Annotated in this window: 59 protein-coding genes, 1 pseudogene and 1 other annotated feature (2 of these 61 running past the window's edge); of the genes and pseudogenes, 17 read left to right on the forward strand and 43 right to left on the reverse strand. The window is 46.1% G+C overall.

Annotated features, from left to right (window positions below):
- From rsmH to ACFSUB_RS05445, 4 genes are all read right to left on the reverse strand, one after another.
- Positions 1 to 473 carry the 5' portion of a 16S rRNA (cytosine(1402)-N(4))-methyltransferase RsmH gene (gene rsmH, locus ACFSUB_RS05430; protein WP_380712170.1) on the reverse strand. The gene continues 466 nt to the left of window position 1, outside the view, so the window shows 473 of its 939 coding nt (coding positions 1-473); its start codon is at positions 471 to 473; its stop codon lies off the left edge, out of view.
- A gap of 47 nt (positions 474 to 520) precedes the next feature.
- On the reverse strand, positions 521 to 952 hold the full coding sequence (gene mraZ, locus ACFSUB_RS05435) for a division/cell wall cluster transcriptional repressor MraZ (RefSeq protein WP_380712171.1): 432 nt from the start codon (positions 950 to 952) through the stop codon (positions 521 to 523).
- Between the two features lie 153 nt (positions 953 to 1,105).
- Positions 1,106 to 2,725 (reverse strand): bacillithiol biosynthesis cysteine-adding enzyme BshC, encoded by a 1,620-nt coding sequence (bshC, locus tag ACFSUB_RS05440; RefSeq protein ID WP_380712172.1) that lies wholly within the window; start codon positions 2,723 to 2,725, stop codon positions 1,106 to 1,108.
- Positions 2,726 to 2,787: 62 nt separating this feature from the next.
- Positions 2,788 to 3,180, reverse strand: coding sequence for a DUF3397 domain-containing protein (locus ACFSUB_RS05445; RefSeq protein ID WP_380712173.1), 393 nt, complete (start codon positions 3,178 to 3,180; stop codon positions 2,788 to 2,790).
- A gap of 191 nt (positions 3,181 to 3,371) precedes the next feature.
- On the opposite strand from ACFSUB_RS05445, the gene ACFSUB_RS05450 reads away from it, so the two are divergent.
- Positions 3,372 to 3,881 (forward strand): N-acetyltransferase, encoded by a 510-nt coding sequence (locus ACFSUB_RS05450; RefSeq protein WP_380712174.1) that lies wholly within the window; start codon positions 3,372 to 3,374, stop codon positions 3,879 to 3,881.
- Positions 3,882 to 3,968: 87 nt separating this feature from the next.
- Here ACFSUB_RS05450 and ACFSUB_RS05455 read toward each other — a convergent pair whose 3' ends face one another.
- From ACFSUB_RS05455 to ACFSUB_RS05465, 3 genes are all read right to left on the reverse strand, one after another.
- Positions 3,969 to 4,583 carry an RsfA family transcriptional regulator gene (locus ACFSUB_RS05455; RefSeq protein WP_380712175.1) on the reverse strand — a complete coding sequence of 205 codons (615 nt, stop codon included), beginning with the start codon at positions 4,581 to 4,583 and terminating at the stop codon, positions 3,969 to 3,971.
- Between the two features lie 214 nt (positions 4,584 to 4,797).
- Positions 4,798 to 4,974: a 50S ribosomal protein L32 gene (rpmF, locus tag ACFSUB_RS05460; protein WP_380712176.1), complete on the reverse strand. Its 177-nt coding sequence runs from the start codon at positions 4,972 to 4,974 to the stop codon at positions 4,798 to 4,800.
- 62 nt (positions 4,975 to 5,036) lie between these two features.
- A complete protein-coding gene (locus ACFSUB_RS05465) occupies positions 5,037 to 5,570 on the reverse strand; it encodes a YceD family protein (RefSeq protein WP_380712177.1) in 534 nt (177 codons plus the stop codon).
- A gap of 149 nt (positions 5,571 to 5,719) precedes the next feature.
- Here ACFSUB_RS05465 and ACFSUB_RS05470 point away from each other — a divergent pair, with 149 nt between their 5' ends.
- On the forward strand, positions 5,720 to 6,943 hold the full coding sequence (locus ACFSUB_RS05470) for a nucleotidyltransferase (RefSeq protein WP_380712178.1): 1,224 nt from the start codon (positions 5,720 to 5,722) through the stop codon (positions 6,941 to 6,943).
- A 4-nt stretch (positions 6,944 to 6,947) separates the two neighbouring features.
- Here ACFSUB_RS05470 and ACFSUB_RS05475 read toward each other — a convergent pair whose 3' ends face one another.
- Positions 6,948 to 7,991, reverse strand: coding sequence for a SepM family pheromone-processing serine protease (locus tag ACFSUB_RS05475; protein ID WP_380712179.1), 1,044 nt, complete (start codon positions 7,989 to 7,991; stop codon positions 6,948 to 6,950).
- A 195-nt stretch (positions 7,992 to 8,186) separates the two neighbouring features.
- Between ACFSUB_RS05475 and ylbJ the strand changes: the two genes are divergently transcribed.
- Complete coding sequence (ylbJ, locus tag ACFSUB_RS05480) at positions 8,187 to 9,407, forward strand: sporulation integral membrane protein YlbJ (RefSeq protein ID WP_380712180.1); 1,221 nt, start codon at positions 8,187 to 8,189, stop codon at positions 9,405 to 9,407.
- Between the two features lie 33 nt (positions 9,408 to 9,440).
- On the opposite strand, the gene coaD is transcribed toward ylbJ, so the two are convergent.
- From coaD to ACFSUB_RS05505, 5 genes and pseudogenes are all read right to left on the reverse strand, one after another.
- On the reverse strand, positions 9,441 to 9,935 hold the full coding sequence (gene coaD / locus ACFSUB_RS05485) for a pantetheine-phosphate adenylyltransferase (RefSeq protein ID WP_380712181.1): 495 nt from the start codon (positions 9,933 to 9,935) through the stop codon (positions 9,441 to 9,443).
- Between the two features lie 13 nt (positions 9,936 to 9,948).
- Positions 9,949 to 10,506 (reverse strand): annotated as a pseudogene (rsmD, locus tag ACFSUB_RS05490) (16S rRNA (guanine(966)-N(2))-methyltransferase RsmD); the annotation flags it as partial.
- Positions 10,507 to 10,770: 264 nt separating this feature from the next.
- Entirely contained in the window at positions 10,771 to 11,961 is a 1,191-nt protein-coding gene (locus ACFSUB_RS05495; protein ID WP_380712182.1) for an MFS transporter, read from the reverse strand.
- Positions 11,962 to 12,111: 150 nt separating this feature from the next.
- Positions 12,112 to 12,387, reverse strand: coding sequence for a YlbG family protein (locus ACFSUB_RS05500; RefSeq protein WP_380712183.1), 276 nt, complete (start codon positions 12,385 to 12,387; stop codon positions 12,112 to 12,114).
- A 67-nt stretch (positions 12,388 to 12,454) separates the two neighbouring features.
- Positions 12,455 to 13,243 (reverse strand): SDR family NAD(P)-dependent oxidoreductase, encoded by a 789-nt coding sequence (locus ACFSUB_RS05505; protein WP_380712184.1) that lies wholly within the window; start codon positions 13,241 to 13,243, stop codon positions 12,455 to 12,457.
- A 116-nt stretch (positions 13,244 to 13,359) separates the two neighbouring features.
- Positions 13,360 to 13,589, forward strand: a binding site (T-box leader).
- Positions 13,590 to 13,644: 55 nt separating this feature from the next.
- Here ACFSUB_RS05505 and proB point away from each other — a divergent pair.
- Genes proB through proC form a run of 3 tightly spaced genes read left to right on the forward strand, consistent with a single transcriptional unit; the run spans position 13,645 to position 16,920 of the window.
- Positions 13,645 to 14,763: a glutamate 5-kinase gene (gene proB, locus ACFSUB_RS05510; protein ID WP_380712185.1), complete on the forward strand. Its 1,119-nt coding sequence runs from the start codon at positions 13,645 to 13,647 to the stop codon at positions 14,761 to 14,763.
- A gap of 2 nt (positions 14,764 to 14,765) precedes the next feature.
- Positions 14,766 to 16,013 carry a glutamate-5-semialdehyde dehydrogenase gene (locus ACFSUB_RS05515; RefSeq protein ID WP_380712186.1) on the forward strand — a complete coding sequence of 416 codons (1,248 nt, stop codon included), beginning with the start codon at positions 14,766 to 14,768 and terminating at the stop codon, positions 16,011 to 16,013.
- 16 nt (positions 16,014 to 16,029) lie between these two features.
- On the forward strand, positions 16,030 to 16,920 hold the full coding sequence (gene proC, locus ACFSUB_RS05520) for a pyrroline-5-carboxylate reductase (RefSeq protein WP_380712187.1): 891 nt from the start codon (positions 16,030 to 16,032) through the stop codon (positions 16,918 to 16,920).
- A 482-nt stretch (positions 16,921 to 17,402) separates the two neighbouring features.
- Here the strand turns inward: proC and ACFSUB_RS05525 are convergent, their stop codons facing one another.
- From ACFSUB_RS05525 to ACFSUB_RS05535, 3 genes are all read right to left on the reverse strand, one after another.
- Positions 17,403 to 18,770, reverse strand: coding sequence for an aspartate kinase (locus ACFSUB_RS05525; RefSeq protein ID WP_380712188.1), 1,368 nt, complete (start codon positions 18,768 to 18,770; stop codon positions 17,403 to 17,405).
- 196 nt (positions 18,771 to 18,966) lie between these two features.
- The gene (locus tag ACFSUB_RS05530) at positions 18,967 to 19,302 is read right to left on the reverse strand and encodes a hypothetical protein (RefSeq protein ID WP_380712189.1); all 336 of its coding nucleotides are present in this window, start codon (positions 19,300 to 19,302) and stop codon (positions 18,967 to 18,969) included.
- A complete protein-coding gene (locus tag ACFSUB_RS05535; protein ID WP_380712191.1) occupies positions 19,299 to 19,883 on the reverse strand; it encodes a nitroreductase family protein in 585 nt (194 codons plus the stop codon). Before ACFSUB_RS05535 ends, ACFSUB_RS05530 begins: the two co-directional genes overlap by 4 nt.
- Before the next feature lie 236 nt (positions 19,884 to 20,119).
- Here ACFSUB_RS05535 and ACFSUB_RS05540 point away from each other — a divergent pair, with 236 nt between their 5' ends.
- Both ACFSUB_RS05540 and cbpB read left to right on the forward strand, forming a co-directional pair.
- Complete coding sequence (locus ACFSUB_RS05540; protein WP_380712192.1) at positions 20,120 to 20,425, forward strand: MerR family transcriptional regulator; 306 nt, start codon at positions 20,120 to 20,122, stop codon at positions 20,423 to 20,425.
- A 162-nt stretch (positions 20,426 to 20,587) separates the two neighbouring features.
- Entirely contained in the window at positions 20,588 to 21,034 is a 447-nt protein-coding gene (gene cbpB, locus ACFSUB_RS05545) for a cyclic-di-AMP-binding protein CbpB (RefSeq protein ID WP_380712193.1), read from the forward strand.
- Positions 21,035 to 21,163: 129 nt separating this feature from the next.
- Here cbpB and ACFSUB_RS05550 read toward each other — a convergent pair whose 3' ends face one another.
- The 5 genes from ACFSUB_RS05550 to ACFSUB_RS05570 all read right to left on the reverse strand — a co-directional run bounded on the left by ACFSUB_RS05550 (position 21,164) and on the right by ACFSUB_RS05570 (position 23,624).
- On the reverse strand, positions 21,164 to 21,583 hold the full coding sequence (locus ACFSUB_RS05550; RefSeq protein ID WP_380712194.1) for an SRPBCC family protein: 420 nt from the start codon (positions 21,581 to 21,583) through the stop codon (positions 21,164 to 21,166).
- 26 nt (positions 21,584 to 21,609) lie between these two features.
- Positions 21,610 to 22,068: a YlbF family regulator gene (locus tag ACFSUB_RS05555; protein WP_380712195.1), complete on the reverse strand. Its 459-nt coding sequence runs from the start codon at positions 22,066 to 22,068 to the stop codon at positions 21,610 to 21,612.
- A gap of 57 nt (positions 22,069 to 22,125) precedes the next feature.
- The gene (locus tag ACFSUB_RS05560; protein ID WP_380712196.1) at positions 22,126 to 22,536 is read right to left on the reverse strand and encodes a hypothetical protein; all 411 of its coding nucleotides are present in this window, start codon (positions 22,534 to 22,536) and stop codon (positions 22,126 to 22,128) included.
- Positions 22,537 to 22,678: 142 nt separating this feature from the next.
- Positions 22,679 to 23,062: a spore coat protein YlbD gene (ylbD, locus tag ACFSUB_RS05565; RefSeq protein WP_380712197.1), complete on the reverse strand. Its 384-nt coding sequence runs from the start codon at positions 23,060 to 23,062 to the stop codon at positions 22,679 to 22,681.
- Positions 23,063 to 23,195: 133 nt separating this feature from the next.
- A complete protein-coding gene (locus ACFSUB_RS05570; RefSeq protein WP_380712198.1) occupies positions 23,196 to 23,624 on the reverse strand; it encodes a CBS domain-containing protein in 429 nt (142 codons plus the stop codon).
- Positions 23,625 to 23,785: 161 nt separating this feature from the next.
- Between ACFSUB_RS05570 and ACFSUB_RS05575 the strand changes: the two genes are divergently transcribed.
- Positions 23,786 to 24,148 (forward strand): YugN family protein, encoded by a 363-nt coding sequence (locus ACFSUB_RS05575; protein ID WP_380712199.1) that lies wholly within the window; start codon positions 23,786 to 23,788, stop codon positions 24,146 to 24,148.
- A gap of 291 nt (positions 24,149 to 24,439) precedes the next feature.
- On the forward strand, positions 24,440 to 25,504 hold the full coding sequence (gene ytvI / locus ACFSUB_RS05580) for a sporulation integral membrane protein YtvI (RefSeq protein ID WP_380712200.1): 1,065 nt from the start codon (positions 24,440 to 24,442) through the stop codon (positions 25,502 to 25,504).
- A gap of 121 nt (positions 25,505 to 25,625) precedes the next feature.
- On the opposite strand, the gene ACFSUB_RS05585 is transcribed toward ytvI, so the two are convergent.
- The 6 genes from ACFSUB_RS05585 to cyoE all read right to left on the reverse strand — a co-directional run bounded on the left by ACFSUB_RS05585 (position 25,626) and on the right by cyoE (position 31,380).
- Positions 25,626 to 26,180 carry a DUF420 domain-containing protein gene (locus ACFSUB_RS05585; RefSeq protein WP_380712201.1) on the reverse strand — a complete coding sequence of 185 codons (555 nt, stop codon included), beginning with the start codon at positions 26,178 to 26,180 and terminating at the stop codon, positions 25,626 to 25,628.
- A gap of 129 nt (positions 26,181 to 26,309) precedes the next feature.
- Positions 26,310 to 26,654 carry a cytochrome C oxidase subunit IV family protein gene (locus tag ACFSUB_RS05590; protein ID WP_380712202.1) on the reverse strand — a complete coding sequence of 115 codons (345 nt, stop codon included), beginning with the start codon at positions 26,652 to 26,654 and terminating at the stop codon, positions 26,310 to 26,312.
- A gap of 3 nt (positions 26,655 to 26,657) precedes the next feature.
- Positions 26,658 to 27,281, reverse strand: coding sequence for a cytochrome (ubi)quinol oxidase subunit III (locus ACFSUB_RS05595; protein WP_380712203.1), 624 nt, complete (start codon positions 27,279 to 27,281; stop codon positions 26,658 to 26,660).
- A 1-nt stretch (position 27,282) separates the two neighbouring features.
- The gene (gene ctaD, locus ACFSUB_RS05600) at positions 27,283 to 29,157 is read right to left on the reverse strand and encodes a cytochrome c oxidase subunit I (RefSeq protein ID WP_380712204.1); all 1,875 of its coding nucleotides are present in this window, start codon (positions 29,155 to 29,157) and stop codon (positions 27,283 to 27,285) included.
- Positions 29,158 to 29,177: 20 nt separating this feature from the next.
- A complete protein-coding gene (coxB, locus tag ACFSUB_RS05605; RefSeq protein WP_380712205.1) occupies positions 29,178 to 30,362 on the reverse strand; it encodes a cytochrome c oxidase subunit II in 1,185 nt (394 codons plus the stop codon).
- Positions 30,363 to 30,453: 91 nt separating this feature from the next.
- Positions 30,454 to 31,380: a heme o synthase gene (gene cyoE / locus ACFSUB_RS05610; protein ID WP_380712206.1), complete on the reverse strand. Its 927-nt coding sequence runs from the start codon at positions 31,378 to 31,380 to the stop codon at positions 30,454 to 30,456.
- A 343-nt stretch (positions 31,381 to 31,723) separates the two neighbouring features.
- Between cyoE and ACFSUB_RS05615 the strand changes: the two genes are divergently transcribed.
- Positions 31,724 to 32,641 carry a COX15/CtaA family protein gene (locus tag ACFSUB_RS05615; RefSeq protein ID WP_449329206.1) on the forward strand — a complete coding sequence of 306 codons (918 nt, stop codon included), beginning with the start codon at positions 31,724 to 31,726 and terminating at the stop codon, positions 32,639 to 32,641.
- A 442-nt stretch (positions 32,642 to 33,083) separates the two neighbouring features.
- On the opposite strand, the gene ACFSUB_RS05620 is transcribed toward ACFSUB_RS05615, so the two are convergent.
- The 5 genes from ACFSUB_RS05620 to glsA all read right to left on the reverse strand — a co-directional run bounded on the left by ACFSUB_RS05620 (position 33,084) and on the right by glsA (position 40,889).
- A complete protein-coding gene (locus tag ACFSUB_RS05620; RefSeq protein ID WP_380712208.1) occupies positions 33,084 to 34,256 on the reverse strand; it encodes a GNAT family N-acetyltransferase in 1,173 nt (390 codons plus the stop codon).
- Positions 34,253 to 35,680, reverse strand: a complete 1,428-nt coding sequence (locus tag ACFSUB_RS05625) for a cryptochrome/photolyase family protein (protein ID WP_380712209.1) — start codon at positions 35,678 to 35,680, stop codon at positions 34,253 to 34,255. The genes ACFSUB_RS05620 and ACFSUB_RS05625 overlap by 4 nt, the downstream gene beginning before the upstream one ends.
- 165 nt (positions 35,681 to 35,845) lie before the next feature.
- The gene (gene pyc, locus ACFSUB_RS05630; protein WP_380712210.1) at positions 35,846 to 39,295 is read right to left on the reverse strand and encodes a pyruvate carboxylase; all 3,450 of its coding nucleotides are present in this window, start codon (positions 39,293 to 39,295) and stop codon (positions 35,846 to 35,848) included.
- Positions 39,296 to 39,540: 245 nt separating this feature from the next.
- Positions 39,541 to 39,825 (reverse strand): YlaN family protein, encoded by a 285-nt coding sequence (locus tag ACFSUB_RS05635; RefSeq protein ID WP_090925484.1) that lies wholly within the window; start codon positions 39,823 to 39,825, stop codon positions 39,541 to 39,543.
- 122 nt (positions 39,826 to 39,947) lie between these two features.
- Positions 39,948 to 40,889 carry a glutaminase A gene (gene glsA / locus ACFSUB_RS05640; RefSeq protein ID WP_380712211.1) on the reverse strand — a complete coding sequence of 314 codons (942 nt, stop codon included), beginning with the start codon at positions 40,887 to 40,889 and terminating at the stop codon, positions 39,948 to 39,950.
- A 135-nt stretch (positions 40,890 to 41,024) separates the two neighbouring features.
- On the opposite strand from glsA, the gene ACFSUB_RS05645 reads away from it, so the two are divergent.
- Positions 41,025 to 41,528, forward strand: a complete 504-nt coding sequence (locus ACFSUB_RS05645) for a peptidyl-prolyl cis-trans isomerase (RefSeq protein WP_380712212.1) — start codon at positions 41,025 to 41,027, stop codon at positions 41,526 to 41,528.
- Between the two features lie 27 nt (positions 41,529 to 41,555).
- Here the strand turns inward: ACFSUB_RS05645 and ACFSUB_RS05650 are convergent, their stop codons facing one another.
- Positions 41,556 to 42,884, reverse strand: coding sequence for a PhoH family protein (locus ACFSUB_RS05650; protein WP_380712213.1), 1,329 nt, complete (start codon positions 42,882 to 42,884; stop codon positions 41,556 to 41,558).
- Between the two features lie 166 nt (positions 42,885 to 43,050).
- Positions 43,051 to 43,515, reverse strand: a complete 465-nt coding sequence (locus ACFSUB_RS05655; protein WP_380712214.1) for a pyridoxamine 5'-phosphate oxidase family protein — start codon at positions 43,513 to 43,515, stop codon at positions 43,051 to 43,053.
- A 178-nt stretch (positions 43,516 to 43,693) separates the two neighbouring features.
- Between ACFSUB_RS05655 and ACFSUB_RS05660 the strand changes: the two genes are divergently transcribed.
- Together ACFSUB_RS05660 and ACFSUB_RS05665 are read left to right on the forward strand one after the other, a co-directional pair.
- Positions 43,694 to 43,894, forward strand: coding sequence for a YlaI family protein (locus ACFSUB_RS05660; RefSeq protein ID WP_380712215.1), 201 nt, complete (start codon positions 43,694 to 43,696; stop codon positions 43,892 to 43,894).
- Positions 43,895 to 44,115: 221 nt separating this feature from the next.
- Positions 44,116 to 45,657 carry a BCCT family transporter gene (locus ACFSUB_RS05665; protein ID WP_380712217.1) on the forward strand — a complete coding sequence of 514 codons (1,542 nt, stop codon included), beginning with the start codon at positions 44,116 to 44,118 and terminating at the stop codon, positions 45,655 to 45,657.
- A 452-nt stretch (positions 45,658 to 46,109) separates the two neighbouring features.
- On the opposite strand, the gene ACFSUB_RS05670 is transcribed toward ACFSUB_RS05665, so the two are convergent.
- Together ACFSUB_RS05670 and typA are read right to left on the reverse strand one after the other, a co-directional pair.
- The gene (locus ACFSUB_RS05670; protein WP_380712218.1) at positions 46,110 to 46,466 is read right to left on the reverse strand and encodes a YlaH-like family protein; all 357 of its coding nucleotides are present in this window, start codon (positions 46,464 to 46,466) and stop codon (positions 46,110 to 46,112) included.
- 44 nt (positions 46,467 to 46,510) lie between these two features.
- Entirely contained in the window at positions 46,511 to 48,352 is a 1,842-nt protein-coding gene (gene typA, locus ACFSUB_RS05675; protein WP_380712219.1) for a translational GTPase TypA, read from the reverse strand.
- A 137-nt stretch (positions 48,353 to 48,489) separates the two neighbouring features.
- Here typA and ACFSUB_RS05680 point away from each other — a divergent pair, with 137 nt between their 5' ends.
- Entirely contained in the window at positions 48,490 to 48,678 is a 189-nt protein-coding gene (locus ACFSUB_RS05680; RefSeq protein ID WP_380713187.1) for a DUF5325 family protein, read from the forward strand.
- A 31-nt stretch (positions 48,679 to 48,709) separates the two neighbouring features.
- Here the strand turns inward: ACFSUB_RS05680 and ACFSUB_RS05685 are convergent, their stop codons facing one another.
- A complete protein-coding gene (locus tag ACFSUB_RS05685) occupies positions 48,710 to 49,519 on the reverse strand; it encodes an inositol monophosphatase family protein (protein WP_380712220.1) in 810 nt (269 codons plus the stop codon).
- Positions 49,520 to 49,677: 158 nt separating this feature from the next.
- The gene (locus ACFSUB_RS05690) at positions 49,678 to 49,866 is read right to left on the reverse strand and encodes a hypothetical protein (RefSeq protein ID WP_380712221.1); all 189 of its coding nucleotides are present in this window, start codon (positions 49,864 to 49,866) and stop codon (positions 49,678 to 49,680) included.
- Positions 49,867 to 50,084: 218 nt separating this feature from the next.
- Here ACFSUB_RS05690 and ACFSUB_RS05695 point away from each other — a divergent pair, with 218 nt between their 5' ends.
- Positions 50,085 to 50,720, forward strand: a complete 636-nt coding sequence (locus tag ACFSUB_RS05695; RefSeq protein ID WP_380712222.1) for a YktB family protein — start codon at positions 50,085 to 50,087, stop codon at positions 50,718 to 50,720.
- Positions 50,721 to 50,817: 97 nt separating this feature from the next.
- Here the strand turns inward: ACFSUB_RS05695 and ACFSUB_RS05700 are convergent, their stop codons facing one another.
- The 4 genes from ACFSUB_RS05700 to ACFSUB_RS05715 form a co-directional block, all read right to left on the reverse strand.
- On the reverse strand, positions 50,818 to 51,096 hold the full coding sequence (locus ACFSUB_RS05700) for a UPF0223 family protein (RefSeq protein ID WP_380712223.1): 279 nt from the start codon (positions 51,094 to 51,096) through the stop codon (positions 50,818 to 50,820).
- A 10-nt stretch (positions 51,097 to 51,106) separates the two neighbouring features.
- Positions 51,107 to 52,063 (reverse strand): NAD(P)H-dependent flavin oxidoreductase, encoded by a 957-nt coding sequence (locus ACFSUB_RS05705; protein WP_380712224.1) that lies wholly within the window; start codon positions 52,061 to 52,063, stop codon positions 51,107 to 51,109.
- A gap of 34 nt (positions 52,064 to 52,097) precedes the next feature.
- The gene (locus tag ACFSUB_RS05710; protein ID WP_380712225.1) at positions 52,098 to 52,973 is read right to left on the reverse strand and encodes a polysaccharide deacetylase family protein; all 876 of its coding nucleotides are present in this window, start codon (positions 52,971 to 52,973) and stop codon (positions 52,098 to 52,100) included.
- 95 nt (positions 52,974 to 53,068) lie between these two features.
- Complete coding sequence (locus ACFSUB_RS05715; protein WP_380712226.1) at positions 53,069 to 53,287, reverse strand: hypothetical protein; 219 nt, start codon at positions 53,285 to 53,287, stop codon at positions 53,069 to 53,071.
- Between the two features lie 68 nt (positions 53,288 to 53,355).
- Between ACFSUB_RS05715 and ACFSUB_RS05720 the strand changes: the two genes are divergently transcribed.
- The gene (locus ACFSUB_RS05720) at positions 53,356 to 54,948 is read left to right on the forward strand and encodes a glycine betaine uptake BCCT transporter (protein WP_380712227.1); all 1,593 of its coding nucleotides are present in this window, start codon (positions 53,356 to 53,358) and stop codon (positions 54,946 to 54,948) included.
- A gap of 309 nt (positions 54,949 to 55,257) precedes the next feature.
- Here ACFSUB_RS05720 and lpdA read toward each other — a convergent pair whose 3' ends face one another.
- Positions 55,258 to 56,400 carry the 3' portion of a dihydrolipoyl dehydrogenase gene (gene lpdA / locus ACFSUB_RS05725; protein ID WP_380712228.1) on the reverse strand. It continues 270 nt past the right edge of the window, so only the last 1,143 of its 1,413 coding nucleotides appear in the window; its start codon lies off the right edge, out of view — the gene reads right to left on this strand; it ends in the stop codon at positions 55,258 to 55,260.

A 56,400-nucleotide genomic window follows, 5' to 3' on the forward strand; every position in this document is an offset into this window, starting at 1 on the left:
TCCCCGTATCTGGCAATGATTTCATGCAGTTTCTGAAAACTCCATTCATTTACGATGACCCCGGCCGTCCGTTCGATACGTTTGTCCATCCTCATGTCCAACGGGGCATCAAAGCGATAGCTGAATCCTCTTTCCGGCTCATCAAACTGCGGGGAGGAAACACCAAGGTCAAATAATATGCCGTCCACACCATGGACACCTTCTTTTTCCAACGCAGTCGGAAGGCCGCTGAAATTATCATGGATAAATGTGATGCGGTCTTCATAAGGAGAAAGCCTTTCTGCTGCATGATGCAGAGCCGTTGCATCCTGTTCAAAAGCATACAAACGTCCATGTTCTCCAAGCCTGGATACGATACGTTCACTATGCCCGCCGGCGCCGAGCGTGCAATCGGCATAAACCCCGCTTGTTTTCACAGCAAGACCGTCCACAGCTTCTTCAAGCAGTACAGTGTCATGACGAAATGTTCCCAAAAACTCCCTCCTTTTTTCACAGGTTGATGAAACATTCAGTTCTTTATTTAAAAATCAAAATCTACAATATTTTCTGCAATGTCCGAGAATGATTCACGTGACTCTTCAAAGTAAACTTCCCATTTCTCCCGGCTCCAGACTTCCACTCTCGTGGAAACGCCGATTACCACACACTCTTTTTGAATGTCTGCATAACGGCGCAGCGTGGAAGGGATGCTCACCCTCCCCTGTTTATCCAGTTCACATTCTGCTGCTCCGGAGAAAAAGAAACGTGTAAAGGCTCTGGCATCTTTTTTCGTGAAAGGAAGGGACTTCAAACGACTCTCCAGACGCTCCCATTCTTCCATTGGATAGATAAACAGGCATTCATCCATCCCTCTGGTGATGACAAACGTCTCTCCAAGCCCGTCTCTGAAGCGGGAGGGGATAATCATTCTTCCCTTGTCATCTACATTGTGATGATGTTCGCCCATAAACATTGAGCATCCATCTCCCTCCACTTTCTAACTATAACGTACCACATTCCCCCACTTTATACCACGGCTGTTTTAAAATTTTTTGCCGACAAAAAAATCCCCTTCTTTATGAAGGGGACGAAAATCCGCCGCAGGGCGCAGGATTATTCTTATTTTTTACAAGTTTATTAAATGATGGCGTTCCTGGTTCAGCTGGAGAACCTGCAGCACATCCAGTGCGAAATGACTGCCGTACTCATTTAGGAAAAACAATATATTATATACCCTTTCCTGTGGACGTTCATAAGGAAGAAGAATCCGGCCGGCTCTGTTTATCCGCTTGATTCGTTCTTCTTCGCGTTCCTCCTGATACCGGTTGATCCGCCCGGCAAATGCCCGGATTTCCTGTTCGATGATGTTCCAGTTCGTCTCCCCGTAACTCTTCTCAGAGGGAGCGATTGTTTCCCAGGCCGATCTCATCCGGTCATGATAAGGCTGGATGTTTTGCAGCAGTTCTTCCCCGAGAACCGTACCGTCAATGGTTACGGCGTTCTCCCGGATCTGCATCTCATACGCTTTTGGACCGTGTCGGAGAAGAGCCTCGCCATAGAGATTTTCCCTGTTCAGCGCCGACTGCACATTCCGTGGAATAAAAGTTCCTTCCGCCCGGGGGAGGACCGGAGGAACAAACCGGCCGAACTGATGAAAAAGCGGCTGAAGGACCGACCAGTAATTGATTTCACCCGGTCCTCCCACATAAGCAAGGACCGGCAGGAGCATATCCTGAACAAGCGGTCTGGTAAGAGCATCCGTACTGAATTTCTCCGGGTGGCAGGCCGCCTCTTCTTTGAGGAAGGCTGACGAAAAATGAACACGCCCATTTTTATCAGAGAAATCATCGACTCCTTCTTTATAGAGAAGGATGCGGTTCGGGTCGTGATAGAAAAAATGGGAGCTGTTTTCCTGAAAACCGTCCGGTCGTCCATATGCCGTTTCTCCCCGATTCTTCAGCCCGTGTTTCAAAGCCTGTTCCACCGCTTCATTTTCATTAACAAGCTGTTGAAACATGGTAGACTCCAGATTCCGGATCCCCTGGTCGGAGGCATCCATCAAAATTAAGCCGCTTCCGCTGAAAAGCCAGTGCATCACTTCTGCAAAAAAATCCGATACAGAGTCAGATCGCCCGGCCATTTCTTTGAAGCTTTCATATAACTCTTTGGTGTGTGGTGTTTCGTGGAGAATCCCAGAAACTTCTTTCCACCATGCCTCAAATGCTGCTGTCTCCAATTTCTGTTCAGAAACCGGGTGTCCGGGCTTCACTTCTCCCTGATAAGTGATTTTGCTCGGGGCGGTTTCACCGGGAAGATAAATGTGGTTGACCTCTTCCCAGTCATGATCTTCTCCAGCTATCCAAAACACAGGGAACACCGGTTTATTTATCTTTTTTTCTTTTTCTTCTGCTTCTTTCAATACCGTGACAGCCTTAAATATTGTATAAAGCGGTCCTGTCAGAAGTCCTGCCTGCTGTCCGGTGATCACAGCAGAAGACTCCGGATCTTTAACTTTTTCGAGCTGCTCCAGGGTGGAGCGGCTGCATGAATGCTGCTGGTTGTATGTATAAAGAACGTTGTACAATTCTGTGCGTTGAAAGTTTTTAGAGGTCACTTCTCTTTCGCGCTGCTCTATATCTTCGTCCGACGGGCCGTAATCAAAAAAAGCAAGAGCACGGCTGTCCTGTTTTATGTAATCTTCCACGAAGGAAGTTCGATGAAACGGGGGGACTGTTTCTGCCTGCATTGTGTTCCAACCTTTCCAGTGCCGCATCATACTCTTTCTGATATTCAGACTATCATGTTCTTTCAGCCAAGGAAAGTAGAAAGCAAACCACTTCCCCATGAATACAAACAAAGGAGAAGGTACACCATCAGAAAAAGAAAGAAAGTGAAGCGCCATATTCCTTTTACCAGGCGCTTAAATTCAATATCATGCTTTGTTCTATAATGAATCACGGTAAAAGTAACGGCCGTAAGCAGTACAATAATGAGCAGCAGCCATAAATACGAATCACCGGTTAACTCATGTAAAAGAAGACCCACGCCTGCAATGAAGAGTACTGCTGTACTATCCGATGCGCTGCGGAGTGCTTTCCCTTTATTTTTAGTGGTTTTGACGACACTGATATAAATGAGATACCATACTGCCGGTGGAAAAGCGAGAAGCACCGCCCCAATTGCAACCAATACATCTGTCAACGTTCTTCCAACTTTCTGTCTATGTAAATATGTTCTTTGCCAGCATATAAAATTTAAAGACCGTTGACAATATCTAATTCTATTTGAATATTAAAAGAATTACGCCTATTCCCGCACCAGAACATCCACCTCCAAAACAGACCGGTTTTATAGTAAAATGAAGAGAAACCGTTTTATAAGGGAGGATGAATATGACACAACCGGAAATAAAACGACTTCTTGTTAATTTCAAGACCCTTGAAGAATTTCAGAATTTCAAGGAAGTCGGCGTTCAGGAACTTTCCATGAAAGAAGAACTGCAGGAGAATATTATTGAAAATGACAGCGAATCTCCTTTTTACGGCATATACTATGGAGACCGGCTGGTGGCACGTATGTGTTTATATAAAATAGACGCCAAATTTGATTTTTATTTTGAACCACCCCAGAACTACCTGGAACTTTGGAAGCTGGAAGTTCTCGAGCCGTACCGCGACCGCGGATTCGGCGAAGCACTCGTCAACTACGCAAAGTCCTTTAATCTCCCGGTCAAAACAAACGCCCGTCAGCGTTCCGACTACTTCTGGGAGAAAATGGACTTTGAAAATGTCACGTATAACCCGGAACGGGACCGCGGTGAGAACCCTTATGTATGGTACCCGGAAGGGGTGGAACCACAGGAACAGTCCCCCGTTCAGTCGGATATGGCTCCTCCGGAATAAGAAAACAGATAAAAAATTTCCGAACGATTTTTCTGCAAATCGTTCGGATTTTTGTTTCTGGTCATGCTTGTTCCAAGCTCCGTTTGGTCAGCTGCTTTCTTCTACATTATCTTCGGTCAGAGTGGAAAGTGAACCTTCCGACAGCGCTCTTGCTTTATCCATTACATCCATGAGCGCTTTATAATCCTGCCGGAGCTGCATAAACTCCTGTTTGATCCGCTCGAGTTCCGCTTCCAGTTTTTTATTCTCCGCCTCCATGGCCTCTTTTTTTGCGGCCAGTGCTTCCCCATTATCCCCGCGCTCTTCCAGTACGTCCGACAAACCTTTCAGAAAAGAAATAGTTTCCTGCAGCTGATGTTTTAATCCTTCTTCATCATTTTCTGCCGCCCCTCGTTTTACCGGTTCCTGCACGCCCTGGTTGCTTTCCTCTGCGGACGGGTGTTTTATATCCTCGACGTCTTCTTTTTCCTCTTCATCATTTCCACTGCGCCTCATTTTCGCCAATTCTACTGCCTTTTCATATTTTTTACGAATACATGCATTCCACCTGAATCCGCACGCAGCTGCGGTACGGGATAATTTGTCTGCTGCTTCCTGAAAAGCCGCCAGCTGGGTGCTTTTTTCCCTGACATGCCGCAGCACAATTTCTGCGAGCATAATATCTTCATCCGTGGACCACGCGTCCTGCCGAAATCCCGTCATATTTCATCCCTCCGTTCTTTTGTTTCATTTCTATGAACAGCTTCTGAAAGATAGAATCGTTCTATCAAACGATTATATCCCACTCTGTCTCTTTTTATTCCTGAACAAAGGGAAGACGCTTTTTTATTCAGGCAGAACTTTTACATGTCAGGCATACTAAAAAAGCTGTTTTACCGAAAAGTCTTTTCGGTAAAACAGCTTCTCTACACCATTATTAGTTCTTTTCCACCACGGTTTCTCCTTTATAGGAGCCGCAGTTTCTGCAGACACGGTGCGATAATTTCATTTCTCCACAATCCGGGCACTCCACCATACCTTTTATGGTTAGTTTTTTGTGCGTGCGGCGTTTATACTTACGAGTACTGGAAGAACGTCTAGGTTGTACTGCCATCAGTCACACCTCCTTTTAGGTATTTCAGTTTCCATTTTAGAACGAATGCCTTCGCCTGATTTTTATTTGTCAAAATACTTGGCTAAATCGGCCATTCGTGGATCGATATCGTTTTCTTCCTTTTCTTTTCTTTCCGCTGCTTCGTCTTCCGTAATAATATCCCAGTCTTTTCCGTTTTGAGGCGCCGGTGATTCGGTATCATCAATATCTTCGGCAAAAACCTGTATCGGAAGTTCAACCAGAATGTTTTCTTTCACATAAGGAAGCAGGTCTACATAACCATTCTCCGGTTCATGCAGGTGAACATCTTCTTCATCGGCCTGCATACCGTCCAGACGAAAACTTTCCGTCATCAGGATGTTGAATGGGTAGTTGACATCAGCAAGCGAGCGGGCACACGGAAGGACCATCGATCCTTTCAGACGGACATGGAAGGTAACGGTTTCCCCTGTGAAATCTCCTCTTCCGGAAATCTGAACAGGACTGATATCCCGCAGTTCTCTGTCCCGGTCTATCAGTTCACTGACATCGGCCGTCGATTCGATTTCCAGTCCTTCGCCTTTTTTTGCTAAAAGTTGTTGAATACTCCATCTCATTGGGTATCACCTCTGGACAACAAGAGTAATTATATCCACCATAAACCTATTTGTCAATGTTTTTTCTTTACATTATACTGTAATCAATGAAGAATAACTACCACCGGTTTGTCATTGTTCCACCGGGTGGATAAAGGAGCGTACACAGCATGAAAGCTGTCGGTCTGATTGTTGAATACAACCCTTTTCACAACGGGCATCACTATCATCTCCAGGCCTCCCGTGAAGCTGCTGATGCTGACGTTGTGATCTGCGTCATGAGCGGCTATTTTCTGCAGCGCGGAGAGCCGGCCCTGCTTCCCAGGCGCGAACGGACTGAGATGGCTCTGCAGAGCGGAGCCGATCTTGTCGTGGAGCTGCCATACATCTTCTCCAGTCAGCATGCGGAGTGGTTTGCCAGAGGCGCTGTTTCGATTCTGCACCATTTGGGTGCGGATACTGTCAGCTTTGGCAGCGAGCATGGACGGATCGAACCTTTTTTAAATCTGTTCGACTTCCTTCAGGACCGTCGTTTGGAATACGGACATCGTATCAGGGAATACAGCCGTCTCGGCTTCAGCTTTCCAAAAGCGGCTTCGCTGGCGTTTCAGCATATGGCCCCCGGAAAGCATCTTCCCGACTTGTCGCAGCCAAACAATATACTCGGTTATTTTTATACCAAAGCCGTAAATGAACTGGGCAGTTCGATGAGTCTGCAGACCATTCCGCGTGTGACAGCAGGCTATCATGACGACCGCCTGACAGGCGCGGACATTTCAAGCGCCACCAGCATCCGGCGCCGCCTGACAGAGGAAGGGGGTACACCAAAAGCCGTGGAGCAAACCCTTCCTGCTCCGGTATACCGGCATCTTAAGAATTATCTGGATTCCGGTTCCTTCTTTTTTGAATGGGAGAAGTATTTTCCTTACCTGCAGGCCAAAGCACTGACTCTGCCTGCGGCTCTGCTTGAAGAAATGTACGAAGCAGAAGAAGGACTTCACCACCGTATGCAGGCTGTTATCAAGCGGAACACCACGTTCCACGAATTCATGCATGCCTTCAAGACCAAGCGTTATACGTGGACAAGACTGCAGCGTTTTGGCGTCCAGGTTCTTACCGGTACTTCTAAAAGCGAAGCCGCCGCTGCCATGGAAAACGGGCAGGCCGACCACATCCGGATTCTCGGGATGAACAGGAACGGCAGAGCCTATTTAAATACCATCAAAAAACATGTGGATATCCCTATGATTTCCTCTCTGCCCAAAGATAAAACCCCGCAGCAGAAGCTGGACGAAAAAGCTGCGGCAGCTTACTACCTTCCGCTTCCCGCGGCAGAGCGCACCGTCAGATGGCGGCGCGAGTATGAAGAACCCCCGCTTTTTTTCGGGGATTGATTTGTCAGGATGCGGAATCACGGTTTTTCAGATAAGAAACCGCATCCTCCATATGCTGGACGGGAACGATGGTCATGGCTGCGTTTATGTCGGAAGCCGTTTTTTCCGCCTGTTCATAATTGGAAGGGGAGGCTGCATCAGTGTCCGGTGCAAAAAAGACATCCACGCCTGAATTCTCTGCAGCTACAATTTTCTCGGAGATTCCTCCAATTGGGCCTACTTTTCCTTCATCATCTATCGTACCTGTGCCGGCTGCATCAATACCATGTGTCAAATCATTCTCGGTAAGCTGATTGTAAATTTCCAGTGAAAACATTAATCCTGCAGAAGGACCGCCTATCGAACCAGCATCGATTTCAACATTGGGGTCAAACTGAACATTTCGTTTCGTATACGGATACAACAAACCTAAACCGGCACGGCTGGAACTGGTCATTTCTTCTGGAAATTTCGATATCTCCACTGTTTCCTGCAGGGTCTCCTCCCCCCTTTTCACTGTCAGCGTCACCTCTGTTCCAGCTTCCATTCCTTCCAGTCTGCCATTCATTTTCTCCAGGGTGCGCACTTTTTCTCCATTCAACTCAGTAATAAGATCGTCCGCCTGCAGATGATTTCGGGCATCCATCCCCTCAATCACCTCTGAGACTTTGACCCCTTCATATTCTACGTCATACTGTCTGTCCGCCTGTTTATATGCTGCAATTTTAGCAGCTTCCTGGGAGCTGTTCATCAATCTGTTCTGACGGTGGAAATATTCTTCATCTGTCTCCCCTTCCCGGAGAAACTGATCCGTTGGTGTGAGATCGCGGTATTCGGATAACTGCGCCCAGATATAGAGAGGAATATTAGCCCGCTGCTGTCTGATCGTTGTTAAATAAAATTCTCCCTGTTCATCATACCCATTCTTAACAGTAACCATATCATGGAGAGGGGAAGCCTCTCCAGGCTGGGAATAGTAATACGGCAGAGGTATTTGATTCAACGCGAGAACAGCAAACAAAACGATAATAATAATCCAGGTGCGCCGGGAGCGGAGTTGTTTCATCATTCTGGGTTTCTCCTTTTGTCATATATCTTTTTTATTCAAACGGTGTTTCCCGCTTCTATTGTTACATAGATATAAATCAGAACAGGACAACCTGACAATCTGTTCCTGAGTCCATCCTATTTTATACTAAACACAGCAGCGGATGCTTCAAGCTTGGATGCATACAGCTGATTGAAACAGGAGGCGGAATCCGGTTTGAAAAAAAATCAAGTAGCAGGAGCAGCGGCAGCACTTTCTGTCTGCTCCTTTGCCCTGTGTTTAATTCTATACCCCAATGAAGTGCTTGATTCATCAAAAAACGGATTGCTCATCTGGGGACGGAATGTTTTTCCTGCCCTCTTCCCTTTTTTTGTTACTGTTGAACTTTTAACCGCCTTTGGGGTTGTCCGTTTTCTCGGTGTGATGCTTGACCCTGTGATGCGGCCGCTGTTTTGTGTTCCGGGAGCAGGCGGTTTCGTATGGGCGGCTGGATTTATTACCGGTTTTCCGTCAGGAGCAAAATTCACAGCCGATCTTCGAAAACAAAAGAAGGTGACAAGAGGGGAAGCAGAGCGTTTAGTCAGCTTCACCAATGCTTCCAACCCGCTGTTTCTGGGCGGTGCCGTTGCTGCAGGTTTTTTTCACACACCGGAGCTGGGTCTGCTGCTCGCCTTTTCCCATTACAGTTCAACTATTATTGTCGGCCTTATAATGCGGTTTCATGCTTACCGTGATCAAGGTACTGTTTCCTCTTCAGTGTTTTCATTTCGTACGGCTTTCCAAGCGCTGCTTGATGAACAGCAGGAGGACAGGCGCCCGTTTGGGAAAAAACTGGGAGACGCAGTCATTTCTTCTGTGCACACTCTGCTTATGATCGGCGGATTCATCTGTATTTTTTCCGTCCTTTACCGAATGTTTCAGGTAACGGCGGTCATCGAGTATCTCTCCGTTCTCCCGGCGGCCGCTCTTTCTCTTTTGTCCATAGGAACGGAAACAGCCGTTCCGCTGTTATCAGGTATTCTTGAAATCACATCAGGAAGCAGATTGACAAGCAGCCTGGATACTGTATCTCTTCTTGAGAAGATAGTGGTCGTTTCGTTTATTCTCGGCTTCAGCGGTCTATCCGTACACGCTCAGGTAGCGGGGATCCTGGCGGAGACCGATATCCGTTACCTGCCTTTTCTGGCAGCTCGATGTATGCACGCGGTCCTTGCAGCAATCATTGCCTATGTGAGCTTTGAACCATTGTATCTATTCCGGACCGATCAGTCCGTTTTCACAGGTCCGGACCAGGACACGATGATGGTGTCACTCTGGGAACAGGGAATGAATGCAGCCGCTGGTTTCGGCGGTACCGCTTCTATCTGTATTCTTCTGTTCTATCTGATTTGTCTCCATCTCAGAAAAAAGCCGGGACACGCGGCTCACGATAAATAGAGGGGGCTGTTCCTCTGTTGGAACAGCCCATTTTTATTCACCGGAAAACGGTCCGTACTTTTCGTATAAATAAGCGGTGACAGGAGTTGGGACAAGTTCTTTAACGTCCGCTTCGTATTTCGCGACTTCCTTCACAATGCTCGAGCTCAGGTAGGAATACTGATTGTTTGTCATCATAAAAAACGTTTCAATTTCAGGGTCAAGCTTTCGGTTAATGGAAGCTGCCTGCAGCTCATACTCAAAGTCCGAAACCGCACGCAGACCGCGTATAATTGTCTTCGCCTGTTTCTGACGGACATAATCAATGAGCAGTCCGTTAAACGAGTCAATTTCCACATTCGGTATATTTTCAACGGATTCCCTTAACATCGTAAGCCTTTCATCAACCGAGAAAAGCGGTTCTTTATTGCGGTTATGTAAAACGGCAACCACCACTTTATTAAAGACTTTGGCACTTCGTTCAATAATATCAAGGTGGCCGTTCGTTACAGGATCAAAACTACCAGGATAGACTGCAGTTTCCGCCATTTTCTTTCCTCCTTCATTCCGCCGTCCGGTAGATGGATATACTGGTATCCCCGTAATGCCGGACGACCTGTTGTTCCAATCGGCTGATGCGTTCGGGAAGTTCTGCAGCACTGGAATGTTCACAGATAACAGTTCCATTCTGTCGTAAAAGCTCTGCATCGGAAACAGTGCCGAGCAGCGCCGGAATAGGATGATCAGCATAAGGGGGATCCATAAAAATATAGTCAAAGGACCTTTTTCGTTTCGCAAGAGCAGCAAGCGCCCGTTTTGCTTCATTTCGGTATACTTCCGTCTGCTCTTCCACTCCCGCCCCTTGAAGATTCTGCTTGATCACCCGTACAGCCTGAGGATGCTTGTCCACAAATACAGCCTGTTCCATCCCCCTGCTCAACGCTTCGATTCCAAGGCTTCCTGTACCGGCATAAAGGTCCAGTACAGCTCCTCCCTCAAAATACGGACCGATTAATTGAAATAAAGCTTCCTTCACTTTATCAGAAGTCGGCCTTGTTTTCATTCCTTGGACCGCTTTCAACGATTTTCCTTTGTATTTTCCTGAAACAACCCGCATATCAGCGCATCCCTTTCGTCGATGTCGTTCTTATCCTACCATACAACAACAAACGGTCCAACAACAGTATTTGATACTTTTTCCCGTATTCATGTATAGTTTGATAAAATTACGTACACAATGAGAAACAGCAGCATGAATCCGTGCTGCTGACAACCGCGGAGAAGACTTACGTTTCCCCATAAGTTCTTCCTCCGGTTTCTCCTCTCCCATAGTCCGTCATGGTACGGACGGGCTGTTCCTTCTACCCTGAGGAACAGCCTTTTTTTATTTACTTCCCAGTACAGGAACAACCTGCTTTCTCATTAGAACTATGCCGATAAAAAGAAGCAAAGCCGACATGATAAACAAACTTCTTATTCCTGTCACTCCGGCAATAACACCTCCGATCATCGGACCCAGCATGTTACCAAGGAACAAAAAGCTGTTCGAAAAACCGTACGTCCTGCTTTCCATCCCTTCAGGTGCCAGCTGTCGTATCAACGTGTTGGCAGCAGGGAGCAGTCCTCCGAGACAAAGGCCTGTAAAAAACCTCATGGTAATAAGCTGCCACAGTTCGGTGACAAAGGCCTGCGGAATGGAAAACAGAAAAGCGCCGATCAACGAACCGTACAACACATAATGCGCACCCTTTTGGTCACTCCATTTCCCGAGCTTGGGAGAAGCCAGCATATTTGCAAAGCCCATCGACGACACAGCCAGACCGGCAAAGAAAGCACTGTTTATCCCGCCGCTTAAATCTTCCACAAATAAAGAAACAAGCGGATTTATGCCGACGAGTCCAAACTGAATAACAAAGATAATAGCATAAATGGAAGGAATCGGCCGGATCCGGGCGATCGTTTTAAAATCATCCATCGTGCTTGTTTTCTCTTCATGAATCGGAGGAGTGAAATCTTCTTTCACAAAAAATAAAACCGTCAAAGCGGCAGCGGCAATCGCTATTCCTGTAATATTAAAAATCATCCGGAATCCGATGACTTCGGCCATAATCCCTCCAAAAAGAGGGCCGCAGATGCTTCCGGCCACCGCTCCCGCCTGCAAAATACCAAGAGCACGACCAACGTATTCTTTTGGGGTATTCGTGGAAACAAGAGCAATGGAAGCCGGATTAAAGCCCGATATCGTTCCGTTCAGGAGGCGGAAGAAGAAGAGGCTCCAAGGGCCGGAGGCAAAACCCATCAGTATCATAACAACTGCCATCCCAAAACCGGAGCGAAGCACCATCAACCTCCTGCCGTGCCTGTCCGCAAGCCTCCCCCATAAAGGAGAGACGAGAAACGCGCTGAAAAAATTAATGCCGAAAATAAGTCCCGCCCATGTACTTACTTTGGCAGGATCAGTGATTCCAAGTTCCTGCAGGTAAAGCGGGAGAAAAGGCACAATCATTGTCATCGCAGCCATGACAATAAAAATCGAAGCCGTAAGAATATATAAATTCTTCTTCCAATCGATCATTTCCTGTTCCCTTCTTTCTATTCCTGTCATTCTATAATAAATAGAACAACCTCTCAAATGAAGAGAACAAAAAAGAAACGCTTCCGACTATCATTTCTTGATAATCGAAAGCGTGTTTTCCCTTCAGGGATTGATTTGTCCCCGATTTTCTTACAGGCCCGTATTGTAATGGTAATCCTGTTCCTTTGGCTTGACGGGGCCGCTGAACTCGGTTCGGATTTCCGGTTTTCGGGATTTTTCGGTTTTATCAACAAAAGACAGGGCCTCTACTTTTTGTATTACGTCATCAACGTCTGATTGATTACAGTACAACACAGCATATTTAAAACGTTTGGATACATAGTAAACGACTCCGTATCTGCGCAGGTGGCGCACATTTTTGGTGGAACGGAGCCAGACGGCGATCCCTGTTCGTGGTGTAAGCATTCGTCCGCCCCCTTTAACAGTAATATATTTTCAGGATAGCACGAACTATGCCGGGCGGCAAGCTGCTTCATTTCTTTTGAAACCAGTGCTTCCCCGCTTTTTCTATCAATCCGGGACACACCTGGTAAAGGCGGGCCGCAGCATCCATCCACCAGGGCATGTTCAGTTCCCGGCGGGGCCGAGTGATGAGTTTCAGAATGCGTTCAGCTGTTCTGCCGGCATCCAGCATCCAAGGGCCTGCCGATTTTTCATATTGTCCCGAACGGTCGGCTTTTTGAATAAACGGCGTCCGCACCGGCCCGGTATTGACAACAGAAACATACACTCCAAATTCCCGGGCTTCCTGCCGCAGTGCATTGCTGAAACCGATGATTCCATGCTTGGAGGCCGCATAGACAGAAGCTTTCGGCGTCGCGATTTTACCGGCCTGCGATCCAATGTTAATAATGAGACCGCGACGCTGTTTTTTCATAATCGGAAGCACCTGTTTGGTCATGAAAAAAGGGCCTGAAATATTAACATGCAACATCCTGGCTGCGTCTTCTGCATCGAGGTCATCGGCCGCAGAAAAAACTCCGGCGCCCGCGTTATTGATAACAACATCCAGTTCATCCACTTCTTCCATCATACCCGCCACTACCTTTTGACAGGAAGCTTCGTTCGTAATGTCTGCCGGATATATCGTGCATTTCTTCCCTTCCTGATGCAGGCTTTCCTGAAGTTCGGCCAATGCTTCCCGGGAACGGGCAGTCAATAACGGGTGATGCCCTTTTCGTGCAGCGCGGACAGCGAGTTCTTTCCCTATCCCGCTCGATGCACCGGTGATCAGTATCGTTTTCGGCCGTTTCTGCACCATCCAGTCTCTCCCTCCTGTACTTTTCTTTCACTTTATCACTCGTATGACTTGACAAACAAATTCCATGTTTCAGATAATAAGAAGTAGCATAGTAAATATAACAACAGGCGGACAATATAAAGGCTTTGAAAGGGAATAGTAGAAAATACCGCGTTTCCAGTACAGAGAGCGGGGGGAGAGGCTGAAACCCCGGCACGGAAAAGCTGTTTTTCGAACCCGCCCTGGAGCTGCCGGGGAATGAACCCGGCCGGTACTTTTCCGATACAAAAAGATAGAGAGAGACGGACGTGTAAGGTTCGTCTAATAAAGGTGGTACCGCGGGAAAACGTACTCTTCCGTCCTTTTGATTGAAGGATGGAAGAGTTTTTTTATGTTGTTCATTACGTATTCGGAGGATGACAATGAAGAAAGAACGAGTCGTCATAAAAATCGGCAGCAGCTCCCTTACCGCTGACGGAGGCGGACTGAGCCGTTCGAAACTGCTGGAGTTTGTAGAGGCTGCTTCGGCTTTGCATCAGGACGGACATCAGGTTGTTTTAATTTCTTCCGGTGCAGTTGCGGCTGGGTTCTCGGGACTGAAATATCCCACCCGGCCCGTCACGCTTGCCGGAAAACAAGCTGCGGCCGCTGTCGGACAGGGGCGGTTAATGCAGGCTTACACAGAGGCATTCCGTCATTATCAGATTGAAACCGGCCAGATTCTTTTGACAAGGGACAATTTCTCTAATAAATCGCAGTATCAAAATGCCTATTCCACATTAACCGAACTTCTTCAACGCGGCGTTCTGCCGATCATCAATGAAAATGATTCCATTGCCGTTGATGAACTGACGTTTGGAGATAATGACATGCTTTCCGCTCTTGTGGGAGGGCTGATTCATGCTGAATGCCTGATGATTATCACCGATATTAACGGCATTTATGATGCCAACCCGAGCACCGACCCAAACGCCAAACGATATCATTTTTTATCGGAGATAGAAGATGAACAATTTGAACAGGCGGGAGGAAGCGGAAGTGCTGTCGGAACCGGAGGGATGAAATCTAAACTTCAGGCAGCAAAAACCGGTCTTTCTCTGGGACTGCGGGCGTTTATCGGGAAAGCCGAAGGACCTTCTTCATTCCAGGATATTCTTGCCGGAAAGGGAGACGGGACCTACATCGGATTCCCAGGGCGTTTCGTGCTGAACAGCAAAAAGCAGTGGCTCGCCCTTCACTCGCTGCCGGCTGGTGAACTTATCGTAGATGACGGCGCGCGGACGGCCCTTCTTCAAAAAGGAAGAAGCCTGCTCCCTGCCGGTATTTTGGAAGTACACGGACGTTTTGAAAAAGCAAGCGTGGTAGAGGTAAAAGACAACCGGGGAAACCTTATCGGCAAAGGACAGGTCAACATGTCCGCCGACGAAATTAAGGACATCAAAGGAAAGTCCTCCCAGGAAGCTGTGGAACGGACAGAAACACAAAGAGCAGAAGTTATTCACCGGGATGAATGGGTCCCGTCAGAAAAGGAGAGAAAATGATAATGAGTATGATGATTGACCAGGGAAAAAGAGCCAAAGAAGCTTCCGCTGCTGCTGCCCTTTTATCCTCAAATGAAAAAAATGAACTGCTGCGCGTGATGGCCGCTCAACTGGAAGAGGATATACCAGCCATTCTGGCCGAAAACGAAAAAGATCTTAAAGCCGGTGAGGAAAATGGGATTTCCACCGCCCTCATGGACCGCCTCCGCCTATCTGAAACCAGAATCAAGGGAATGGCGGAAGGATTCCGGCAGGTGGCAGCACTCAAAGACCCGATTGGACAGGAGATGGAATCCTGGAGCCGGCCAAATGACCTACACATTCAAAAGGTTCGTGTGCCGCTTGGCGTCGCCGGTATTATATACGAAGCTCGCCCGAATGTGACCGCAGATGCCGCCGCTTTATGTTTAAAAACCGGTAACGCCGCCTTTTTACGCGGAAGCTCTTCTGCCTACTATTCCAACGCAGCGATTGTCGCTTCTATTCACACTGCACTTGCTGCCAGCAGCATGTCCAAAGAAATGGTCCAGCTGGCTGAGGACACCTCAAGAGAAGCAGCTTCAGATCTGTTCACCATGAACGACTACCTCGACGTTCTCATACCAAGAGGCGGCGCCGGTCTTATTCAGACCGTCGTACAGCAGTCTTCCGTCCCGGTACTCGAAACGGGGGTCGGCAACTGCCATGTTTTTATCGATGAAAGTGCCGAAGAAGATATGGCCGTTCGGATAGCAGTGAACGCCAAAACCGACCGTCCATCGGTTTGCAATGCAGCGGAAACGATTCTCGTGCAGGAAAACTGGGCAGAAAAACATGGTAAAAAGCTGATAGAAGCACTTCACGCTGAAGGAGTCGAAATCCGGGGAGATCATTATATTCAATCGCTTCATCCAGATGTTAAGCGGGCCTCTGAACAGGACTGGGAGGAAGAATTTCTCGATTTGACCGCCGCTGTAAAAATCGTGAAAAATCCGGAAGAAGCCGTTGCCCACATCAAACAGTACGGAACGGGACATTCCGAAGCCATCGTTACAGAAAATACGGAGCACAAGCATTATTTTTATAATCAGCTTGATGCTGCTGTTCTTTACCACAATGCCTCCACTCGTTTTACGGATGGATTTGAATTCGGATTCGGCGCGGAGATCGGAGTCAGCACGCAGAAACTGCATGCCCGTGGTCCAATGGGACTCGAAGCATTGACGTCCTTTAAATATCTCGTAGACGGCTCCGGCCAGATTAAGGAATAGGGGGTTCATAAACGATATGGACAAGAAAATCGCATTTATCGGTGCAGGATCAATGGCAGAATCCATCATCGGCGGTCTCATCGCCGATGGACTGCTGCCGCCGCACTATATCCTGGCTTCCAATCATTCCAATGAGGCTCGTTTAGCCCACTTAAAAGAAACCTATGGCATCCGCCCTTTTTCTGACAGCGCCGAAGCTGCTGCAGAAGCAGACATTGTTATTCTGTCCATCAAACCAAAACAACTCGAAGATGCCCTGCAGGCTGCCGCTCCCGGATTAACAAAAGACAAAGTAATCTTTTCCGTGCTCGCCGGCATAAAAACCAACCAGATTGAAGAGCAGCTGCATCATAACAATCCGGTTATACGTGTAATGCCAAATACCTCGGCCAAAGTGGGACAATCATCCACCGCTCTGGCAAAGGGGGTACATGCCCGGGACGAGCACCTGCAGGCGGCTTCTGAATTGTTCTCTGCTATTGGAACGGCTGTCGTCGTGAAAGAAGAAGATATGAACGCGGTTACCGGTATAGCCGGAAGCGGGCCCGCCTACTTCTATTACTTTGCCGAAGCCATGGAACAGGCAGCGGCGGCATCCGGCCTCCCGAAAGAAGAAGCCCGGGATTTGATCATTCAAACCATGTTCGGCGCAGCAGTCCGGATGCGTGAATCAGGTCAAACCTCCGCGGAACTTTACCAGGAAGTACGCAGCCCCGGCGGAACGACAGAAGCTGCCTTTCAGGAAATGGAAAAACATAACCTTCAGGATGCATTCAAAAAAAGCGTACAGGCAGCCATATCCCGCTCTGCTGCCCTGGGAGAACAAAACAGCCCCCCGGATTCTCCTGATACAGGGATGAACAACGCAGACATGCCACCCAACAGTAAAAGGAGCCTGGGACAATAAGGGAAGATGGCAGTGTGAATGCGTACAATATCTGATATCAGATGAAGGGTCGTTAATACAACGTAGTCAAATCCTTCGACTCCTTCCCAGAACAATCCACATCTCGACATCCCGCAGAATGCGAAACAAAAATTCCGAACGATTTCATGTTGAATCGTTCGGAATTTTTTCATTGTCAATGGCTTTATTCCAGTCTCTTTGTTTGGAAGTCTTTTTGCGGAAACAGGATCTTTCGACGCTAAAAGCCGGCCTCCGACATTTAGTGTCCGCAGACCGGCTGCTCATAAAAGGGCTGATCTTTCAGAACAACGGACGTTCTTCTGAATACACGAAAATTTAAGATTTCCACCGTGCCTTCATTCTATGAAGCCTTATCCTGGACATGTCGGCAAATACTTTCTTTCCCTGCTGTAAAACAGACCTCCCTTTATCAGGAAGGCCTTCTCTGCCAGGTTCTCTGTCCCGGCTTCATTTTGTATTGTTTACTGCAGCACTTCTTTTGTGCTGAAAAATTCTTCATACAGTCCACGGATGGCTTTATCTACATTTTCGTCATGAATACCAAACGCGAGGGACACTTCTGAAGATCCCTGGTTAATCATCTCTATATTTACACCCTGTTCGGACATTGCTTTTGTAGCTCTTGCTGCAATGCCGACCGTTTCATGCATGCCTTCGCCGACGAGCATAATCATCGCGAAGTCTTTTTCAAAATAAACATCATCAGCATAAAGTTCATTTTTAATACGATGGAGAATACGTTCTTCTTTCTCCGGGTTTAATTGATCTTTTTCCACTATCACCGATGTATCATCAATACCCGAAGGAATATGTTCATAGGAAATATCTTCATCTTCAAGAATACCAAGGAGTCTGCGTCCAAAACCGACTTCCCGGTTCATTAAGTATTTCCTTACATAAATGGTACTGAAGCCTTTATCTGCTGCGATGCCGATCACCGGATTCATGGCATATTCCCGTTCATTAATGATCATCGTGCCATCTGCAGATGGGTTGTTCGTATTTTTCACGCAGACGGGGATATTGCTTTTGAACGCCGGGATCAGCGCTTCATCATGGAAAACGCCGAATCCTGCATAGGACAGTTCCCGCATTTCGCGGAAGGTCATCCGTTTAATAGAACATGGATTGTCCACTACCGTCGGGTTAGCAGCGAATACAGAATCCACGTCAGTAAAGTTTTCATACAGCGACGCCTGAACTCCGGCTGCCACGATGGAACCGGTAATATCCGATCCGCCTCTTGGAAACGTGACCAGTCCGCCTTCTTTGGAATAACCAAAAAATCCCGGAATAATGGAAATGCCGTCCCGTTCCCTTAAGGAATACAGGTGATCATAGGCTTCATCGAGAATCTGTGCGTTTCCAGGGGTGTCACTGACAAGCAGACCGGCTTCCTGCGGATTTACGTATTCCGAAACAAAACCGATGCTCTGCAGATACCGGGCGATTACCTTTGCATTGTTATCTTCCCCGGCTGCTTTCATCTGATCCATAAAACGCCCGCTGTCCGACGCGTCACAGGCCAGCCGGTTTCTTATATCATCCTCAATTGTTTTCACAATGTCGTTACTCAGCCCGAGCCCTTCTGTAATGCTGCGGTAACGCTCTACTACCAGCTGCAGCGTTTCCTCCGCGGAGCCGTGTTCAAGAAAGGTTTCCCCGAGCTCTATCAATAAATCCGTTACCTTCCTGTCTTTATCACTGCGTTTACCCGGCGCAGAAACCACGACGAATTTGCGCTCGGTGTCCGACGTAATAATGTCCGATACTTTTTTTATCTGCTCTGCATCAGCTAATGAACTTCCACCAAACTTTGCTACTTTCATCTTCGTCTTTACAACTCCTACATATCATAATATCGGGCTATCTTTTAGTTGCTGAAATAAGCTTATCATATGATCCGGAAGCGGACAAAACTGTTTTGTTATCCTCTCCCTCCGTCCTTGGGGATATAACCTCGTGAGGCGTTATCATTTTGAATGCACGCTGTATCTATCATTCATTCTAGTATGTACTGCTTCATTATGGATCCCAGACATCACTGCTCCATTTGCTTGGCTGGAGACCGGTGAGTTTTAAAAGCGCTTCGTTAATGGTGACATTTTCTTCTGTCAAACTACTGGAAGTGCAGGAAGATGCCGGTTCATACCCTTCTCTGGAGGCGTCTCCGTAGGTTGCTTCCTCCAGATAATTGCTGAGTTTTGCATCATTAAAACAAGGAGGACTGACATAAATTTGATTCGTATGATCAAGAATTACACGTACATTAGTGGGAGCCTGCAGCTGCACCGGAATGAAGAATCCGGACAGAATCAATGCAGCAGCAAGTCCCGTACATATCATCATCCATTTTCTCATGTTTTAGACTCCGCTTTATCGACCCAGGTTATGCTTTCATCCAGGTCTCTGTGCTGACGCTTTGGAATCTCCTGCGGATACCCGGCATACAACACAGCTGCAGCACTCTCTTCTTCGCCGGCCCCGATAATGTTATGAAGCTCCTGATCCTGCACAAGAGCACCGGTTGACCATTTCGACCCAACGCCTTCCGCCCAAAGAGCAAGCATAAAGTTCTCCACCGCACAGGCAACAGCCGCGTAGTCTTCCTTTTCACGGACGGGGTCCACGCTGTAACGATGGGCCGTGACAACAATCACCAGAGGCAGTTCGTTAATATATTCATAGGCGGCTTTCCCCGCCTTTTTAGCATGATCGGATTCTTTATCCAAAAATCCTTCCCACTTCATTTCCTTCTTCCGCTGTGCCAGTTTTTCTTTTGCTTCATCCTGCAGTACGTAAAAATGCCACGGCTGCGTCATTTTATGATTTGGTGCATGCACAGCACACTCCAGCGCTTTTCGTATCAATGCCGGCTCAACACTGTCTTTTTTAAACTTATATATCGTTCTTCTCGTAAGCAGTCCTTCCTGTAAATCCATAGTCTCTCACCCTTCCACTCGGTTCTTACTTTTATTATAACCCGATTACCTTTCATTTCCCAGCCGTTCCTGTTATTCAAACAAACCTTCCTGATATTTTCATGAGTATCAGACAACATGTTAATTTTCTTTTTCTATATATGTTAGTTTTTCTAACATATATGATTTCTTTTTCTTTTGTATGTGATATATTTGTACATAAGAAAATGAGTTACAGAAAAAAGGAGTGCATGCCTATGTCTTCCTACAAAGATAAGAAAGTTATCACAATTGGTGTAATGAGTGAACTTACAGGATTATCGGAACGGAAAATCCGCTATTACGAAGAACGGAAACTCATCTTTCCCGATCGTACAAAAGGCGGCACCCGCAAATACTCTTTTGATGATGTGGAACGCCTGATTGAGATTGCCGACAAGATGGAAGACGGAATGCAGACATTTGATATCCGCCGGATGGAACAGAAAAAGCTGCCTAAAAAAGAACTTCGGGAAAGAATGCTCCGCGGTCAGCTGAATGCCGCTTTTAATATGAGAAAATAAAATATTTTCTCATATTCTCCACTCCTCCTCGGGAAACCGCTTGCATTTAACTTGACATTCCTGCAGCTTCCTTCTACTATTATAATTGGTTGTATTATTGAACCTCGTCTGCCTGCGAGCCGCTTTCTTTTAGTTGTCTTATTATCTTAAGGAAAGAAAGTGATGATATTGCTTCAAACATTAAAAAACAGTCAAATTACGGATCATGAGATTCTCCAGCTGATGATCCCCCAGGAAAAAGTGGCACATGTTCAGTCGAATCATCCACTTGATCATGCCCTGCTTGTACTTATTAAATCCGGATACACCGCTATTCCCGTCCTGGACCCGGAGTATAAAGTTCAGGGGCAGGTGGGCAAAGCTCAGATTCTCGATTCCATTCTTGGAATGGAACGTATTGAGATGGACCGGCTGCATGATTATTCTGTTTCCGATGTGATGACAGAAAAAGTTCCACGCATGAAACAGGATGAAACCTTTGGAAAAGCATTGATGCTCTCCATTAATCATCCTTTTGTATGCATCGAAGACGAGGACCGGTCTTTTATCGGTATTATGACACGCCGCTCGATCCTCGCCCTTATTCACCGTCACCTGGAAAAAATCTAGCAGCCAAGCCCCTTTGCCCAGCGCAGCTGCCGCGAATAGAATATTATAAAGAAACGCTTCCGAAGCTGTCGGAAGCGTTTCTTTATAATGTAGAGAGCATAATGATCAGGTTTCTCTTTTCTCTTTTTCCTACTTGAATATTTTCAGAAGTTCCCGTTTCCGCTGCGTGAACATCCACTGCAGTACCGGTTTTATGAAAGATACCGGCACCCTGCTTTCGAATGAAATGTAGTCCGTCACTCCTGTGAACATATCAAGAGTATGTAGGGAATGGTAATGCTTCCAGCTGATCAACGGAAAAGGCGGGGAAACAGCTTCATCAATGAAATAATCCGGTTCCCGCCGCTCTGTAATCAAAGCATTCCAGGTGAGCAGCATTCCTGCTGTTCGAATATCAATATGGATTTTCTGATCAGCATCTCCACGTCTCACCGTGATGCCGCCTGGTTTCGTTATCTTTTCCAAATTCACAGGATCATCAAAAAACTGCCAGACGTCATATCGATCAGCTGGTAAAAGCGTTTGATACACAAACGTTCCATGAAACATAAACCAGTCCCCTTTCCAGCATTTGATCAGGAACAGCCGCAGCTTCCTCCTGATCCACATCCGCCACCGGAACCACAGGATCCTCCAGACGCATCTTCAAAGTAAGGATTGTTTCCCGGAAGTTTAATGGTCGGTGAAACAATGCCGGCCGCTTCTCCGCATACTTCATCGAGCAGTTCTTCAAGTTCACGCTCGGCTCTGCGGTATTCAGCGACAGTATCATGCATATCCATTTCCCTTTTAACCGAGCGGACTTCCCTGGATATAGTTTTATAATCCGGGTGGTATTTACCGAACCGCTGAACTTCATCATATTTATCTTTCACGTCTGTGAAATTCTTTATCAGTTTCTGGGCCTCTTTGTCATTATCCATTCTGTCCCGTGCTTCATTATATTGATGATAGACATCAGATTGAATAATCATTTCTCCCAGCTGCTGCGACTCTTCCAGTATGTTAACAGGCGTTGAAACAACTGCAGACATAAAAACACCTCCAATTCTCAGTATAACATGAGTGATACCTCTAATTGAAGGTACAGTTTAGGAAGATGGAATCTCCACTTCAAATGACGCAGTATCTTTGTTCGAAGAGTTCTGATAAGAAATCGGCTCAATCGTAATTTCGTGCTTCCCGGGAGGTAAATGCTTCAGTACAAAAGCTGCCTGTCCCATCTTTGCTGCCGTTTTCCCGTCGATTTTCACACGAAGAAAACCGTGTCCCTTCTTTTCATTCTCAGCGAGTGGAAAATCCGGAAGGACGCACTCCACATACACATGCTGCTTCTTTATTTTATACTGAAGGTTCCAGTTCTCTGGTTCCATCTGCTGCTCCGCCCCGACAGGAATGGTCCGGACCTCGAGACTGTTTGTCTTTTCCGGAACGGCTGCGGCATGAAAAGTTGGAACAACCCCGATCATGACAACCACTGCCAGAGCCAGAATGTATTTCATGTAAAAACCTCCCTTTACCCTGTAGTATGCGGCAAAGAAAGGTTTTTAAACATAATGCCTTTTTGTTTTTTACAGGTCCCGTTGTTCATACCGTGCTGCATGGTTCCATGTATAATTTCAGAACGGGGCTGTTTCTTTTCTATTAAAACCCCCGGAAAGAAAAGGGATTATGCGGCGGCTTCGGCGGTTCCTCCGGTTTCTTAAAATGCTGCATGACCTGTTGAACATTGCCCATCATACCACTGAACTGGGAAATTTGTTTCTGCAGATCGTCGATATTCACCTGCTCGAGAATAGTTAAAACGCTTGAGAGTGTATCGCCGGTTTTGTCCTTTTTTTCGTTCGAAGCGGACGCCTCTTTTATTCTGTAAAAATCCCACTGTTCATGATTCTCCCCAAGAACCATCCAATCCTGGTAAAGCTGATTCCACGTTTGTTTTCCCGCGCGCACTTCTTTTATTAAGTCCGGGTGCCTGTAGAGAAACTCCCGGAACTCATAAATGGATTCCGGAATGGAACTATTCATGCTCCTGCACCTCCTGTAAACCTTTCTTTACTTCCAGTATACGCAGACGACCATTCAGCGTGCGTCCAATTTTTCATATCGCTATGTATGATTAAAAAAAGGAGCTGTACCTTTTGATACAGCTCCTCCGCTTTTAATGATGTACCTGCCGCTCTTCTGAAATTTCATTCAAAGCAAAAGAAGCTTTGGCATCAGTCTGTTCATCGACAGCAAGGTCTTTAAGTGCAGCAATACCTGCGAGCTGTTGATTTTCGACCACAGGGAGTCTTCGGATCTGCCGGCTGGCCATCAGTTTTGCTGCCTCTTCGATATCCATATCCGGTTCTGCTGTCACAATATTTGTCGTCATCACGTCTTTTACCGGTGAAGAGTCGGATCTGCCTTCAGCGATGCATCGCACGACAATATCACGGTCCGTGATCATCCCCATTAAATTATTTTCCTGAATAACCGGTATAGCTCCGATGTGATGTTCTTTCATCATTTTTGCTGCATTTTCCACACTATCATCCGGTGCGCATGTTTCCACATCTGTGGTCATTACCTCTTTCATTTTTTGCATCTTTTATCCATCCTCCTTTTTTGATCTTTCTATACTATGTACAGGAAAACCCCGGATTATTCTTTCTTCTGTCACACAATAAGATTGCATCTTCAAAATATTCATATTAAGATTAAAGTAGTGCAAAATATGATAAGTTAAGGAGAATCAGGAGGTCCGATATGAAAATTGAAGATTATGATTTTCACGGGAAAGAATTTAACTTCGGCCGTCTCGTACGGATTATGGAAAGTAACGGGTTTATCCACGAAGGGCAATGGGATTATGAACGTGTCACCTTTGACTATAAACTGCTCGACCAGACAGATGACGCCACTTATTATTTGAGGGTACAGGCCGTTACTGTTCAGGGCGAAATACCAAAAGAAGATGCTGAAGTGCGTCTGTTGACGCCGTTTTTCGGCCGCCACTATTATCCTCACGGTATTGAATACGATGAAGATTTTCCTGAAAAAATCATCAAAAAGTGCACGCAGAAGATTGAAAACCTCCAGCAGGATCTGCAGGAGGCAGAAACGCCATAACTCTCGTACATAGCACATGTGACAGTTTGAGCATTCTGCAATACGCATACGCTTATAACATGTTCCACCTTCTCCCATACTGTACGGATATGTAAACTACCGGGGAATGATCAGGAATTCCCCGGTTTTCTCGTTCAATCCGATGAGCCGGATTCTGCAGTGACGCCGGTATCCAGGCGGATTGGCAGGGTGGATTGGATGAGCAGTGCTTTTTTCTGTCCAACCGGGTGCTCCACTATTATAATGAAAGAGTGCCGCTTCGTTTAATACAGGGAGTACGTCGAAAGGAGCATGAAAGTGCCGTCGATTTTTAATAAAAAAAATATACTGCGGGTTTTGGGTGTGTTACTGCTTCTCGTGGGAGCGTATTACATTCTGCCGGTATCAGGACCAATTATTGCAGCTCTGATCACCGCCCTTTTCTTATCACCCGCAGTCCGCTTTCTGCACGAAAAATGGAACATAAAACGAAATATATCAGTTATGATTGTTTTTGTGTTATTTCTGTTAATTCTTGCCCTCTGCGGTTATTTCGTTACAACACAACTCGTGTCTCAGGTGATTTTTTTCATTAATAACCTGCCGGGATATGTCAGTGAATTAAATGACGCACTGTTAAGCCTGCAGTCCCGGATTGACAGTGCGTACCAGACTATGAACCTGCCGCCGGATACCATTAATCAGATTAATGAACAGATTATTAATGGATTGAACAGTTACAGGGATGCTCTGCTGTCTTATGCCGACCGGATTCCGGGAGTACTGGCTTCCATTCCCGGCTTCATCATATCGCTGCTTGTCTATTTGATTGCTTTATTCCTCTTTCTGATGGATCTGCCGCGGTTAAGGAGAAAGATGTACGCTTTCATGAAAGAGAGTACAGCAGAAAAATTTCATTTTATGACGTCCCGTTTGTCATATGTGATACTAGGCTTTTTCAAAGCTCAGTTTTTGGTCAGTCTCATTATTCTCGCCGTAACCCTCGTCAGTTTATACATCTTCACCCCGGATGTTGCCCTGCTGATGTCGATCCTCATCTGGCTGGTTGACTTCATCCCGATTATCGGGTCGATTGCAGTGCTTGCCCCATGGTCGCTTTATCACTTTATTGCAGGCGACTTGTTACTCGGGACTCAACTGATGGTGCTTGCGATTGTGCTTTTGATTATCCGGCGTACTGTAGAGCCAAAAGTAATGGGAAGCCATATCGGACTCTCCGCACTGGCTACGCTCATTTCGCTTTATATCGGGTTATCCGTGCTTGGAGTCGTCGGTTTCATCATCGGACCGCTTGCTGTTATCGCGTTCACGTCAGCCAGAGAAGCGGGAATTATCAAGATGAACTTCAAAATCTGAGAAATACAGAGCAGCAATTACTGATTCAGGCATAGTAAAAAAACCAAACGACTTGGTTAACCAAGTCGTTTGGTTTTTTTTTACTATATACTTCCCGGCTGAAGGCTGCATGATCACTTTGTTAATAATACGGAGAAATCATCAGATAAACGATGACTCCGGTGATACTGACATAGAGCCATAACGGCATGGTGACTCTGGCTATTTTCCGGTGACGGGCTTTCTGATATTTGATCCCCCTTAAAAAGGTCACAATGGCAAGTGGTACGATCACAATAGCCAACAGAATGTGAGTAATTAAAATGAAGTAATAGATATACGCAAGCCATCCTGTTCCACCATAAGCTGTTGATTCCGAAAGAAAATGATACGTAAGATACGTTCCCAGGAACAGAAAGGTCGTCGTAAAAGCACCGTAAATAAAACGACGGTGCATTTTTATATTTTTCCGCAGGATGAAAAACAGCGCAGTCAGAAGAAATACAGTCGTAAAACTGTTCAAAACAGCATTTATAAGCGGAAGAATGGTAAGATCAAATCCCACTTCCCCTTGATATCCGTCCATAAAGAAAAGAACAGTAATCAACCCGTTAATGACTACCGTCAGCGTAACAGCAATCCATGTGTTACTGCGGTCTTTCTTGGATTTTTCCGGATAAGCAGTGTTTTCTGCCATGGCTCATCCTCCTTTTATTCATTGTACAACCATTATACCGTACAAAGTCCGTCCGCCTATGGTGCTTCTATAACAATCAAGTGAACGAGAACTGCTCCTCTTAAAAAGAAGAGGAGCAGTTCTGTTCCATCAATATTTTGTTACACCAAGCAGCAGGATCAAAGCAATCACCGCTGGTGTAGAAACGACAATTCCCGTCAGCATAAAAGCATTCGGCCATTCGTGGTCTTTATCTTTCAGATGCATGAAATAGAACAGCTGCAGTGCAAACTGTACCACCGCCAAAAGAAGAATAAAAGGAACGGTAAAACCTGGAGCGATCATTTCCATCGCGACTGCTATAAACGAAAGCAGAGTTAAAAAGATCATACATGCAAACGCCGCCACCTGTATTTTTCGTTCGCGGTTTATCTTCAACAGTTCTTCATGCGTCAGGGCACTTTTGTCAAACGGCTTGGACATTTCATCGGACATGTATTACGCACCTCCTATAGCCATCAGATACACAACCGTGAAAATGAAAACCCAGACGACGTCGATAAAGTGCCAGTACAAGCTCGCCAGATAAAATTTAGGCGCATTTGTCAACGTAATTCCGGTACGGCTGTAGCGTATCATTAGTGTGATAAACCAGAACAGACCAAATGTTACGTGAGCTCCGTGCAGACCTACCAGGGAGTAAAAGGAAGATCCAAACGCACTGGTCGTAAATCCAAGTCCTCCGTGGTGGACATACTCATAAAACTCGTATATTTCAAAACCGAGAAAAGCAAATCCGAGAAGCACGGTAACAGCTGTGAGTATCATCATGTTCTTGAAATTGTTTTTCTTCATAGAGTACATGGCCAGAACACTGGTCAATGAACTGGTCAATAGCAGCATTGTCATAATAAAGACGAGCGGAAGCGAAAACAGCTCTGACGCTGACGGCCCGCCCGCTGTACCGTCACGCAGGCCGAGAAACGTTCCGAAAAACGTAGCAAACATAATGGTTTCCCCGCCGAGAAAAACCCAGAAACCGAGAAATTTGTTTTTCCCCTCAAGTGTTGCTTTCTCCGGATTGGGAGGGAGGCCTTTGCTTACATCAACGGAATCAGACATATCAGCTTACCTCCTTTTCGATTTTTTTGATCTTATCAAGAGGTATATGATAACCATGATCTTCATGTATCGAGTGAAGCAGCATAGAGCCGAAGGTTATAATAACACCTGCTCCTATAACAATCCATTCCGGAATGAGCGGATTCTCCATCTGCATCATAATCATGCCGAATCCCCAGACAAACAGACCCAGACCTATCGTGAACGGTAGAATAGATCCATTCGGCATGTGAATCTCATCCATCGGTTCAGCCGGTTTCATCGTACCGTCTCCGTGCACTTTTTCATAGAACCACGGATCAAGGGATCGTACCTGCGGTGTCTGGGCGAAATTATATTCAGGCACCGGAGTTGTTGTAGCCCATTCCAGCGTACGGGCATCCCACGGATCGCGTACTGTAACCCGTTTAGACGTGTAAGCGGAATATACCACATTAATTAACAATACAATGATGGCAGCGCCCATCATAAAGGCACCGATACTGGAAACAAGGTTCATGGTTTCCATGCCCTGGCCATCAAGGTACGTGAACACACGTCTGGGCATTCCTATAAGACCGAGAATGTGCTGAATGAAAAATGTCAGGTGGAAACCGACATAAAACATCCAGAACATGAGCTGCCCGAGTTTTTCGTTCAACTTATGTCCAAACATTTTCGGGTACCAGTAAAATGTACCGGCAAGAAGGCCGAGAGCGATACCTCCGACAACGATGTAATGGAAGTGCGCGACAACAAAGTATGTGTCGTGATACAGATAATCCACCGGAACCATCGCCAGCATGACACCAGTTACTCCGCCGAGCACAAACGTCGGCACAAAGGAAGATGCGCAGAGCATGGCTGTGTTGAATATTATTTTCCCGCCCCACATCGTAAAGAGCCAGTTAAATATCTTAATTCCGGTTGGAACACCAATGGCCATCGTTGCAATCGCAAATACAGAGTTTGTAATCGGGCCAATACCGACGGTGAACATGTGGTGAACCCAAACCATGAAGGATAAAAACGCGATAATGAGCGTCGCAAATACCATGGCGGTATATCCAAACAATCGTTTTTTCGAAAAGGCTGGAATGACCTCTGAAATAATTCCAAATGCCGGGAGTACAAGAATATATACTTCAGGATGTCCGAAAATCCAGAAGATATGCTGCCAAAGAACAGGGTTCCCCCCGCTTCCCGGGTTGAAATACTGTGCTCCAAAAATTCTATCCAGCATCAAAAGCGCCAGTCCCGCTGCAAGCGGTGTAAAAGCAAAAACAATGAGAATTGATGTTACAAGACCGGTCCAGCAGAAAAGAGGAAGTCTCATCATCGTCATCCCCGGGGCGCGCATATTGATGATTGTAACGATAAAGTTAATGGCTGATACAAGGGTACCAAGACCGCTGATCTGCAGTCCCAGAACGTAAAAGTCCAGGCCGAGATCGCCGTACTCCCCGCTTGAGAGTGGAACATACGCTGTCCAGCCCGCATCCGGAGCACCCCCGAAAAACCAGCTGACACTTACGAGCAGTCCACCGAAAAAGAAAATCCAGAACCCAAGAGCGTTCACAAACGGGAATGCAACGTCCCTTGCCCCGATCTGAAGCGGAACCACAAAGTTCATAAATGCAAATATCAGTGGAGTGACTGCCAAAAAGAGCATGATAGTTCCATGCATTGTAACAAACTCATTAAATGTCTGACCGCTGAGAAACGTGTTCTCCGCCGACATCAGCTGAATGCGCATGAATATGGCCATGAGGCCGGCTTTTAGAAAAAACAAGGCGCCGGCTATTAAATACAATACGGCAAGTTTCTTATGGTCCACAGTTGTCAACCAGTCCCATAATACACTCTTATTCGTGTTGGTAGCAGTAGCTGTTGCCACGTCATTTACCTCCCCTTTTATTACTGATTCATATTTTCTTCTGCACTAAGGGATTGAAGGTATTGAACGATAGCGTTCATATCTTCATCATTCATATCCGGAAAGGACGGCATGTTATTCCCCTGTTTGATGTCATCGGGATGACGAATCCAGTCCTCGAGGTTTTCATCTGTAGGTTCGAGGATATTGGCAATTTTTTCACGATCGCCGAAGTTGGATAACGTCGGCCCCTGGCCGGTACCCTGTCCATCGACTGCGTGACAGGTTATACAGCCTTGATCTTCAAATGCCTGTCTGCCGTCCGATACAGTGGATGCCCCTTCACCGGAACCGTTGTCTGATGTTTCCTGTTCCGCTCCACTTTCTTCGGACTGCTGACCGCCGGAAGCATTTCCTGAAGCCATTTCTGCTTCCCAGGCTTCATACTCCTCCGGTTCCATAGCAATGACTTTAAAATCCATCAATGCGTGCGACGGGCCGCATAACTCAGCGCATTTACCTTTATAGACACCAGGCTCGTTTGCTTGCAGCCACATTGTGTTTTCCACACCCGGAATAGTGTCGATCTTTCCTCCAAGAGCCGGAACCCAGAAGGAGTGGATAACGTCACTGGCGGTTAAATTAAACCAGACTTTTTCATTTGTCGGGATGTAAACTTCATTGCCCGCCGAAAATCCCTCTGGATAATCAAACTGCCACCAGAACTGGTGCCCTGTAACATCAATAACGAGGGCATCTTCCCCTTGAGAAGACTCTTCTGAAGAACTTTCACCGTTCTGAGAGTCCCCTCCTTCTCCGCTTTGTTCTTCGTCACCGGATTCTTCCCCGCTGGAACCGGCGGCTTCCGGCACTTCCTCGGCCATGTAATATGTACCCCAGATAGTCGGAACAGCGAGTATGGCAAGCAGTATAACAGGTATGATCGTCCATGTAAGTTCAAGTGCTTTACTGCCTTCCACCTGCTTTGGAAGTTCCTCATCCCCCGGCTTTTTCCGGAATTTAAATACAGCAATAAAGTAAAGAACAAATACAACAATCACGACCAGTGCCATGACATACAGGCTTAGAATCATGTTGTCGAGAATCCATTCTGCCTGCGGCCCGTAAGGATCGAGCGCAGACAATCTTTCTTCCCCGCACCCGGCAAGCAGCATAAATACCGCTGTAAGGGGGAGAAGACGCAGTAATCCCAGATGTCTTTTCATCGAATCATCAAACCTCTCTTTCCAATGAAGTAAGAAATACCAAATTTATTTAGTCATCTACAGCAGCATGTATTGAACTGCCGGTAGTATTTCACATATGAACAACAGCCATTACTATAAATAATATCGTCATATATGGAAAGGAATAAACAAACATATAGCGGGCCCATCCTGTATTGTTTCTCAGGAAAAAGCCTGCAACTCCCGGAATCAGCCATCCGGCCCCAAGACAGACGGCTGTTAACGTATAAACGCTTCCAAATTCACGCAAAAAAAGAGTAACTGCAAGCAGAGCTGCAGCGTAAAGAACAATCTGCCTTTTTGCCACAGCGTGTCCGGCTTGAACCGGCAGCACCGGTATGCCTGCGGCCCGGTATTCTTCCGTACGCTGTATGGCAGATGCGAGAAAATGAGGCGGATACCACATAAACAATATACAGAAAAGCAGCCATGAATGAGAGTGCAGGGCCGGATCTACTGCAGCCCATCCAATAAGTGGAGCTGCCGCGCCGGCAAGTCCTCCTGCTGCAGCATGAAGTGTCGAAACTCTTTTCAGCCAAAGAGTATAAATCACTATATAAACAACAAGTCCGGCTGCCGCTGCTACAGCGGAGACAGGCTCCACCGCCCCCAGTATCATAATGCCCAGAGCCGCCTGCACCAAACCTGACGTCAGCATTCGTGCCGGTTTTATTCTTCCTGCTGCGGCCGGTCTATGTTTCGTCCGTTCCATAACCGCGTCTACATCCCGATCCAAATAGTTATTTAACGTAAAACTACCGGCAGCGGTCAGTCCTGCACCGGTCAGTACCAGAGTCAGAATGTGCAGGTTCTGAAGAAGAGGGAAGTCCGAGTAGCTTGAAGCAATAACCATGGACGCAGCAACAAAAACCAGGTAAAAGCACACTGCCGGAATGCCGGCTGCACTTACACAGTCCCTCCATGAAGAAGAGTGCGTTTCTTCTGAATCACCTTTTTTTATATCAGCTGCGTGCGGAACCGCATTGAATTCATCCAAACCCTTCACCCCCTTATCATCCGTCGGTCTGGATTAATACGAGCCCGAAGCAGACAACCTGTTTCAGCGCACTTTATGTCATGGACCACTAATAATCAAATTGTACCATATACCTGCGTCCCTAGAGAATCACAATTCTGCTTTTTTCCCTCACATAGTATACCACAGCTGATGCCGTTTACAGCCACCGATATTTGATTAGTTCAAAAAGTTTCACACGATAGTCACATTTTATGATGTTTCCAAATTGTTCACCCCGCTGAAATTGACTTTTTTCATTCGTTTTCATTACGATAATAATGTACGAATGATAAATGGAATCCATCCGTCAACTGACGGGGAGGTGTATAGTTTGAATAAAGGGTTGAAGACATTTGGTATTGTAACATCAATCGGTATGCTGATTGTGCTCCTTCAGGGAGCGCTTGTTACAAAAACCGGATCTGCTGAAGGCTGCGGGGCAACATGGCCGCTGTGTTACGGCCAGCTAATCCCGGAGTCTTCTGCAAAAGAAACAATTATAGAATACTCCCACCGCGCGTGGTCAGGATTAATGGGAATGTTTGTCTTCATTTTGGCTGTATGGTCCTGGAAAAAACTCAGCCATCTGAGGGAAACGAAATTCCTGGCATTGATGGCTGTACTGTTCATACTTTTCCAGGGCTTCATGGGAGCCGGCGCTGTGATATGGGGCAACAATAACATTGTTCTGGCCCTTCACTTTGGAATATCCACGATTTCCTTTGCTGCGGTCGCTCTGCTTACCGTTTTAGCCTTTGAGGACGGAAAATCAGGTGTCACCAAAGTGCAGGTGTCCAAGACGTACCGCAATTATTTATTCGGGGTCCTCGTATACAGTTATCTCGTTATCTACACCGGAGCTTACGTGAAACATACCGGGGCAACGTATGTCTGCAGTGGTTTCCCGCTTTGTAACGGCAGCCTGTTTCCTGACATGGGAAGCGGGACGGCTTACCAGCTCAGCATCCACATGATACACCGGGCTGCCGCTGTATTGCTTGCAGTGCTGTTTTTTGTGCTGTTAATCTGGACGATCCGCCGCTTCCGGCGGTATTCTGTGCTCTTTTTTGGAAGCATTGCTGTCTTTCTGCTTGTGCTCGTTCAGGCCGGAGCCGGAATTTCGATTCTTTTCGTTGATTCGTATCTTCCGCCCGCTCTCGTCCACTCCCTGACGATTACCGTTTTGTTCACCGTTCTTTCCTACATGGGAATGGTCATTACCAGAAATAACAGCTACTAACCACGCTGTCACACGCACATTTGTAAAAAGAGTCTGGGACAAAAGTAAAATAGGTGGAGGACAATACGAATGTCTTGCAGCGTTGCTCAACAGTCTAATGGTAGCGGAGCCAAAATGCTTCGACTCCTGCTCAGAACAGCACGAGTCACGGGGATCCCGCAGGATGCGATTTTCTTCCGAGGGCCCGCAGGATGCGGGTCAGGTCGGCGCCCGCCAGGAGGTGCCGATCTTAGCCGATCTTCCTCCTTTTGAGCCGTGCCCGCGGCAAAGAAGACACGATGAGCCCCGGCGAATCGATGTCGCCCTTGTGCTCTGGAGTAAAAGCGAAGCATTTTGGCGCAGCGATTCGTCTCAGAAACGAAAAATACCGAACGATTTAAAAAAATCGTTCGGTATTTTTCTATCTTATAAAGGTTTTGTCCCAGACTCTTTTCTATTTCTTTTAGAAAAAATCGTAGATAAAAGGGGAATCTGATGTGACCGCGGTACCAAGTAATGCTTTTGCTTCCTCAGAGGCCTGGATTTTACCAATCCGCCCTGCGACGGTCACAGAAATATAGCCTAATAAAACGGCAGCTGCAGTGTTTATATCCATTTTCAGGCTGTCTTCTGTCCCGCCGCTTGTGAAGTGCTCCACTTCTTGTCCGGATTCATCCTTTCGTACGGTAAATATTCCATTATTCCATGAAGCGCCGGGGTCTTTTACTTGAAACGATAATTCCTGTCCTTCTTCCAACCGGAAAGGATACAATTCCAGGAAGTGCTTCATATCGACAATGCGCGCCATAAAATAACTTTCCCGCTTTTCTTCAATAGATGAGTCCGGCAGCATGAAGCGGCTTGGGTCCTGTACTGCCGGTTTCATCTCGGCTTCTTCAATCATGGAATCATGATTAGCAGTAAACCGCCAGAGCTGCTCCCTTGCTTCTTCATCAAGCGCTACAAATTCATGGACTTTCATGTAATTATTTTTAATTTGATAAATCATGTAGCCTTTATCTTCCCCGGCATCGTTTGAAAAAACGGCTATCTGGCCCTTTTTCTTTTTCAGCACAGTATACCGCCACCATGTTTCATCCCGGTTGATCATTCCATTGTACCACGTTGCAAACTGCTGATAGATGCGTTGAAGTGTCGGCCACTCGGCAGGTGGAATCCGTCGGATTTTCCCTGTAATGATTTCTTCTCTATTTGGAAGCTGTTCTTTTTTGATTTTCCACGTTACAGCATCGGCAAATACCTCCCAGCCGAATTTGCGGTAAAACGGGATGGAAAAAGGATACAAAAAGGATACCACCTGACCGCGGCTTTTCATGTCCTCCAGAGCGGAGTCCAGCAGCTTTCGAACAAGGCCGTTCCGCCTTGACTCCGGCCACGTCGCAACACCTGATATCCCGCCCATGGGCATAAGAGTCCCCCCGATATATACTTCCATCGGCAACATAGTGAGTTTGGACATAAGTCTTCCATCTTCTTCAGCAACCCATGTGTTTTCCGGTTTCATAATCCGTTCATGATTCTTTTTTTCATCCTTGGTGAACTCGAACTGAAAAGCAAACTGGTCCAGTTCGAGACTCTGGCGCATCTGGGAGGCATTCATTTTTCTGATTTTCATACATTCCCGTCTCCTTTGAACATTTCAATAGCTTGTTGTGCTGCAGTCTTATGGGTAACATCAGGCATAGGATAATCTTGTCCCGGGAGGCATGCTGCTCTTTCAGCTTCAGCGTCGTTCATTGTCCAGGGTTCATGAATGCAGCGCACCGGTACCTGGCTCAGCTCCGGCACATGGGTTTTGATATAGATACCGTCCGGATCAAACCTTTTGCTTTGACGTACAGGAGAAAACACCCGGAAATATGGTGCCGCATCACTGCCTGTTGAAGCCGTCCACTGCCATCCTCCAGCGTTGGATGATGGGTCGTAATCTATGAGTTGTCTGCGGAAATAATCCTCCCCAAGTTTCCAGTCTATATGATAGTCTTTTACGAGAAAAGAAGCCGCCGCCATTCTTCCCCGGTTGTGAAGCCATCCTTCCGATTTCAATTGTCTCATGGCAGCATCTACAAATGGAAAACCAGTCCTCCCGTTTTTCCATCTCTCCCACTGCTTTTCTTGATACTCCCACTGCATATTTCGATATTTTTCGTTCATTTCCTTCTTTTTCAGATCAGGAAAATGGGCGTGGATCATATTATAGAAATCTCTCCAGGCCAGTTCAGCCAGAAACTTTTCCGCAGCAGCATTTCCCTTTTCAAGATATGGCTCCATAGCACTGTAAATAGTCCGGACCGACAATTTTCCCGTTTTTATTAACGGGGAAAGGCGGCTTGTAGCATCATCGGCAGGAATATCCCGGCTGTTTTCATAATTCGGAAGATCTTCATGAATGAAAGTTTTCATTTTTTGGATTGCTTGCTCTTCATAAACAGGATCGAACTTCCTATCCATTGATGCAGCATAAGCCTCCAATTCCTTAGCCGCCTGTTCATTTGTCGTCTGCAGAGCAGGTTCGGCCTGCCGGTGCTGAAAACGTTCCAGGCTGCATGGATAAGGCCGGGGCTTGGGGAGGGAAGCCCACATTCTGTAATAAGGCGTGAATATTTTGTAGGGACCCCCGTCTTTTTTCATTACTTCACCGGAGTGGTGAAAATGAGCATCAGAGAAGGCATAAGTATAAACCCCGTGCTGGTGGAGATATTCCCGGACATTGTTGTCCCGTTCTGCTTCCCATGCTGCTTCATCTTCGTTGAAATATACAGCAGACAGCTCTGGTACGGCAGTAAGTAAGTTCTGGAACGCATCGTTTCCGTAGATAAAATGAAGGGTGATTCCTTTCTGTATGCATTCTGTTTCGAATGCTTTGACCTGTTCAAAAAAATAGTGGTGGTGCAGACACTTCTCTTCCAAGAATACCGGATCAACATGAAAAAAAGCAAACCAAGTCGACTCCTTGTCATACTCAAGTACGTTTTCCAGGGCATACATCGCGTAATTGTCTGTTAACCGCAGATCTCTTCTGAACCATAAAGCTTTCATGTTTTCTTAAAACCCCTTTATGCACTGCTGAATGATCATTTGATTTTTCATCCTTGAGCCATTCCCTGTTTAGGAATACAAATAACAATGCAGCCTTTTTTTTAAAAAAAGATCCCGAATCAATATTCGGGATCTTTGAAAAGGGGGAAGGATCCCCTGTATTATTTATTTCTCCAGATCAATCAGCAGATCTCCGGTTTCAATAGTGTCTCCGTCCGTGACATACACATTTTTAATTTGAGCGTCAAACGGGGCCTGAACGGTCGTTTCCATCTTCATGGCTTCTGTAATCATGAGATGGTCGCCTTTTTTCACTTTTTCCCCTTTACCCACAAGTTTTTTCACTACGGTTCCAGGCATTGAAGCGCCGATCTGATTCTCGTCTGTTTTGTCCACTTTCGGACGTTCAGCGCCGGTTGTCTGGGCGTTCTGGTCTTTGATGATAACTTCACGAGGCTGGCCGTTCAGTTCAAAGTAGACGATACGATTCCCGTCATCATGCGGTCTTGAAATGGAAATGAGTTTTACAATCAAGGTTTTTCCCTGCTCGATTTCTACTTCAATCTCCTCACCAAGACGCAGCCCGTAAAAGAACGTTGGTGTATCGAGTACCGAAACATCGCCGAACTGCTGGCGGAATTTCTCAAAGTCCATATACACTTTCGGATACAGAGCATAAGAAATCATATCGTGGCTCGTTACCTGCCGGTCCAGCTTATGATACAAATCTTCCTTGATCTCCTGGAAATTCACCAGTTCCATATTTTCACCCGGGCGGTTTGTAATCGGCTGACGGCCCTTTAGAATGATCCGCTGCAGTTCTTTCGGAAAACCTTGATAAGGCTGGCCGAGATATCCCTGGAATAGTTCTACAACCGAATCCGGAAAGTCGAGATTCTCTCCGTTTTCATAAATATCATTTTCTGTCAGGTCATTTTGAACCATGTACAGCGCCATGTCTCCGACCACTTTGGACGAAGGCGTTACTTTGACAATGTCCCCAAACATGTCATTCACACGGCGGTACATCTTCTTCACTTCATTCCAGCGGCCCTGCAGTCCGACTGCTTTCGCCTGCTGCTGAAGATTGCTGTACTGGCCTCCCGGCATCTCGTGTTCATAAACTTCGGTGTGTGGAGCGTTCATGCCGCTTTCGAACCCTTGATAATACTTACGGGTATAATCCCAGTACTGGCTCAGCTCTTCCAGTGCCTTAATGTCCACTTCAGGCTGACGCGGACTTCCTTTCAATGCATAATACAGACTGTTGGCGCTCGGCTGCGAGGTGAGTCCGGCCATCGAACTGACTGCCACATCCACAACATCGACCCCGGCTTCAATAGCGCGGGCATACGAGAAGATGCCATTTCCGCTCGTATCATGGGTGTGCAGATGAATCGGAATGTCGATTGTCTCTTTTAGTTCTGAAATCAGCTGGTAGGCAGCTTCTGGTTTCAGCAGACCAGCCATATCTTTAATTCCGAGCATATGGGCGCCCGCCTGTTCCAGTTCTTTTGCGAGACCCTTGTAGTATTTCAAATCATACTTGTCCCGTTTTGGATCGAGTATATCACCGGTATAACACATTGCAGCTTCTGCAATCTTGTTCTGCTCCCGGACTTCGTCGATGGTAAGGCGCATGCCTTCCACCCAGTTCAGCGAATCAAAGATCCGGAACACATCGATACCGGCTGAGGCGGATTTTTCCACAAATTCCTTGATGACGTTATCCGGGTAGTTTTTATAACCGACCGCATTGGACGAACGCAGCAGCATCTGCATGAGAACGTTTGGCATTTTTTCCCGGAGAGTCAGGAGCCGTTCCCACGGATCTTCATGCAGAAAACGCATCGCTACATCAAACGTTGCTCCTCCCCACATTTCTTCCGAGAAAAGATTAGGAAGCAGGCGGGCTGTTGGTTCAGCAGCCTTTTTCAAATCATTTGTACGGAAACGGGTGGCCAGAAGCGACTGATGGGCGTCTCGGAACGTGGTATCTGTCAAAAGCACTTCTTTTTGGCTTTTCACCCAATCCGCGAGGCCTTCAGGTCCCTTTTGATCCAGAATTTGCTTCGCTCCTTCCGGAAACGGTTCGCTTTTTTTAATTTCAGGCAGTTCAGGCTGTTCAAAAACTGGTTTTTTTGCGTCTTCAAGACCCGGATAGCCGTTGACGATGGTTTCTCCGATAAAGCTGAGCATTTTCGTTCCGCGGTCTTTTCGTTTTGGAAAGACAAACAGCTCCGGAGCGGAATCAATGAAGGACGTATCATAAGTGCCGGCCAGAAACTGCTCATGCTGAACGACATTTTCCAGAAACGCAATGTTCGTTTTGATACCACGGATTCGGAATTCGCGGAGATTTCGAAGCATTTTTGCTGCTGCTCCCTCAAAATTCAGAGCCCAGGTGGAAACTTTAACGAGTAGTGAATCATAATGAGGTGTGATGACCGCTCCCTGGAATCCGTTTCCAGCGTCAAGTCTCACACCAAATCCACCGCTTGAACGGTACGCGTTAATCCGTCCGGTGTCCGGAAGAAAATTGTTCGCTGGATCTTCTGTTGTTACGCGGGACTGAATAGCGTAACCGTGCGTGCGGATATCCTTCTGTTCAGGAATCGCAAGCTCTTTTCCGTGCAGAGATTTCCCTGCTGCAATATAAAGCTGGGACTGAACAATGTCGACGCCGGTAACCAATTCCGTAATCGTATGCTCCACCTGTACACGCGGGTTTACTTCAATGAAGAAAAATTCTTCTTTTTCGTTCACAAGAAATTCCACTGTACCTGCATTGTAGTAATTGATGTTTTCGGCGAGTTTCACAGCTGCAGCGCTGATGTTTTCCCGAAGTTCCTCACTCAGTGCAACACTGGGTGCCACTTCCACCACTTTCTGGTGGCGGCGCTGTACGGAACAATCCCGTTCATAAAGATGAACAATGTTACCGTCATGATCCCCAAGAATCTGCACTTCAATGTGCTTTGGATTTTCAATGAATTTTTCCACGTAGACAATGTCACTGCCAAAAGCCGACTTAGCCTCGGATTTTGCGCGGTCATAAGAATCTTCCAGTGCTTCCCGGCTGCGGACAATTCTCATACCTCGTCCGCCTCCGCCAAGAGATGCTTTGATAATAAACGGATAGCCGTGCTTGTCGGCAAACTGTTTCACTTCATCCAGTCCCGATACAGGACCGTCACTTCCCGGGATGACTGGAATTCCAGCTTCAATCGCGGTCTCTCTTGCACGCACTTTATCTCCGAACATATGAAGATGTTCTGTGCCGGGGCCGATAAATATAATGCCTTCTTCTTTACAACGCTCGGCAAACTGGAGGTTTTCCGACAGAAAACCGTAGCCGGGATGGATAGCGTCGACATTCGTGGCCTTTGCTGTCTCTATAATACTTTCAATATCGAGATAGGCATCAATCGGTTTCTGTCCTTCCCCGACCAGATACGCTTCATCTGCTTTATAGCGGTGAAATGCGCCGGTATCTTCCTGAGAATAAACAGCCACCGTGCGGATATGTAATTCTGTGCACGCACGGAAGATTCTGATGGCTATTTCACCCCGGTTGGCTACCATTACCTTTTGAATATTTCCCAAGCCGTTCATCAAATTCCTCCTTGGTAAAGTTACTCTCCATGACGTAAACCGCAATGGAGATCTTTTTCAATCAGACAATTCTAAATATATTTTATCATAACACTTTCAGCATATCTGTCAAAAAATTGCGTATTTCATCACTTCCTATTCATGATGGCTTTTTCCTTTAACTGGAATATATTATGCGTTTTCAAAAAAGGGAAAGCAGGAGGTAAAAAAGAACCAAGCTATTCCTTGGAATAGCCTGGTTCTTCTTATTTCCCCGCAAGTGCTGCTTCGTGAAAGGCAGCCAGTTTCCGCTCCAGTTCTGATAATATCTGCTTTCCTGTGTCTTCATCTATCAAATTCAGGCGGATGGCAAAATCAATTTCACGGGAAAGACCAAACATCTGCGTATCCAGAACCTCTTCGTATAGAGGGCACTGAGGCAGTGTGAGGTTGTCCATCTGTACTTCGATTAATTTCCGGATCCGTTCTGCGTCAGCTTTAAGCAGAGCATATGCTTTCTCTTTATGTTCCGTCTGCGCCTCAACGCTCAAGGTGATCCCTCCTGTTCATTTACTCCTGTCACCTATCATATCGACTGCCGGAGAAAAATGCAACAGAACACAGGAAAGAACCCTTTAAAAATTTAGAAAAATCGGCGGGGAAACCCTTTTCTTCATAGCCGCCCTGAAAAAATGCTCAGTTGAAAATCGGATGAAAGTTTTTCAAGAAGACGCGTCCCAGCGGCACTATTACCATGTGAATCAAGCGGCGGGCTGTAAACACCAATCCCTGTGCCATCCGGAAGACTGCCGAGCAGCGCCCCGGACACCCCGCTTTTGCATGGAATTCCCGCTTTTATTGCAAAAGAACCGGACGCGTCATACATGCCGCACGTCACCATAAAAGTCGTTACCATTTCAGCAGTCCAGGCCGGTATCAAATATTCCCCGGTTTCCGGATCCCGTCCGTCTGCACCAAGGACACTTCCTATCCGGGCCAGGTCACAGCTGTTCACTCTGACAGAACACAGATTGATATACGTATTTAGTACATCCTCCACTTCATTTTCCAGTACATGGTGACTTTTCAGAAAATAGCAGAGTGCACGATTAAGATCGGAATGATTTCGTTCAGATGCTGCTGTTTCGGCACATATATCAACATCCGGATTGGCAGTAATCTGCTGAATAAAACGGAGGAACCTATGTACGACAGCATCCGGTTTGTTTCCCTCCAACAGGTCTGCAACGACGAGGGCCCCGGCATTTATCATCGGATTTAACGGTTTGGCCGGTTTTTCTTTTTCCAGCGCCTGAATGGAATGAAAAGGGTTGCCGGACGGCTCCATTCCAACTCTGGAGAACACTTCTTCCTCTCCTCTATCCATTAATGCGAGGGCCAGGCTGATGACTTTCGCTGTACTTTGAAGCGTGAAACGAACGCCGGTATCTCCTGCTTCTTCCCTTTCTCTCCCGTGATGAACCACACAGGCGAACGCATCCGGATCTGCCTGCTGCAAAGCAGGGATATAGGATGCAACGCTCCCTTTGCCGGCTTCGGACTGCACAGCTTCCATGTATGAGGCTAACGCATTTTTCTGAATGAAAAGAGACATTGTGTTTTCACACTCCTCGAAACAGCGCTCCTCGTCTGTTTTTTATATTTATAGTGTGAACCAAGCTGTCTGCTCTCATACAACGAAAAAAATATGTTAGGATGAAAAAGATATAATGAGAAGGAGGGCGTTTTTTTGGATTTTATTGTTTTTATACATGGGAATGTTAAGTATACGATCACCATTGACCCCACCGTCTGGATTTTCGACGAAAGAAAAATTGACTTGAATACGTGGGAAGGTGAAGAAAAAAGAAAGGAAGAAGAATGGGAAGCTTATAAAAAATCTGTCTCTGAACAATTCGACAAGGATATCACAAAGGGAGTCGAGGCTCCAGCCAAGACACGAACCAATGAAGCACGTTCCAAAAAAGAACAGCTGATTCACGGAACATTCGGTATTCCATTTGGATCTTTCATTGGAAACGCAGGACCGGAAAGTTCAGCCACCCGGGTGATGATCGAAACCTCCGGCGGCGATGAGTATGAAGTTGCCCTTGAAGACGCCTTCCATTTGGTGGCCGGTTTTTCGGAAAACGGGGAACCGTTGAAAGAAACAGGACCAATTCATCTTTATTACGGGGATGGAAGCAATAAAGAAAACCCCATCACGTATGTGACGGGGCTCAGAGTCGAATAAAAGAAACGGTTGTCCGGGCTGCCGGTGTTACAAAATATCGGCAGCGAGTTGGGCAAGACCGGAGCGTTCTCCTTTTTCCAGTTTTACATGCCCTCCCACCGCCTGATCCTTGAATTTTTCGACAACGTAGGAGAGACCGTTATTCAGCTCATCCAGATAAGGATGGTCAATCTGACCGGGATCTCCCATAAATATGATCTTACTGCGTTCACCAACCCTTGTTAAGATGGTTTTCACTTCATGTTTCGTTAAGTTCTGAGCTTCATCGATGATAATAAACTGTTCCGGGATACTCCGCCCTCTTATATAAGTCAGGGCTTCCACCTGGATGGATCCCATTCCGGCAAGAATCTGGTCGATTTCCCCCGGTTTTTTTGTGTTAAACAGATATTCCAGATTATCAAAAACCGGCTGCATCCACGGGCGCAGTTTTTCCTCTTTTTCTCCCGGGAGAAATCCGATGTCTTTTCCCATAGGCACCACGGGCCTGGCCACGAGCAGTTTATTGTACATACCGATATCTTCCGTCTGAAAAAGACCTGCTGCCAGAGAAATCAGTGTTTTGCCCGTCCCGGCTTTCCCGGTCAGTGTGACGAGCGGGATATCATCGCGCAGGAGCAGTTCCATCGCCATCTTCTGTTCTACATTTCTAGGATGAATTCCCCAGATCTGTTCCGATTCATGAAAAAACGGGCGCAGCGATTTCCCCTTTTCATCAGCTTTAGCCACAGCAGAAGCAGAACTTCCCAAAGCGTCCTTTAAAATGACAAATTGATGCGGATACAGCTGCTCCATTCCTATTTCAGAAACAGGCAGGCTCTGCGTTTGATAAAACTGGTTCAAGGTGTCTTTTGTAACTTTACTGTAGAGTTTACCTTTATAAATATGATCAAGCTCGGTGACTCTGTCGTTCAGAAAGTCTTCTGCTTTAATGTCAAGAGCATCCGCCTTTACCCGGACGAGTGCATCTTTGCTGACGATAACTACGTTCCGGTGAGTTTCGTTTTTTTCCTGTTCCGCCTGCAGATTCATGGCAACGGCGAGAATCCGGTTGTCATTGGTCATCTCTGCAAACGTCTCCCGTAAAAAGTGGAAGGAACGGTGATTCAATTCAACCCTGATTTTTCCTCCGCCTTCCAGAGGAACCCCTTCATGCAGCATTCCTTTATTACGGAGACCATCAAGGATTCTCGATACTTCCCTCGCATTTCGTCCAAGCTCATCCATGTACCTCTTCTTGGCGTCTATTTCCTCCAGCACCACAGCTGGAATAACAACTTCGTTTTCTTCAAATTGAAAAAGGGCCCGCGGCTCCTGCAGTAAAACATTTGTGTCCAGGACATATATTTTTTCCAAAGCAGTTCCTCCCTATTCAAATATGAAACAGTATACCGTCGTTCTTTTGCATAAAACGCGGACGGAGGACAATACAACGAAAGATTAAAAACGGCCTTGTTCTTTCATATGCTTCAACTTGGACAATATTGACGTAAAAAATACTCGACTTTTTATATCTAACGCATTATTCACTGGAAGCGCTTTTCATTGCATCCATGACCTGGTTGTCCAATTTCAGTGCTGCTTCAGCATCATAGGTTTTTTCAAATTGCGGGTCATTGACAATTTTGGCGCCGTAAAACATAATATCTTTCACTTCCTTGACATGGCACTCGATTAATCCCAGTTTAATCGGCATGTCTTCCACCTCTTCAGAGATGATGGTTCCTTTTCCGGAAATAGCATACGTGGACCCGCTGCCGATAAACGTAATAACAATCTGATTATTTTGTCTCAGGTTATCCAGAATGGCGGACCGGCTTTCCACGCAGAACCGGACTGTCTTTGAGTCCATGGCATAAAGCCAGGAAATGGCACTAACGCTCGGTGCATTCGTCTCATGATCGATGGTGGATAAAGTGACGTAACGTTCCTGTCGGAGCAGAGTCAACAACTCCTCAGTCAAGCATGTTTCCACATGATTCGGCACATTCAGCCCCTCCTTTTTTTGAAGCGGTGCATTCCATTCTCTGTATAAGCTGGTCAGAGGAAGGAATCTTTCAGCAGCCATCCTGAAGACTTTCATCCCCAAGTCAATATGTACTGCTCTACTGCTATGTTATAATGAAACAGCCCTTTTTTCAAAGGGAAGCATCTGGAGGGATAGTATGAAAGTAAAATGTGTCATTTGTGATACAGTACATGATTTGGATAACAATGACCCACTGGCTAAAAAACTGCGGAACCGGCCCATTCACACGTATATGTGCAGCACCTGTCATGACCGTATTGAAAAGAGGACACTGGACAGATGGGCGACGGGAAATTTCCGTCCTTACCGGGACCGGGTTTCTGACGATGATTGGTAAAATCCGGGCGCAGCCATTCAGGCTCCCCGGATTTTTATATAGATTGTGTTCTCCGAATTCTCCTCCGCTTCCTCGTTCCTTCACCGACCTTCTACACATACTTTGAGCCACCTCTCCTTCCGAGAAAAGAAAGAAAAATTTTTTAGTGTTTCACATTAAATTTCTTATGGTATGCTTGTCCTTGTGTCATTTTGAAAAACTGAAAATCGGGAGGAGTTATTTTGTTCAAGGGAAATAGTGTACTTGGTATCTCTTTAGTACTGAGTATTTTGTTCGTATTTATTGGGGTCATCTTCAATAATTGGCTGGATCAAAAAGCATCAGCTTTTTTAGATTTTGCCGTTACTTATTTTAACTGGTTTTATCTACTTATTGGTGCTGCTTTTGTGTTTATTTGTCTGTATTTGATGTTTTCAAAATATGGAAACATCCGTCTGGGAAAGGATACAGACAAACCCGCTCACAGCACATTCTCATGGATTACGATGCTGTTTAGTGCAGGAATGGGTGTAGGCATGGTGTTTTGGGGAGTTGCTGAACCAGTCGCTCACTACACAACACCACCATTCGGAGAGGGATCAACAGGAGAATCTGCCTCCGCAGCTATAAAATATACCTTTTTTCATTGGGGGCTTCATCCTTGGGCACTTTACGGAATAGTAGCTTTGGGTTTAGCATATTTTCATTTCCGCAAAGACCTGCCATCTTCCATGAGCTCCATTTTTCATCCACTACTGGGTGATAAAATTAATGGGCCTATCGGTAAAACCATTGATGTTCTTTCCGTATTTATTACTGCTGTAGGTGTTGCAAGTACATTCGGATTAAGTTCGTTACAAATCAGCAGCGGGATGAATTCGCAATGGGGTATCCCAGATACATTAACCGTTCAACTTTTAATTATTGCGATTGGGTTTATCCTGTTCATCATTTCTTCGTGGTCAGGGTTAAATCGGGGTATTAAATATTTATCCAACTTTAACATGCTGCTATTGGTCCTGCTGACTCTTTCCGTATTAATGATCGGCCCTACTAAACAAATATTTGAAATGTTAATCAGTTCTACTGGAAGCTATGTGGGCAGTATTGTGCCGATGAGTCTGCGGATGGAACCGTTTGATAACGAAGCTAATAATTGGATAGGGGCATGGACAGTATTTTATTGGGCCTGGTGGACCACATGGGCGCCCTTTGTAGGCTCATTTATTGCAAGAATCTCAAAAGGGAGAACCATTAAAGAATTCATTTTATGTGCTTTATTAGTACCTTCCTTAATATCATTTGTGTGGTTTTCCGTTATGGGCGGCAGCGCGATTCATTTCATACATGATCTAGGCAACAGCGCCTTAGCAGAAAATATAAACGCTGATGTTAATGGAGCTTTATTTGAGTTCTTGAGTAACATTCCCTTAGGTTCTGTGTTAAGTATCATTGCACTAATTCTTATTTTCTCTTTCTTTATTACGTCAGCTGACTCAGCTACATTTGTGTTAGGGATGTTGAGCAGCAATGGGGACCTTGATCCATCAAACAAAATTAAAATAACGTGGGGAATTATTATTGCAGGATCAGCCACGGTCTTTTTATCGGCCGGTGGTCTGGATGCAGTCAAAACCATCTCAATTGTTGCAGCCAGTCCCTTTTCTATCATCTTGATTTTTATAAGTTGGTCCATATTAAAAGCATTGAAGAAAGAATATAACGCGGAAATAACACAAATGAATACGAACCATAGAGAAAAAACAAAGGAAAAAACTCTGTGAGAAGCCGTCTTTTCATAAGTTTGGGTTAAAGTCATTCAGCAGATGCCTGCTTTTCTGCTTTGTAATCAATTAGGATCTATAAACGTAGAATAAAAGAGGGTCCGATTATCCTGGCAGGATAATCGGACCCTCTTTTATAAGATAAAGATACCTTCCTTGAAGGAGTTGCGCTGGTGCTTACTGTGCACGTTTGCAAGTCACCGCCAGCAGGGTAAACTCCATCTCATTTTTTCTTCTTCATACCACACACAAAAAAACAGGTGAAACACAGACCTTCAAAAAATCCAAAAGCCGGTTCTACACCTATGTATAAAAGGGTACGGTTTCCGACAGGATCATCGGAAGCCGTACCCATTCATACTGATATTGACCCGTTTGATCCCAACCTTATCTAAAATTGGTCCTTCATTTGACCGGGCGGATGGAAAAACCAGCGGAACAACTGCTTTTAGTCAGGAAGTTGTTGCGTTTTCCTGTTTTTCTTTTTTATGCCGGCGGAGTCTGATTTTATAAATGCCAAGCACGACAGCAGCTGCCAGTAATGACTCCACGACAGGCATACCGATAGCAAATATAGTCAGGGGAAAAGCACCGATTAACATAACGGTGTACACTACCGCATTTTTTAACAGCGGAAGCCTGCGTGCAAATCCGAGGTTATAAACGATGATACACATCACCACAACCGCAGCATACATCAGCCAAAACCCGGTTATCGCCGCCTCATGAATGTTTAAAACACCGGCAAACCAGCTCAGCTGTTCTTTTGTCACTTCAATGTCATTCAAAGGCGCAGCGGCAGTGTACATTTTCTTTCATCCCTTCTCTTTAGTGCGTGGTCTTTTCCATCAAGTTAAGGATTTTTATTTTCCTGTTTATTTCTTTTTTCTTCGCGCTCACGAGTGCTCTTATCCAGTATTTTCTTGCGTAGACGAACGGACTCAGGAGTTACTTCACAATACTCATCGTCATTCAAAAACTCAAGCGCTTCTTCGAGTGTCAATACACGCGGGCGTTTCATCGTAACCGTTGTGTCTTTTGTTGCGGAACGTACGTTAGTCAAATGCTTTTCCTTCGTGATGTTGACAGTGATATCATTTTCACGGGAATGTTCTCCTACAAGCATTCCAGAGTAAATCTCCGTTCCTGGTTCTACAAACAATGTACCACGGTCTTCAACCTGCATCATGCCGTAAGGGGTAGTCTTGCCGTCTTCCATGGAGACAAGCGCTCCCTGGTGACGTCCGCCGACCTGACCGCTGTGAAGCGGCTGATAGCCGTCAAAACTGTGGTTCAGAATGCCGAACCCTTTCGTCTGAGCCATGAATTCCGTTGTATAGCCGATTAATCCCCGGGAAGGAACCATGAAATCCATACGTACCTGACCGTCGCCGTTATTTACCATATCCAGCATTTCGCCTTTACGTTCCCCGAGACCTTCCATGACATTGCCGGTATAGTCTTCGGGTACATCAATCTGTGCTCTTTCCACCGGTTCGCTTAACACACCATCTATTTCTTTAACAATGACCGCCGGCTTGGATACCTGAAGTTCATAGCCCTCACGGCGCATGTTTTCAATCAAAATCGATAGATGCAGCTCTCCACGTCCGGAAACGGTCCACACATCCGGGGAATCCGTGTTTTCCACTTTCAGACTCACATCCGTCTCCAGCTGTGTAAGCAGACGTTCTTCGAGTTTACGGCTGGTAATGAACTTCCCTTCACGACCCGCAAAAGGACTGTTGTTCACAAGAAATGTCATCTGCAGTGTCGGTTCGTCAATACGAAGGCGCGGAAGCGGATCTTCATAATCAGACGGACAGATTGTTTCGCCGACGTTGATATCTTCCACTCCGGCGATAGCAATTAAATCACCAGCCTGTCCTTTGTCGATTTCAACACGCTTGAGCCCCATAAATCCGAACAGTTTGGATACGCGGAATTTTTTCACGGAGCCGTCCCGTTTAATCAGTACGGCCTGGTCTCCGGTCTTTATCGTCCCCCTGAAGACACGACCGACTCCGATACGACCGAGGTATTCATTGTAATCAAGCATCGTTACCTGGAACTGAAATGGCTCTGTGCTGTTATCAACAGGCGCCGGAACATTATTGACGATCATTTCAAAAAGAACATCCATACCGCTGTCCTGCGTGGTCGGATCGGTACTCGCCGTCCCGTTGATTGCAGATGAATATGCTACCGGAAAATCCAGCTGATTTTCATCTGCTCCCAGTTCGATAAAGAGATCAAGCACTTCATCGATAACTTCATTCGGACGTGCCATATCACGATCAATTTTGTTCAGCACAACAAGCGGAGTGAGCTTTTGTTCAAGTGCCTTTTTCAGTACAAATCTTGTCTGGGGCATACATCCTTCATAGGCATCCACTACGAGCAGTACGCCGTCCACCATCTGCAGAATGCGTTCCACTTCTCCTCCGAAGTCCGCGTGTCCCGGAGTGTCCATGATATTGATTCTTGTATCTTTATAGCGTACAGCCGTATTTTTAGCAAGAATCGTGATGCCCCGTTCTTTTTCTATGTCGTCCGTATCCATAGCCCGTTCGTCCACTTGTTCATGTTCATGAAAAGTTCCTGACTGCTTCAGGAATTCATCTACTATTGTTGTTTTGCCATGATCGACGTGAGCGATCATGGCGATATTTCGTAAATCGTTGCGTACTGCCATAACTTTTTCACCGCTCCTATTCTATACGTTCCTTGTTCAACTTACCTATTGTATCATAAACAATATGGTCCTGCACAAACATTTCAGGTTTTCACCGATGTCATTTCGCTGTACACTGGGAGATGAAGACTTTGAAAATGGAAGGTGACAATATGAATCAGATAAAATGGAGTTATCTTATCCTTGCTTTCATCGCTGCCTTGTCAATTGCGTCTTTCGGTATTGCCGTGGCAGAGAGATCCATACTTATTGCCGTCTGCTGTGTACTTGTACTTGGTTTTTCCTTTGCTGCGGCAAGAAGACTTCGGGGCAGGTCCAGTCAATAAATAAAGATTCCCTGGTTAAAGACGGCAGAACCTAGTAATCAAATCCTTTGTGATCATACAGGTAGTCCAGGATTTCTTCGTGAAGTCCGGGTCTTGAGGCAGCAATTTTGCATGGTTCAAGCAGCGGTACGTCATCGTTTTGAAATGTTGAGACCCGGTGACCGGTTTCTTTCAGCAGCACCAGCCCTGCCGCATAATCCCATGGGGAGAGACGGAAGCTGATATAACAATCCAGTCTGCCGCATGCAACGTAGGCAAGCTCAATCGCTGCTGCACCGTAAGACCGGACGCTCCTTGAACGCCGCACCATATGGTGAAGTGACTGCTCATCCGCCCGTTTCTCCCGGGCAAGCCACCGGCCGTTCAAACCAAGGACAGCTTCCTGGAGCGTGACAGGCTGTGTTTGTTCCAGCTTTCTTTCATTAAGAAAGGCTCCCTGCCCGGAAACGGCAGTGAACCATTCATCCTGCATGACATTATAGACAATACCGATTTTTCCCACCCCGTTTTCCACCACAGCGACTGAAATCGCAAAATTGAACTTTTGATGGACAAAGTTTGTGGTCCCGTCAATGGGGTCAATGAGCCACATCACGCCATCAGTGGACTGTATATGACGCCCCGCTTCTTCTTCTCCGATGATTTTATGATCAGGGTGGGAGCGTTCAATTCGTTCTTTTAATATACGTTCCACTTTATAATCCATTTCCGTCACAAGATCATTTGGGTTGGATTTTGTCTGAATTTCGAATTGTTCATAGAGAGATTCTTTTAATATCTTCCCTGCTTCCTCCACCCATTTGACTGCCTCGTTTTTTACATCGTTCCAGTTCTCGTTCATGTAAGTCCTCCTGTGTTCATCTGCTATTTATTATCTCATATGCAGGACAAAAAAAACACAGCCCGCTTCACAGGCTGTATGTTAGAAAGAAGACCGGACGGGATATTTATTCATCCTGTCCGGTCTTCTTTTCCTTATTTTAAAAACGTTTCGTTTTGTCACGCTTCCAGACGAATAAATTCCATCCGTAATTGTTCGAGACGGTCTTTACATTCATTACTTTTATCCACGTTCTCTTCCATCATGGCATCATACAATCCTGCAAGTTCATAATCAATCTCCATGCGGAGAACGGCTATTCTCTCTTCAGCATCGGTTCTTTTCAATGTCTGCATTACTTGTTCCATGGCCACCCACACCCCTTTATTTGTTTCGATGTTCCACGGGCCTTCTGACGGTTGTTGTAACCTTAACAAAATATTCTGAGTATTATGTTTCTGATATTATACCATATGTTTCGATATTTTCAAACGATACTCTTCTTAAAATGAATAAAGATTATATTTGATTTTCTCTGGGTAAAGAGGATAATATGGAACATGACAATAGAAAGGAGAGTTTCATCATGCCTTTTCAAGGATTCAGGCCGTCGGATTTTGAAACATTTTTCATCGATGATCTCGACGAACGAATGGAAGCTATCCGAAACAGAATTCAGCCGAAATTTTCCGCCATTGGCAGCTATTTAACCGACGAGCTGTCCGTTATGCTCGGCATGGAAATGCATCTTCATATTGCCAAACACGCCAGGCGTACCAAAAATCCGCCAACCGACACATGGCTCGCACTGGCAGACACTAAAAGAGGGTATAAAAAACGTCCCCATTTCCAGGTTGGACTTTTTGATGATCATGTGTTTTTATGGTTTGCCTGCATTTATGAAATGCCGGAGAAAGCGGAAACAGCCGGGATTTTTCTGCGCCATCAGGAAACGATTGAAAGCCTGCCTGATCATTTTGTTATTTCCCAGGACCACACAAAAAAGGATGCTTTTTCTTTGAAAAAAAGCAGCAGTGACGATATTACGTCTTCGCTGGAACGTTTCCGCGATGTGAAAAAAGGGGAGTTCCTCATAGGCAGACACATTGATAAAAACGATCCGCTGCTTGAAGACGGAGAGGCTTTCCTGGAGGAAGCCAAAAACACATTTGAAACCCTGCTTCCTGTGTATCAGCTTTCTCTGGGAACAACATCATCCTGATTACTCTGTACGGTTATTTTCCGGACTTCGCTCCGGATTCCCGCCGTTTACAGGCGAAAGATGTGCGTACGGCCGGAGTCCGTACACCGGCCGTATGTTATGTCATCATGAAAGTTTCTTCTGTTTCTTTTCTCCCGGCCTGCTGGACGGTTTTCCAGCACGCAACCCCTGCCTTTTCATCAAAATCCCGGAAATACTGTTTTTCTTCCGCTTTGGAAGGGACAATTTCTTTGAAGCGCCGGTACCTCGACAGTACCGCTTCCTTACGTACCGGCTTCTCGTAAGCTTCTTCTATTACCCGGAAAAATTCCATCACATCAATTATTTCTTCCTTTGTCCACTCCATCGAAAACGGCATTGGATATTCTTCTTCCATTGTAATCCTCCTATCTGTTCCATCTTTCTTTCACATGTTCTGCCTCTTCCATTATTCTGTTGAAAAGTTCCTGCACAGAAGGAATATCGTGGATACGGCCTGCAGCCTGGCCGGCCCAGCCAAAACCGCTGTCCTGCTTCCCTTCGTGAATAAACGTTTTATTGGCTTGTGCATCTATATACGGAAGAAGTTCTTCAACATCCGGGGAAGACTTCTCCATTTCAAGAATTTGTTCGGACCAGCGGTTCTTTAATACCCGGCCCGGTGCACCGATTGATTCTTTTATTACAACTGTATCGGTTTCTGCAGCCCTTGTTAAAGTCTCTTGATACATTGGATGGGCATGTACACATTCTTTCACAGCGATAAATCTTGTCCCCATTTCCACCCCTTCCGCGCCAAGCGCTATTGCTGCCATCATGGAACGCCCATCCGCTATTCCACCTGAGGCAATGACAGGAATATTGACACTGGCGGCCACCTGAGGCAGCAATACCATGGTGCCGGTGTCATCACGTCCAACATGGCCGCCTCCTTCCCGGCCCACAATCATAACAGCATCCGCCCCGGCTTCCTCAGCTTTTACAGCCTGCCGGACTGAAGCAGTCAATACAAGCGCTTTTACGTTGGTGTTTTTCAACATATCAAGTACCGGAACCGGATTTCCACCTGTAATGGATATAACATCCACCTTTTCAGAGAGAGCTGCCTCCACCATCTCCTGATAAGGACGCACCCCTCTGCCAATGGCGATATTGACACCAAAGGGAGAATCTGTCTGTTGCCGGACGCTCCGGATTTCCTGCTTTAATGCCTTTTCATCCGGCAGGGACATCGCTGTAATCTGTCCAAGTCCGCCCGCTTTGGAGACAGCAGAAGCTAAGTCGGCATAAGCCAGATAGGAAAGCCCGCCTTGAATAATCGGATAACGGATATTCAACAGTTCGGTTACGCTGGTATGTAACATTATCCTGCCTCCATTTTTATATTTTGGCTTCTTATTACGCTTCGCTGTTCATTTTCTTTATCTGATCAGGATCAATAAAGCCATATCCCTTTTCTCGCAGCCCTTCTATGATATCGCCCAGTGCCTTTCTGGTCCACTCCCGGTCGTGCATAAGGAGATTTGATCCATGCCCCAGAAGTTCCGTATCAACCATGATATCGGTTAATGCTCCCGGATTCTGATACTCAGCATTCCAGTCGTAACCATAACTCCAGTTCATCCAAGTCATTCCCTGCTCCTCTATATACGCCTTGCTCTCATCAGAATTATCCCCAAAAGGAGCCCGGAAAAATTCCGGTTTTTCTCCGGTAATATCTTCGATTTTTTTATTTAACCCTTTGATCTCTTCTGTCAGTTCGGCACGGGAGAGCTCTGAGACATTGGCATGTGTCATCGTATGGTTTCCAATTTCAAAGCCCATATCTGCAATCTTTTTTAATTTTTTCTTCCCTTCTTCATCGTTCAAAAAATGACCATTTACAAAAAAAACAGCCGGCACTCCTTTTTCCACCATCGTTTTTGCCATCTCTACACTATATGTATCCGGAGCATCATCAATTGTCAGAAGAACTTTCTTCGGATCGACTTCTTTTTTAATCGGGGCCAACGAGGAATCTGCAGGGTTCACTTCATATAGAGGTTCGGTCTCTTTCTTTTCTTTTCCAGCCTGTTTCTCTTCTTCAGCTGCCTCTTCTGTTTTCCTTTTCGTTTTAACGTTATTCGATTCCTCATTATTTTCCTTCTCTTCATTATCCGTGTTTTCTTCTTCGGTTTGTTTTTGGTCCGCCTCTGTAACTGTTGAAGATTCTTCTTCATTAAGACCACAGGCCCCCAGCAGAAGAAAACAGACCGCTGCCGTAATTTTTCTCAATCGTAGCTCCCCCTGTTTTTATTTTTATTTTACCAGAAATATATGAAAATAGGGATCGTTCCAGGGTATGAGTTTTTCTATAAAGATCGATCTATCTATAATGTAATGGGGATTGAATGCATCATTTCTATGTTGATTCCTCTTTCAATCATGGTTATAATGATTTTTGCGGCTTGCGGACAGTACAACATCTCTTTTATTATTATGAAAAACATATTCAGCGGAACAGCTTTTTCTTTTTCACACATGCTTTCTGCCTGACCACATAAACGAAATGTTACTATACGGGGCGTATAGCGCCCCGTTTTTTCCATTTATGTTCCCCGGCACCTGCAGCAAAAAATGTTACTTACAATTACTTGGAAAGGTGGTTCTGCCGGAGATGAGAAAGCTTACACCCGTTTTTTACATCTCGTTTTTTATTGCGTTTGTTTTTATCTTGTGGGGCACAATCGCTCCTGACAACGTAAATGAAGTGCTCGGTTCGATGCAGAGCTTTATATCCAAGCAATTTGGATGGTTCTATCTGTTATCAGCTACAGCCTTTGTTATTTTTGCGATCTATTTAATTTTCAGCCCTTTTGGAAAGATAAAACTTGGGAAGCCGGATGAGAAACCGGAGTACGGATACTTTACGTGGTTCGCGTTCCTGTTTACCGCAGGGATGGGAATCGGTCTTGTTTTCTGGGGGGTGGCTGAGCCGCTGTACCATTACTACGGTCCTCCCTCTGCGGAACCGCAGTCCAATGCAGCCGCCGCTGCCGCGTTACGGTATTCGTTTTTCCATTGGGGGATTCACCCATGGGCTATTTACGCTATCGTTGCCCTGTCTCTTGCCTATTTTAAATTCAGGCATGACGCTCCGGGAGTTGTGAGTGCTTCGCTGCGCCCGCTGTTTGGAAGTAAAATGGACGGCCCTTACGGAACGGCCGTCGATGTGATCGTCGTCTTTGCCACGATTTTCGGGGTGGCAACTTCCCTTGGTTTCGGCGCCGCCCAGGTTACGGGCGGCCTGAGTTTCACTTTTGATTTCATTTCAAACAATATTATCACCCAGCTGATTATTATCGCGATCATTACCGTGCTTTATCTGTTTTCCGCAGGCACCGGATTGAACCGTGGGATACGGATTTTGAGTATGACAAATATCGTGCTCGCTATCGGTTTAATGCTCTTTCTTTTGGCTGTCGGACCGACGGTATACGTGTTGGATGTGTTCACGACCACACTCGGCAGTTACATTCAAAACCTGCCCAGCATGAGTTTCAATACAGCAGCCTTTTCCGGAGACCGGGCCTGGCTGGAGAACTGGACCATTTTCTACTGGGCGTGGTGGATTGCCTGGTCACCGTTTGTCGGCACGTTTATCGCCCGTGTATCCAGAGGGCGTACCATCCGGGAGTTTATGCTCGGCGTTATAGCCGTTCCCACTCTTTTCGGGGCGCTTTGGTTCTCTGTCTTCGGCGGAACCGGTATTTCCGCCAATAGTGCCATGGGTGGCCGACTATACGAGATTATGTCGAATCAGGGGGATGAATTTGCCCTTTTCACCCTGCTGAACGAATTTCCTCTCTCTGGTTTCATGGTGACACTGGCTATTTTGCTTATTGTTTCTTTCTTTGTCACATCCGCGGACTCCGCTACGTTTGTTCTCGGGATGCAGACAACCAATGGAAGTCTGAATCCGCCGGTGTCCGTTAAGATGGTATGGGGAGCTATTCAGTCATCTTCTGCCGGGGTTCTCCTCTATTTCGGAGGTCTCGGCGGTCTTGAGACAGCCATGATTATCGCCGCCCTGCCGTTTACTTTCATTATGCTGCTGATGGTTATATCTATCCTGAAATCTCTTAAAAGTGAGCGCAGTATTATTCAATCGGACAAAGCGGTACTGCAGGCCGAACGCAACAAGTTAAGGGAAGAAAAGGAACGACTGAAAAAAGAAAAAGAAGAGTTAAAGAAGAAAGTCAAAAAATAAAAAGCAAGTCTGAGATAAAACTTCTATAAGATAGAAAAATGAGTTTGGGACAAAACTTTTATAAGCTAGAAAAATACCGAACGTTTTTTGAAATCGTTCGGTATTTTTCGTTGCTGAGACGTTCGTAAGGATGAATTCCGGCGGCTTTCGTATCTTTGTTCTGCATGGAGAATCAATCTGCAGCAGAATATCTCCATCAACCAAAGCATTTTCCTCTTCATAAAAAGGTCCGATTATCGAAATAAGATAATCGGACCTTTTATATTCACGAATTCGACAGATATTACGGATACCGTTACATATCAGGGGTTATTTTGTAACGTGGACTGGAAGACCGAGCGCCACTTCCGCTGTTTCCATCGTTATTTCACCCAGTGTCGGGTGGGCATGAATAGTCATGGCAAGATCTTCAGCAGTCATTCCGCCCTCGATGGCAAGACCAGCTTCTGCAATCATGTCGGAAGCGTTCGGCCCTGCAATCTGTGCTCCAATAACAAGCCCGTCCTCTTTTCTTGTCACAAGCTTCATGAAGCCTTCGGAATCATTGAGGGAAAGAGCTCTTCCATTAGCCTGGAACGGGAATTTGGCTGCTGTTACATCATATCCTGCATCTTTGGCTTCCTGCTCGGTGTAGCCGACGCTTGCAAGTTCCGGATCGGAAAATACGACCATAGGCATGGCAAGATAATCGACCGCCGCCGCTTCTCCGGAAATAGCTTCAGCAGCTACTTTTCCTTCATAAGAAGCCTTGTGGGCAAGTGGTGCGCCCGGAACAATATCGCCGATAGCATAAATCTGCTCGTTTGTGGAACGGCACTGCTCGTCCACTTTTATCAAGCCTTTATCGTCAATCTCGACGCCGATCTGTTCCAGACCAAGTTCGTCGGAGTTGGGCTTGCGTCCTACGGATACAAGCACGTAATCGGCGTCAAAGGACTTTTCTTCTCCGTTCACTTCCGCCGTGACATGCACACCGTCCTCGGATTCTTCGACGGACTGGGCAAAGGCTTTGGTTTCGATCGTGACATTGTTATTCTTAAGCCGTTTGTTAACGAGCTGTGCCATCTGTTTTTCAAAGCCGGTGAGAATTCTTTCTTCCCCTTCAAGTACTGTCACTTCAGTGCCGAGATTGGCATACGCTCCGGCCAGTTCAATGCCGATGTAGCCGCCGCCGATAACAACAAGCTTCTGCGGAATATCTTCAAGGGACAGGGCGCCAGTTGAATCGATAACACGGCTGCTGTATTTGAAATTCGGCAGTTCAATAGGGCGGGAGCCTGTTGCTACGATGCAGTTCTTGAATTTATATGTCTGGGAATTGTATTCATCCGTTGAGACCTTAACAGAATCACGATCGGAGAAATAAGCTTCACCACGCACAATATTCACTTTGTTGCTCTTCAGGAGACCGTCAACACCTCCTGTGAGCTTCTGTACGACGCTTGATTTCCA

This window comes from Salibacterium lacus (assembly GCF_042684865.1).
Classification (GTDB): domain Bacteria; phylum Bacillota; class Bacilli; order Bacillales; family Marinococcaceae; genus Salibacterium; species Salibacterium lacus.

Bases quoted from the DNA above. Each gene is read 5' to 3' on its own strand.
- mraZ (WP_380712171.1), bottom strand. From the start codon at position 952: ATGTTTATGGGCGAACATCATCACAATGTAGATGACAAGGGAAGAATG.
- bshC (WP_380712172.1), bottom strand. From the start codon at position 2,725: ATGCAGGCAGAAACAGTCCCCCCGTTTCATCGAACTTCCTTCGTGGAA.
- ACFSUB_RS05450 (WP_380712174.1), top strand. From the start codon at position 3,372: ATGACACAACCGGAAATAAAACGACTTCTTGTTAATTTCAAGACCCTT.
- ACFSUB_RS05455 (WP_380712175.1), bottom strand. From the start codon at position 4,583: ATGACGGGATTTCGGCAGGACGCGTGGTCCACGGATGAAGATATTATG.
- rpmF (WP_380712176.1), bottom strand. From the start codon at position 4,974: ATGGCAGTACAACCTAGACGTTCTTCCAGTACTCGTAAGTATAAACGC.
- ACFSUB_RS05465 (WP_380712177.1), bottom strand. From the start codon at position 5,570: ATGAGATGGAGTATTCAACAACTTTTAGCAAAAAAAGGCGAAGGACTG.
- ACFSUB_RS05470 (WP_380712178.1), top strand. From the start codon at position 5,720: ATGAAAGCTGTCGGTCTGATTGTTGAATACAACCCTTTTCACAACGGG.
- ACFSUB_RS05475 (WP_380712179.1), bottom strand. From the start codon at position 7,991: ATGATGAAACAACTCCGCTCCCGGCGCACCTGGATTATTATTATCGTT.
- coaD (WP_380712181.1), bottom strand. From the start codon at position 9,935: ATGGCGGAAACTGCAGTCTATCCTGGTAGTTTTGATCCTGTAACGAAC.
- ACFSUB_RS05495 (WP_380712182.1), bottom strand. From the start codon at position 11,961: ATGATCGATTGGAAGAAGAATTTATATATTCTTACGGCTTCGATTTTT.
- ACFSUB_RS05500 (WP_380712183.1), bottom strand. From the start codon at position 12,387: ATGCTTACACCACGAACAGGGATCGCCGTCTGGCTCCGTTCCACCAAA.
- ACFSUB_RS05505 (WP_380712184.1), bottom strand. From the start codon at position 13,243: ATGGTGCAGAAACGGCCGAAAACGATACTGATCACCGGTGCATCGAGC.
- proB (WP_380712185.1), top strand. From the start codon at position 13,645: ATGAAGAAAGAACGAGTCGTCATAAAAATCGGCAGCAGCTCCCTTACC.
- ACFSUB_RS05515 (WP_380712186.1), top strand. From the start codon at position 14,766: ATGAGTATGATGATTGACCAGGGAAAAAGAGCCAAAGAAGCTTCCGCT.
- proC (WP_380712187.1), top strand. From the start codon at position 16,030: ATGGACAAGAAAATCGCATTTATCGGTGCAGGATCAATGGCAGAATCC.
- ACFSUB_RS05525 (WP_380712188.1), bottom strand. From the start codon at position 18,770: ATGAAAGTAGCAAAGTTTGGTGGAAGTTCATTAGCTGATGCAGAGCAG.
- ACFSUB_RS05530 (WP_380712189.1), bottom strand. From the start codon at position 19,302: ATGAGAAAATGGATGATGATATGTACGGGACTTGCTGCTGCATTGATT.
- ACFSUB_RS05535 (WP_380712191.1), bottom strand. From the start codon at position 19,883: ATGGATTTACAGGAAGGACTGCTTACGAGAAGAACGATATATAAGTTT.
- ACFSUB_RS05540 (WP_380712192.1), top strand. From the start codon at position 20,120: ATGTCTTCCTACAAAGATAAGAAAGTTATCACAATTGGTGTAATGAGT.
- cbpB (WP_380712193.1), top strand. From the start codon at position 20,588: ATGATATTGCTTCAAACATTAAAAAACAGTCAAATTACGGATCATGAG.
- ACFSUB_RS05550 (WP_380712194.1), bottom strand. From the start codon at position 21,583: ATGTTTCATGGAACGTTTGTGTATCAAACGCTTTTACCAGCTGATCGA.
- ACFSUB_RS05555 (WP_380712195.1), bottom strand. From the start codon at position 22,068: ATGTCTGCAGTTGTTTCAACGCCTGTTAACATACTGGAAGAGTCGCAG.
- ACFSUB_RS05560 (WP_380712196.1), bottom strand. From the start codon at position 22,536: ATGAAATACATTCTGGCTCTGGCAGTGGTTGTCATGATCGGGGTTGTT.
- ylbD (WP_380712197.1), bottom strand. From the start codon at position 23,062: ATGAATAGTTCCATTCCGGAATCCATTTATGAGTTCCGGGAGTTTCTC.
- ACFSUB_RS05570 (WP_380712198.1), bottom strand. From the start codon at position 23,624: ATGCAAAAAATGAAAGAGGTAATGACCACAGATGTGGAAACATGCGCA.
- ACFSUB_RS05575 (WP_380712199.1), top strand. From the start codon at position 23,786: ATGAAAATTGAAGATTATGATTTTCACGGGAAAGAATTTAACTTCGGC.
- ytvI (WP_380712200.1), top strand. From the start codon at position 24,440: ATGAAAGTGCCGTCGATTTTTAATAAAAAAAATATACTGCGGGTTTTG.
- ACFSUB_RS05585 (WP_380712201.1), bottom strand. From the start codon at position 26,180: ATGGCAGAAAACACTGCTTATCCGGAAAAATCCAAGAAAGACCGCAGT.
- ACFSUB_RS05590 (WP_380712202.1), bottom strand. From the start codon at position 26,654: ATGTCCGATGAAATGTCCAAGCCGTTTGACAAAAGTGCCCTGACGCAT.
- ACFSUB_RS05595 (WP_380712203.1), bottom strand. From the start codon at position 27,281: ATGTCTGATTCCGTTGATGTAAGCAAAGGCCTCCCTCCCAATCCGGAG.
- coxB (WP_380712205.1), bottom strand. From the start codon at position 30,362: ATGAAAAGACATCTGGGATTACTGCGTCTTCTCCCCCTTACAGCGGTA.
- ACFSUB_RS05620 (WP_380712208.1), bottom strand. From the start codon at position 34,256: ATGAAAATCAGAAAAATGAATGCCTCCCAGATGCGCCAGAGTCTCGAA.
- ACFSUB_RS05625 (WP_380712209.1), bottom strand. From the start codon at position 35,680: ATGAAAGCTTTATGGTTCAGAAGAGATCTGCGGTTAACAGACAATTAC.
- pyc (WP_380712210.1), bottom strand. From the start codon at position 39,295: ATGAACGGCTTGGGAAATATTCAAAAGGTAATGGTAGCCAACCGGGGT.
- glsA (WP_380712211.1), bottom strand. From the start codon at position 40,889: ATGTCTCTTTTCATTCAGAAAAATGCGTTAGCCTCATACATGGAAGCT.
- ACFSUB_RS05660 (WP_380712215.1), top strand. From the start codon at position 43,694: ATGAAAGTAAAATGTGTCATTTGTGATACAGTACATGATTTGGATAAC.
- ACFSUB_RS05670 (WP_380712218.1), bottom strand. From the start codon at position 46,466: ATGTACACTGCCGCTGCGCCTTTGAATGACATTGAAGTGACAAAAGAA.
- typA (WP_380712219.1), bottom strand. From the start codon at position 48,352: ATGGCAGTACGCAACGATTTACGAAATATCGCCATGATCGCTCACGTC.
- ACFSUB_RS05680 (WP_380713187.1), top strand. From the start codon at position 48,490: ATGGAAGGTGACAATATGAATCAGATAAAATGGAGTTATCTTATCCTT.
- ACFSUB_RS05685 (WP_380712220.1), bottom strand. From the start codon at position 49,519: ATGAACGAGAACTGGAACGATGTAAAAAACGAGGCAGTCAAATGGGTG.
- ACFSUB_RS05690 (WP_380712221.1), bottom strand. From the start codon at position 49,866: ATGGAACAAGTAATGCAGACATTGAAAAGAACCGATGCTGAAGAGAGA.
- ACFSUB_RS05695 (WP_380712222.1), top strand. From the start codon at position 50,085: ATGCCTTTTCAAGGATTCAGGCCGTCGGATTTTGAAACATTTTTCATC.
- ACFSUB_RS05700 (WP_380712223.1), bottom strand. From the start codon at position 51,096: ATGGAAGAAGAATATCCAATGCCGTTTTCGATGGAGTGGACAAAGGAA.
- ACFSUB_RS05705 (WP_380712224.1), bottom strand. From the start codon at position 52,063: ATGTTACATACCAGCGTAACCGAACTGTTGAATATCCGTTATCCGATT.
- ACFSUB_RS05715 (WP_380712226.1), bottom strand. From the start codon at position 53,287: ATGGAAAAAACGGGGCGCTATACGCCCCGTATAGTAACATTTCGTTTA.
- ACFSUB_RS05720 (WP_380712227.1), top strand. From the start codon at position 53,356: ATGAGAAAGCTTACACCCGTTTTTTACATCTCGTTTTTTATTGCGTTT.